This window comes from Idiomarina sp. OT37-5b, from assembly GCF_002968395.1.
Lineage (GTDB): Bacteria > Pseudomonadota > Gammaproteobacteria > Enterobacterales > Alteromonadaceae > Idiomarina > Idiomarina aquatica.
In genome coordinates, this window is the sequence record NZ_CP027188.1 from 229,086 (window position 1) to 286,756 (window position 57,671).

Below are 57,671 nucleotides of genomic sequence, written 5' to 3' on the forward strand. Positions count from 1 at the left end.
GCACGTTGGTTTTTGACCGTTGACCGGCAACGAGCGGCGCAGTTGGGTGTATCACAGTCACAAGTGACGCAAACCCTCAGTTTGCTGGTCAATGCGCAGCCGGCCGGTTATCTGCATAAGGATACCGCAAAGTACGCGGTACCCATCCTGGTGCAACTCAATGACGGTGCGAAAGCTCAGCAACAACAGATCTTGTCGTTACAAGTGCGGGCGCAGGATGGGTCGATGATCCCGTTGTCGACCATCGCCAGTATCGATACCGATCGCTGGCCACGCAGCCGTTATCATAAGGATTTAAAGCCCGTCACTTATGTACAGGCTAATATGGCGGGCGAGACCGATTCTCCGATTTACGGCATGTTCCAACTGGTATCACTGATTGATGAACTGGATAATCCACCGCAACAGTTTTTCATTAATCAGCCTGAGGCAACCGGGCCCGTGGCGATTAAATGGGATGGTGAGTGGCAGATTACCTACGAGACGTTCCGTGATATGGGACTCGCTTACAGCGTCGGGATTTTCATGATTTTCGTGTTGTTGGTCGCGCAATTCCGCTCCTATTTGATGCCATTGATCATCATGTCGCCAATACCGCTGACCTTGGTTGGGATTTTGCCCGGCCATTGGTTGCTGGGTAAAGAATTTACCGCAACATCGATGATCGGCATGATTGCATTGGCCGGCATTATCGTGCGGAACTCGATACTGTTGGTGGTCTTTATTCGGCAACTGATGGAAGAGGGCTATTCACTGGAAGATGCCGTGGTACTCGCCGGCGCTGTGCGCTTAAAACCGATCGTGCTGACGGCGGTATCGGCGATGATTGGTGCCTATTTTATCCTTGCGGATCCGATTTTCAACGGGCTGGCGATTTCGTTGATTTTCGGTCTGGCGGCGTCAACGGTGTTGACGGTGATTGTCGTTCCTCTATTGTATTACGGGTTGTATAACTTTTTAGCGGACAGTAAACGCTCGTGATCATATCGTTTCTTGCCAACAGTCTGGTGGTGTTGCTGGTCGTGGCGTTTCACTATGAAGCGCTACGGCAAATTGGTTTGGTCTTTCACAAGTGGCGGGTGTTGGCGCAGTTTCGCATCGGCATCGCCGTGTTGCTGGCACTTATCGTCCACAGCTGTGAGGCGGCCATTTTTGCACTGGCTTATTATTTTATGCATCACCACCCTGATTTTGGCACCTTGCACGGTGCTTTTGACGGCAGTTTCCTCGACAGTTTGTATTTTTCCTTCACGGTCTATACCACGGTTGGTTTCGGTGATATTTATCCGCAGGGCGAGTTACGCTTTCTAACCGGCATTGAAAGCCTGACCGGGCTGGTATTGATTACCTGGACGGCGTCCTTTTTATACGTAAAAATGACGCGTTACTGGACGGATTTATAAAAGCCAGTGGACACATTTGTTAACACTCAAAGGCTTCTTAATCCGTTTTTCTGAGTGTATGTTAATAACCAAAATACCAAGACCGAGAAAAATACCATGACACAAGAAACCCTAAAGGTTCTGGTAGTAGATGACGACGCCCGCCTGCGCAGTTTATTAGAACGCTATTTGAACGAACAGGGATTCCAGGTTCGTGTAGCACAAAACGCTGAACAAATGGATCGCCTGTTAACCCGGGAAAATTTCCATCTGATGGTGCTGGATCTGATGTTACCGGGTGAGGACGGCCTATCTATCTGTAAACGCTTGCGGCAAAACAATAATACCATTCCGGTTATTATGTTAACGGCCAAAGGCGACGAGGTTGATCGTATTATCGGGCTCGAACTCGGTGCCGACGATTACCTTGCCAAACCCTTTAATCCCCGTGAACTACTGGCCCGTATCCGTGCCGTGTTGCGCCGTCGTGGTAATGAGGCTCCGGGAGCACCCAGTCAGGACGACGAAGAGGTCACCTTTGGCACTTATCGCCTCAACCTCGGAACACGTGAAATGTTTGATGGTGATACGCCAATGCCACTCACCAGTGGCGAGTTTGCGGTGCTAAAAGCATTGGTCACTCATCCGCGTGAGCCCTTGTCACGGGACAAACTCATGAATCTGGCCCGCGGTCGTGATTACAGTGCACTCGAGCGGTCGATTGATGTCCAGGTTTCGCGTCTGCGTCGTATGCTGGAAGCGGACCCTGCCAAGCCCCGTTATATTCAGACGGTGTGGGGTCTGGGTTATGTGTTTGTGCCAGACGGCCGATTAAAAAGTTAAATGACACTTTTTCCTAAATCAGCGTTTGCCCGAACCGTCGGATTGTTGGCGTTGGTGCTCTTACTGAATCAGGTCGTGTCCTATCTGATGGTGAGCAACTACGTCGTCAAACCCTCGGTTGAGCAGATCACGCAGCTGGTTGCCAAGCAAATAAAAACCATGTTCATTCGTGAGACGACACTTCCTGAACGACAGACGGAACAGTCGCTTGCGGTGGCGTTCTACGAGGCAACGGGTATTCGGGTATTTGACGATGAAAAAGCGCAGGAAGAGGGACTTCGCTTAACCACTTACTACGGTTATTTGTCGGAAATCATGTCAGCGGAACTGGGCGGCGAAGCGGAAGTTCGGATTGCTCAGGGAGAGGAGTTTTTTGTCTGGGTAAAACCTCCGCAGGCACCTGACTACTGGATTCGGGTGCCGCTTAACAGCCTCACGTCGGGGCAGTTTTCTCCGTTGGTCATTTATTTGCTGGTGATCGGTATCCTCAGTGTGGTCGGCGGCATCCTCTTCGCGAACTGGTTGAACCGGCCGTTAAAAGCGCTGGAAGAGTCGGCCAAGCAGGTTGGTCGCGGTGAATTTCCGTCGCAGTTGCCGGAGCGGGGCGCCAGTGAAATCGTGGCGGTAACACGGGCGTTTAATCGTATGTCGCGCGGCATTCAGGAATTGGAAAATGACCGCAACTTATTAATGGCCGGGGTTTCCCATGATTTGCGTACACCACTGACGCGGATTCGCCTGGCGGCGGAAATGATGCCTGAGTCCGAGGATTACCTGGCGCAGGGGATCGCTGAAGATATCGATGACATGAATGACATTATTGACCAATTCATCGATTATGTTCGGTTGGATCAGCAGGAAAACTCCAGCAAAGAGTCATTGAACGAGTTGCTGGAACAAACCGTGGCTAACGTTCCGGATTCCTGGCAGAAACAATTTCACGTTAATTTAGGCCGTTGTCCGCGTATCCAGTTGCGGCCGTTGTCGATCAAGCGCGTGGTTATCAATCTGCTCGAGAACGCTGAGCGGTATGGTAATGCCAATGTTTGGATCGAATCGGGCTACAACAAGAAACGCCGTCAGGTTTGGTTTTCTGTTACCGATGATGGTCCCGGCATCCCGCCGGAACAGCAACAGCAGTTATTCCAACCGTTCACTCAGGGTGATAAAGCGCGCGGCGGCGTCGGCTCGGGGTTGGGGCTGGCGATCATCAAACGCATTGTTGACCGCCATGACGGCACTATCGACATGGAGAATGTGCCGGGTAAAGGTCTTAAAGTTACCGTTCAGTTACCTCAACGTAGTTAAAGTCGATTGATGCCGTTTAGCGCGGCAACACGATAGGCCTCGGCCATGGTCGGGTAGTTGAAGGTGGTATTAACAAAGTAGTCGATGCTGTTACCCCCGTTTTTCTGTTCCATGATCGCCTGTCCGATGTGAATAATTTCCGAGGCCCGTTCACCGAAGCAATGCAGACCCAGCAGTTCTCGGGTATCGCGGTGGAACAGTAGCTTTAAACAACCCACATTGTTACCCGAAATTTGTGCACGAGCCAGATGCTTGAATTGCGCCCGGCCAACTTCATAAGGCACTTTGGCCGCGGTCAGTTCCTCTTCCGTCTTACCGACGGAACTGATTTCCGGAATGGTGTAGATGCCGGTTGGAATATCACTGATAAGCTCTTCATCGCAACGGCCATTAAGAATAGCGGTGGCGCAGATGCGTCCTTGATCATAGGCGGCGCTGGCGAGACTTGGATAACCAATGATGTCGCCCACGGCATAAATATTGTCGACGCCCGTGCGATAATTTTGATCCACTTCGAGTTGTCCACGATGATTCGGTTTAAGACCGACGGCATCGCAATTCAGCGCTTCAATATTACCGGATCGGCCGTTGGCGAATAATAAGCAATCGGCTTTCATGATTTTGCCCGACTTGGTTTTCAGCGTAACGCCGTCGTCATGGCCGGTAATGCTTTCATATTCTTCGTTGTGACGGATCACCACACCATTGTTACGCAGGTGGTAACTGAGCGCATCGGAAATCTCAGCATCCAGAAACGACAGCAGCCGATCGCGTTGGTTAATCAGATCGACTTTAACACCCATACCACGAAAGATACTGGCGTATTCGCTACCAATAACACCGGCTCCGTAGATGAGAATGTTTTTGGGATCCTTATCCAGCGAGAGCACGGTATCTGAGTCGTAGATGCGTGGGTGCTTAAAATCAATGTCGCCGGGGTGGTATGGACGAGAGCCTGTGGCAATCACCACTTGCTCAACATTAAGGTAGTCAAAGGAGCCGTCATTTTTGGTGACTTTGATGCGGTTGGCGTCAACGAACGAGGCTGAGCCGTGAATCACGGTAACGTCGTTGCGCTGATAAAACGAACTGCGCAGTTTAACCTGTTTACGAATAACGCCTGAGGCATAATGCAAAATCTGCGAAAAGGTCATGCCACTTTGCCAGCCAGTACCGGTAAACAGCGGGTTATTGTTGTACTCAATCAGGCGACTGACCGCATGACGGAGCGCCTTCGACGGGATGGTTCCCCAGTGCGTGCAGCCACCGCCAATGGACTGGTGGCGTTCAACAACAGCAACTTTCTTACCGTTTTTTGCCAGTTGCATCGCAGCACCTTCGCCGCCCGGACCGGTACCGATAACAACAACATCAAAATTGGTTTCAGTGGCAACTTTTTTACCCACAGAACTTCTCCAGCCGATTTTACGAAAATTGCTGATAGATTAGCATTGCCTCAGGGTAACGTCATCAGCACATAGATCTAAGTCTTAATTGCTACTGTTTTCTGTCTGCAGAGGCGTTATAGTAGAAGCTGATATTCATCATGGTAGTAACGCATTATGGCATCTCGACAAGTTCCTAAGGTATTGGCACGGAAAGTCGTCGCGCAAAGCCGACTGTTAAAAATCGAAGCGGTGGACTTGCGTTTTAGTAACGGCGAACAACGACAGTTTGAACGTATGCAAGGTAGTGGCCGAGGTGCGGTGATGGTGGTGCCGTTTATCGATGATGAAACCATGATCTTAGTGCGGGAGTATGCTGCCGGGCTGCACGAGTATCAATTGGGCTTCCCTAAAGGCTTGATTGATCCGGGCGAGACCCCCGAGCAGGCGGCACAACGAGAACTCAAAGAGGAAATTGGCTACGGCTGTCGGTCCTTACAGCGCTTGACCGAGGTCACCATGGCGCCGCAATTTTTTCAGGCTAAGATGACCTTATTTGTGGCTGAAGACTTGTACTCCGAAGCGTTGCCGGGAGATGAACCCGAGCCGCTGGAAAAAGTGCCGTGGAACATTAACGAGGTCGAGAAGCTGCTGGCGCAACCGGATTTTAGCGAAGCGCGCAGCTTGACCGCACTGTTGCTGATGTTGCGAAATAAAGGACGGTAAACACATGCTGGATACCCTTGCTGGTATTGCCCGGGAAGCGGGCGAACGTATTATGCAGTTGTACGAACGGCGCGACTATTCCACCTATCAAAAGCCGGATGAATCGCCGGTTACCAGTGCCGATATGGCAGCAAGTGAACTCATCATTGACCGTCTGCAGCAGGTGTATCCTGATATTCCGGTATTGTCGGAAGAAAGCGAACATGAAAGTTATCAACAGCGACGTGGTTGGCAGCGTTATTTTTTGATCGACCCGATTGACGGCACTCAAGAATTTATTTCCCGATCGGGTGATTTTGCCGTGAACATCGCGCTGGTGGAAGATAATCAGCCCACGCTTGGGGTGATTTTTTGGCCGGCGGGTAACAGTCTGTATGCTGCCAAACGCGGTGAAGGCGCTTATAAAACCACGACGGCAGGCAGTCAGCAAATTCGGGTGCGGGCGCTCGATGATCCTCAGTCCGATCCCATCATCATCGCAATCAGTCGTCGCCAGCCACGCGCTCCGGTGCTCAGCCGCATTCAAACGGATCGCGAGTTGCAGCCATTACCCGCTGGCAGTTGTTCGTTAAAAGCCTGTTTTATCGCCGAAGGAAAAGCCGACTGTTTCCTGCGGCTTGGTCCGACCGGCGAGTGGGACACCGCCGCCGCACAAGTGATTGTTAGTGAGGCCGGCGGCACCATCGTCAACGAAAACTTTGAGCCTATCACGTACAATCAGACCGTTAGTCTGTTGAACCCCAACTTTCTGGTATTGGGCGACCCAAGGGTCGATTGGCAGAGCGTATTTATTGCTCGTCAGCCCCGTTTTCGTTAGCGCTCACTTGTTGTGGATCGACAATATCCACGCTTTCGTGCAGTTCGGAGTAAACAATAACGGCTTCGCCGGATTTAAGCTTATGGCGTAATTGTTCAACCTTGGCAGCGAAACTCAGTTCCTGCTCGCCGTAATCGGTGCCTTCGCGCAGTACCACCGACTCCAATAGGTTATTTAATGTCTTTGGGTCTAATTCCTGCCATGGAATTCGCATTAGCGTGCCTCCATTAGTTGATGCTGTAAGAAACCAATCAAGCGCTGTGGAAGCCAGCTTTGCCAGCGTCCGTATTTGCGTTCAACAAAGCCCATGTGACCACCATGATGGCTAACTTCGTAGGTCACGGCGGCAGACAACTCTTTTGCCGTCGGCACAACCGCAGCGCCCATAAAAGGGTCGTCATGGGCATGGATAATCAGAGTCGGAGTAGTGATATGGGCTAAGAACTGCCGTCCGCTGGCGCGGTGATAATAATCATCAACGTTTTTAAACCCATGCAGCGGCGCTGTGATGTCATTATCAAACTCAAAAAAGCTCTGCATCGGCGTGGTATCGACATTCGCCAGTGGGTGGTCGTCTGCAATAATGCCTTGTTCACGCTTTAGGCGAAATTTTTGTTTGAGCGGTGTCAGCAGGTAGCGCCGATAAATCCGCGATAATCCGCGATCAATGCGTTCTGAGCAACTGTGTAAATCCAATGGTGCACAGGCAATTGCGGCCGCTTGCAGATGTTGGCTAACGGAGTTGGCCAGTAACTGTGCCAGCATGTTGCCGCCAAGACTGAAGCCGGCGGTCAATAGACGCGCGTTGCCAAAACGTTGTTGTAACCAATCAATGACCGCGCTGGCGTCGCCGATATCGCCAGAGTGATAGGCGCGGGGGAGACGGTTCAGGCCCGACTTGCCGCAGCCACGAAAATGCATTACCAAGGTTTGCCAGCCCAGTGCGTCAGCGAGTTCCATGGTTTGCCAAATATAAGGCGAGTCAACGGAGCCCTCCAGACCATGAAACAACAACAAGATTGGTTTTGAGCTGCGGCGATCGGGTGGCCGTCGCCAGCACAGGTCGACGAAGTCACCGTCAGCGAGCTCAAACGGCTGCCAATGTCCTGACCATTGGCGCGGCTTAAACAGAATTCGCGGCGTCAGTGTTTGCAGGTGACGGTTGCTCAGCCCGAATGGGGCAACAAAGCTCGCGCTGTTCATATTGTATCGTGACTGTCGGCAAAGTGTTGCTGGTGTTCGGCCAACTCTTCCTCGGCGGCCATCCAGTCCGCCTCGGCTTGTTCCAGCTGTTGTTTGGTCGCTGTCTGCTGCTGCAGTAAATCCTGCAGTTGGGCTTTGTTCGCGTCATCATACAAACTGGCATCACTGAGTTGTTCATGCAACTGCTCAAGCTGTTGTTCCAACTGGCTGATTTCGGCCTCGCGCTGTTCAATCCGCTTTTTCAGCGGTGCAACCTGTTGTCGGAATTGCGCTTCCCGGCGTTTCTGCTCTTTACGGTCCGGCGCCTGCCGCTGACCGGCCGCCGGAGCCGACTTACTCTTACTGGCACTGGCCTGTTCCTGCAGCCAGCGATGGTAATCGTCGAGGTCGCCATCAAACGGCTGTACCTGACCGCCGGCAACCAGACAGAATTCATCAACGGTGGTGCGTAACAAATGGCGATCGTGAGCCACAACGATCAGTGCGCCCTGATAGTCCTGTAATGCATCAACCAGCGTATCGCGCAAACTCAAATCAAGGTGGTTGGTTGGCTCATCAAGCAACAGCAGGTTGGGTTTTTGATAAATAATAATGGCCAGTGCCAGGCGCGCTTTTTCGCCGCCTGACATAGGTTCAACCGCGCGTGTCGCATCGTCCCCGGAAAAACCAAACTTTCCGAGGAAGTCGCGTAACTGCTGCTCTGTGGCATGGCGATCTAAACGCTGCAGGTGTAACAGTGCAGAGGCCTGCATGTCTAACGTTTCTAATTGATGCTGGGCAAAGTAACCGATTCTCAGCCCCTGACTGACAACGCGCTCACCACCTAAAGGCGGAAGCTCGCCGGCCAGCAGCTTAATTAAGGTTGATTTACCGGCGCCATTGCGGCCGAGCAGGCCAAGCCGTGTGCCGGGGACTAAATTGAGCTTGATAGAGTGAAGTACAACCGTTTCATCGTAACCTGCCTGGGCGTCGCGTAGGGTCATTAAGGGGTTAGGCAGTTGCGGTGGCTCTAAAAAGCGGAACTGGATGTCTGACTGCGCTCGCAGCGGTGCCTGCGTCGGCAGTTTTTCGATAGCTTTTAAGCGGCTCTGGGCCTGCTTGGCTTTGCTGGCTTTATAGCGGAAACGGTCGACATAACTTTGCAGATGTTGACGCATCACCTGAGCTTTTTCGTATTGGCTCTGTTGTTGCGCCAGTTGTTCCGCGCGCTGAGCTTCAAACTGACTGTAATTCCCGCGATAAGCGTTAACCCGCTGATGCTCGATATGCAGTATGTCAGTACACACCTGATCAAGGAAGTCGCGGTCGTGAGAAATCAAAATCAGTGTGCCGGAAAACTGTTTCAGATAGTCTTCAAGCCAGAAAATGGCGTCGACGTCCAGGTGGTTGGTTGGCTCATCCAGCAACAACAGGTCAGCCCGCGCCATCAATGCTTGCGCCAGATTAAGACGCATTCGCCAGCCGCCGGAGAACGCCTTGACCGGATTCTGCAACTGCTCCTGTCCAAAACCAAGTCCGGCCAACATCGCGCTGGCGCGAGCCTCGATATCAAAGGACCCAATGGCCGCCAACTGATCGTGCAACTCAGCCATGCGGTGGCCGTCTTCGGCGGTCTCGGCCTGTGCCAACTCGGCCTGTAATTGACGAAACGGGCGATCACCATCGATCACGTAGCTTAATGCGCTTTGCTCAAGCGCCGGTGTGTCCTGGGCAACGCTGGCAAAACGCCATTTTGCCGGTACATGCAGTTGCCCTTCATCGGCTTGTAGTTCGCCTCTTAACAGGGCAAATAACGATGATTTGCCACAGCCGTTTTTGCCGACCAGGCCAACGCGATGCTGTGGAAATATTTGAAAGCTGCTGTCTTCAAACAGAGTACTACCGCCTCTCAACAAGGCGAGGTTTTCGGCTGTGATCATGGTCTGTTTATCGTTTGCCTACGTTAAGGTAGAATAGGCACAGTCTACCATTTTCGCGGATAGCTGACACAGGAGTCATTGTGGCACGACAGAAAAAACGCTTTATCGCAGGGGCAACCTGCCCCAAATGCAAGGCGATGGATACGCTCATGCTATTCCTCGAGAACGACGTCGAACAGGTTGAGTGTGTCGAATGTAAGCATCGCTTCAGCGAACCGAAGGAGCAAGGCGGCGGCAGTCAACGTCAATTTGATCAGGTCATCGGGGTATTTAAACCAGAATAAGCTGCGCCATCAGGCGTCGCGGGGTAACCCTTTTTCGACCGCTCTTACCAGCCGTTTTAACTGTTGTGTGGTTTTTGCCACACCACTACGTTGGCGCTCCAGTGCCCAGTCGATGTGCTCCTGAACCATGTCGCTGACTTCACCACTACGTTGTTCCAATGCTTCAATAATGGTGACATCGGCGTTGGCGTTTCCAAGTGCCACAGCAAGGTTGCGCAACCAGCAGTCAAAACCAATCCGGCGAATCGGTGAGCCTTCCAGCCGCTCCAGAAAGGTTTGTTCGTCCCATTGCCACAGGGTAAGTAATTCAGGGCTATGTAAATACTGGCGGGGGTTGAAGTCGGCCTCGTCGGTAAGCTGGGCATAGCGGTTCCACGGACAAATCAGCTGGCAGTCGTCGCAACCATAAATGCGGTTACCGATCAGTGGTCGCAGGTGTTCCGGAATCGCGCCGCGTAACTCGATGGTTAAATAGGAAATACAACGGCGCGCATCCAGCTCATAAGGCCCGACGATGGCCTGGGTCGGGCAAATGGTTATACAGGCGGTGCAACTGCCGCAGCCTTCCTCCACCGGTTGGTCGACCGGTAGCGGTAAGTTAATCAGTAACTCACCAAGAAAAAACCATGAGCCACTGTCTCGATCGAGGATCAGTGTGTGCTTACCGGTCCAGCCAAGCCCGGCTTTTTCGGCCAAAGGACGCTCCATGATCGGTGCCGAATCGACAAATGGACGAAAATCGGTGCCATCGAATGCGGCCTTAATTTTATCACCCAGCTGTTTCAGCCGTTTGCGCATCAGCTTATGGTAGTCGCGGCCTAGTGCATAGCGAGAGATAAAGGCTTTGTTGGAGTCGTTAAGCGTTTTCGCAAAGCCCGCTTCTACGGGCAGGTAATTCATCCGTACCGAAATGGCCCGCACGGAACCCGGGTGCAACTCAGCTGGGCGTGCTCTGAGCATACCGTGCCGTTCCATAAACTCCATTTCGCCATGATAGCCTTTATCCAGCCAGTCTTGTAAGCTAGCTTCATGACGACTCAGGTCTAAGTCCGCAATACCGACTTTTTGAAAACCGAGTTCAGCGCCCCAACGTTTTATGTCGGTCGCCAGTTGGGCCAGTTGTTGTTCGGTGAGCGGCTGCTTGGGCATGACTTACTCGCTTTTGGGGGCAATAATGTCAGAAACGGCAACAGTAAGTTTATCACAAAGTCTTTACCGTGCAGAACAGGTACGTGAAGGGGAACAGCAGGCGGCTGAGCGCAGCGGTTTGAGCATGCGTGCATTGATGGCCGCAGCCGGGAAAGCCGTGTTCCAGCAGTTACAGCAACAGTGCCACCAAGGAGCCCGAGTTGCGGTATTTTGCGGGGAAGGCAATAATGGCGGCGACGGCTATGTGGTAGCGCGCCTGGCACAGCAGCAGGGCTACCGGGTAAGCGTGTTCGCGCTTAAGCCGGATGCAGAGCTGCAACAGGTTACCAGCAATGATGCACAACACGCGCGTCAGGCCTGGCGCGACCTAGGTCAGCAAGAACACCGGTTTGACGAATTTGAGGCAACGCAGTTTGATATTGTGGTTGACGCGGTGTTTGGCATTGGCTTGAGTCGGCCGCTGGAAGGTCGGTTATTACGCTGGACGCGTGATGTTAATCAATCCGGGCTGCCGGTACTGGCGGTGGATATTCCGTCTGGTATTGATGCTGATACCGGTGCCGTATTGGGGGCAGCCATTAAGGCAACGCTGACCGTTACCATGGTCGCAATCAAGCGCGGACTCTACACGGGTGAAGCACCGGCTTTTGTGGGGCAACTGCAGCTCGCTGATTTGGGTGTCGGCGAGGCGTTCTTCAACGCGAATAAAGCCGATTGGAAGCTGGCAGGTTGTGACAACTATTATGACTGGCTCGGTAAACGACGGGTGAATGCCCATAAAGGTGACTTTGGTCATGTGCTGGTCGTTGGCGGGGGCGAAGGTATGCCCGGTGCTGTGATATTGGCAATGAAAACCGCGTTGCGCACCGGCGCAGGCAAAGTATCGGTTGCCTGTCACCCGGATAATGTCGGAGTGATTGCCGCGGCGCAGCCCGAGGCGATGGTTCATGGTATCCATGCAAGTGATGCATTGAAGCCGCTGCTGGCTCAGGCAACGGTGGTGGTGATTGGACCGGGCCTTGGTCAGAGCGAATGGGCCAAAGCCTGTTTTAACGAAGTCATTAATGGCAATAATAATGTCAAAGTGGTTGACGCGGACGGGCTGAATTTGCTGGCGCAATCGCCACAACGCTCGGATCGTTTTGTGTTAACCCCCCATCCCGGTGAAGCAGGACGTTTATTGCAAAGCTCGGCAAAGGACGTGGAACAAGATCGGTTTAGCGCGGTCGAATCACTTCGCCAACGGTTTGGGGGCCAGGTGCTGCTGAAAGGGGCGGGTAGCCTGATCAGCTCTGAACGTGGTAATTTCGTCATCGGCCGTGGTAGTCCAGCGCTGGCAAGCGGCGGCATGGGAGATTGTCTGGCCGGTTTGATTGGCTCACTGCTGGCGCAGAAATTGGCACCGGCGCAGGCACTCGTTGCAGGTGCCTATTGGCATGCAGTGGCGGGTGAAGAGGCCGGAAAGGATGGTGAACGCGGCACGCTGGCGACCGATTTGTTGTTACCGTTACGGCGCCTGGTGAACGGCCTGCCGCTCGAATAATTATTGATAGGATACGCAGTGACACGGCTTCAACGAGATTTAGCAAACGAACAGGACACACTGGCTTTCGCCGCGCGTTTTGCCGAAGCGATAAAACAGCCTGTGGTGATTTATTTACACGGCGATTTGGGTGCTGGCAAAACAACGTTTTGCCGCGGCATCATTAACCGCTTGGGGCATCAAGGGGCGGTAAAAAGTCCGACCTACACCTTAGTTGAGCCCTACCAGCTCAATAACTGGCGAGTGCACCACTTTGATTTGTACCGGTTGGCGGATCCGGAGGAACTCGAATACATGGGGATTCGGGATTACTTCGCCAATGACACGCTGAATCTGATCGAATGGCCTGAGCGTGGTGAAGGATGGCTTCCGCAAGCCGATATTGAAATCACGCTAAGCTATTATGAGCAGGGTCGTCGCATTATTTTGGACGCTAAAAATAAAGACGCAGAAGCGTTATTACAACAATTATGAATTACCGTCGTATTTTCGGGAATGTGTGGCAATCTGCGCTGGTGCTGATACTTACTTTGGCACCGGCGTTAGCCGCTGCCCAGAACAGCATTGAAAGTATCAGGGTATGGCCGTCGCCTGATAAAACTCGGATTGTCTTTGACTTAAAGAAGGCGCCGGACTACAGCTACTTTACACTGTACGGTAGCGACCCTTTACGATTGGTTATCGATTTTAGTAACACCAGCCTTAAGACGTCGCTGGACGAGCTGGGGGAAGATTCTTTGCTGGTCGATCTCATTCGTACCAGTACCCCAAAAAATAACAATGACACGCGCATAGTGATTGAGTTAGCGGCCAAGAGCGAACCGCAAATTTTCCCGTTGCCGGCGAACGAATCCTATCCGGACCGCTTAGTCGTTGATTTGCCGGGCAAGTCAGCGGAGCGCAGTGGCCCGGCCAAGTCCATCGCTGAATTAAAGGATCGTAAAGTAACCATCGCTATCGATGCCGGACACGGCGGTGATGACCCTGGTTCAATTGGTCCAAGCGGTACCTACGAAAAAACTGTGGTACTAAAAATCGCACGCGCACTGGCCAGCATGATTAATGACGATCCTGGTATGCAGGCCTATTTAATTCGTTCCGGCGACTACTATGTTGATTTGAACCTGCGCCCTCAAAAGGCGTGGCAGGCAAAAGCCGATTTTTTCGTGTCAATTCATGCGGATGCGTTCCGTACGCCACAGCCGCGCGGTGCCTCGGTGTGGGTGCTGTCGAAGCGGCGGGCGGATTCTGAAGTGGGTCGCTGGTTGGAAGGCACCGAGCGCAAATCGGAACTGCTCGGTGGTGCGGAAACCATTATTCGTGATACCGGGCATGAACCGTTTTTGGCGCAAACGCTGTTGGATATGTCGATGGACAGTTCGATTGCCGGCGCGTATTCGGCCTCTCGTTACATTATTGACGAGATGAGTCGCATCACAAAAATGCACAAAAGCAAGCCTCAGGCAGCCAGCTTTGCGGTGTTGAAATCGCCGGATAAACCGTCGTTACTGGTGGAAACCGGATTTATCTCTAACCCTCATGAGGAACGTCTGCTGAACAGTAACGGCCATCAGCAGAAACTGGCGCGTGCAATTTATAACGGCATTCGACAATATTTTGTCAATAACCCATTAGATAACACCTACCTGGCCAATCACGGCACCATCGAATATACGGTGAAGTCGGGGGACGCCTTGTCACTGATTGCTGAGCGTTACGGCACCACTGTGGCGGCGATCAAACGCGAGAACAACCTGAAAAGTTCGGTGCTGCAAGTCGGCCAAAAACTGACCATCCCGAGCCGCTGATGCCGATTCGCCAACTTCCTATCGAGCTTGCTAACCAGATCGCCGCCGGTGAAGTGGTCGAGCGCCCGGCATCGGTGGTCAAAGAGCTGGTCGAGAATTCGTTAGATGCCGGCGCCGACCAGCTGGTGATTGATGTCGAAAATGGCGGCATCAAACGCATACGGATTCGGGATAATGGCTGTGGCATCAGTAAAGACGAGCTGGCGTTGGCGCTGAGCCGCCATGCAACCAGTAAGATTGCCTCTTTAGATGATTTAGAGGCGATTCAAAGCCTCGGCTTTCGAGGGGAAGCCTTAGCCAGTATTAGCTCGGTTTCGCGGCTCAGGTTAACCTCTAAACCGGCACAGCAAAGCGAAGCCTGGCAAGCCTGGACCGCCGGTCGCGATATGGCGGTACAAATCGAGCCAGCGGCCCACCCTGACGGTACCAGCATCGATATTCAGGATATTTTCTTCAATACGCCGGCGCGGCGTAAGTTCCTGCGCACGGAAAAAACCGAATTTGCGCACATCGACGAAACGCTCAAGCGCATCGCTCTGAGCCGCTTTGATGTCGACATCACACTGAACCACCAGGGTAAGCGGGTACGCCATTACCCGCGCGTCAAAGCGACCGACGAAAACAGCCAACGGCGACGGGTGGCGAAGGTTTGTGGTGCAGGCTTTGCGGATAGTGCACTGGCAATATCAGCCAACGCCGAACCCTATCAACTGAGTGGCTGGATTGCACCGGCGGAGGCCTGCCGGCATCAGGCTGATATTCAGTATTGTTTTGTTAACGGCCGCATGATGAAAGACAAATTACTGAGTCATGCTATTCGTCAGGCTTACGAACGCTATTTATTGCCGGAACGTGTTCCGACGTACGTGCTCTATTTTTGCTTGCCGCCACAGCAAGTGGACGTTAATGTTCATCCGGCCAAGCACGAAGTCAGGTTCCATCAACAGCGGCAGGTACATGACTTTATCATGCAGGCGGTTGCCAACGCACTCAGTCAACAACCTCAGCAATCAGCGGATCAGACACCACCACAGGCACAAGCCGCAAGGCCGCAGCCATCGGGGGATGCTAAGCCAGCACATGGCTACCAGACCAAGACGTCCGCATTAAATGAGCGTTTGTCGGGGTATCGTGCAGGACCGAGTGTTTTGCCAAATGCCGCCGCCGTTGTCCGTCCGCGGGACGAATCGGAGCCGGCTGCTGTTGTTGAGAAAACGCCAAGTTGGCGCGCGTTAACGGTGGTTAGGCAACGTTGGTTACTAATGAAGGATGACGAGCAGGTGGCCTGGCTGGATTTACAAACGACGCAACGAAAGGTGTTGACCAGGCAGTTACAGCAGCAATTGCAGCAGGGCTTGAGTGGTCAACCGTTATTGGTCGAGGTGAGCGTTGATCTGAAACAGTTTGGCATTAGTCCTCAACAGGTGCTGGAGCAGGCCGATACCCTCAATCGCTGTGGCCTGAATTATCGATTAAAGGGGTCTCGTTTAGTGGTCGATACCGTGCCCTCGATGTTACGGCAGGGCAATGTTGCGCATCATTGTGTTGGTCTCATCCGCACCGTTCTGGAAACCCAGCAACTGGAGCAACTGGCTGCTTGGCTTGCCATGCGCGGACTCAACGAGAGCTATTCGTTAACTCAGGCTGAGTACTGGCTCAATCAATGGCAACAGCAGTTGGGCGCTGATCGCGGATTGGTGTATGATCTGGAGCCGCCCGCGGCAGCAACTGAGTAAGCAATGAAACCAAACCCTTTTGTGATCTGTTTATACGGCCCGACCGCCGCCGGTAAAACCGCGCTGGCGTTGACGTTGAGTGAGCAACTACCGTGCGAGATCGTCTCGGTTGATTCGGCGCTGATATACCGTGGTATGGATATAGGTACGGCCAAGCCTACGGCGCAAGAACTGAATCAGGTCCCTCATCATTTGATCGACATTTGTGACCCCGCAGAAAGCTATTCCGCCGCGGAGTTTCAGCGTGATGCAACGCAGTGTATTGAGGACATTCTCAGCCGCGGCAAGGTGCCATTATTGGTCGGTGGTACCATGCTGTATTTTAAAGCGCTGTTGGAAGGAATGTCGAAATTGCCTGAGTCGGATGCGGCGGTACGACAGCAACTGACCGACGAGTTGGCGCAGTATGGACTGGCGCACCTGCATCAGCAGTTAAGCCACATCGACCCGCCAAGTGGCGCTCGTATTCATCCTAATGACCCGCAACGAACGCTGCGTGCGCTGGAAGTTTACCGAGTGTCAGGAAAAACCTTAACGGAACTGACGCAAGCTCGGGAAGGCCGGTTGCCGTATCCGCTGTATCAATTTGCCATCGCCCCGCGCGAGCGTCAGCAGTTGCATCAGCGCATCGAGCAGCGTTTTGATGAAATGCTGGCGCAACCATTCGAAGCTGAAGTGCGTGCGCTGTATGAGCGTGGCGATCTGCATCCGGATCTACCGTCCGTTCGCTGCGTCGGTTATCGACAAATGTGGTCGTATCTTGCCGGTGACTATGATTATCAAACCATGCGTGAGCGCGGTATTATTGCCACCCGACAACTCGCTAAGCGTCAATTAACCTGGCTCCGGGGCTGGCCTGATGTGCAATGGTTGGAAACGGGCGCCACCGATCTGTCAACCCGGGTTGCCGCAGCATTACAGCAGCCGGCAAAAAGATTTCCTGACCAGCATTGAAGTTTTACGATCCGCCCATAGATAAGATTTATGTTGCAAAAATTAATGACTGGTCTAGGGTAGATGTGAGTCGTACTTGCTTGTAATACGACGCCTTTTTAAAAGACCTTGGATATAAATAACGAGAATAAGGAATCCAGCATGGCTAAGGGACAAACACTACAAGACCCCTTTTTAAACGCATTACGTAGAGAACGTATACCCGTTTCAATTTATTTGGTAAACGGCATCAAGTTGCAGGGGCAAATTGAATCCTTTGACCAGTTCGTCGTGTTACTGAAAAACACAGTCAGTCAGATGGTCTACAAGCATGCAATCTCAACGGTTGTGCCCGCGCGCATTCCACAAAATTATTTGCCTCAGCAGAACTCGCAGGATTTAGCTGACGCACCGGAATAATCACTTAAGCAGGAGGTCTCTCAAACTTGTTCGACAGATATGAAGGTGGCGATTACGCTATATTGGTCCATATGGACTTACCCGCCGAAGTCGACCGCGAAGACCTCTCGGAATTACAATTACTCGCCGACTCAGCAGGTGTAAAAACACTCGGCGTGGTGACTGCTGCGCGCAGTTCCCCGAGTCCAAAATACTTTGTTGGCAGTGGTAAGGCCGAGGAAATCGCAGAGCTGGTGAAGGAAACGCAAGCCAGCATTGTCATTTTTAATCACGCATTGTCTCCGACGCAGGAACGTAACCTCGAAAAAATTTGTCAGTGCCGTGTGCTTGATCGTACCGGCTTGATTCTCGATATATTTGCCCAGCGCGCACGAACTCACGAAGGTAAGTTACAGGTTGAGCTGGCGCAGTTGCGACACATCTCGACCCGGTTGGTACGCGGCTGGACGCACCTTGAGCGTCAAAAAGGCGGTATCGGCCTGCGCGGCCCCGGTGAGACCCAGTTGGAAACCGACCGTCGGTTGATTCGTGGGCGCATCAAAAACATTCTTAAGCGGCTGGAAAAGGTGCAGAAGCAACGCGAGCAGGGACGACGAGCCCGGCAGCGTGCAGAAATTCCGACCGTGAGCCTGGTAGGTTATACCAACGCCGGTAAATCAACGCTGTTTAACAAGCTCTGTAGCTCCGACGTTTATGCGGCAGATCAGCTGTTCGCCACCCTTGACCCGACCCTTCGAAAAATCGAGGTGGATGAGGTTGGCACTGTTATCCTGGCGGATACCGTTGGGTTTATTCGTCATCTGCCACACGATCTGGTGGCAGCATTTAAGGCGACCTTACAAGAAACACAAGATGCAACCTTGTTGCTGCATGTCGTCGATATTGCCGATGAACACCACGAAGATAACGTTGATCAGGTTACCGAAGTATTGACCGAGATTGACGCCGGTGATGTGCCGCAGTTAATGATTTGCAACAAAATCGATAAACTCGACGCCGTTACCCCGAAAATTGATCGCGATGATGAAGGCAAGCCGGTCAGAGTATGGGTTTCAGCCCAACAAGGGGAAGGGCTGGAGCTTATTCTGCAAGCGTTGCAGGAGCGGCTGGGTAAGCAAATGGTCGATTTGCGCTTAAAATTACCGCCGTCGATGGGTAAACTACGTGGTACATTGTACAGCCTAAACAGTGTCACGGCTGAGCACGTTGACGAGACGGGGCAACTGAATGTTGCGATAAAAATGTCGGTCGTTGACTGGCGCAAATTACAAAAGCAGTACGATTATCAGCTCGATCAGTTTGTAGATGGGCAAAGATAATTTAGACTGTTACTAAGATACAATTGGCGTATTTAAACTAAAGTGGAGTAGTCCATGGCTTGGAACCAACCGGGTAATGGCGGTGATAAAGACCGCGACCCATGGAAAAACCAAGGGGGAAATGATCAAGGCCCCCCTGATCTAGATGAAGCATTGCGCAAGCTGTTTGCGAAATTCGGCTTTGGCGGCAAAAAAGGCGGTGGCTCGGGCGGCAGCTCCGGGATTCCGGCAAAGGGCGTTGGCTTAATCGCTATTATCGCTCTGATTGTCTGGTTTATTGCTGGCTTTTACACCGTTAAGGAAGCGGATCGTGGCGTCGTATTGCGGTTTGGTAATTTCCACACGCTGGTTGAGTCAGGATTGCACTGGCGTCCGGTCTTTATCGACACCGTGGAACACGTGGACGTTAACAACATCCGCTCGGACAGCACCGAAGGCTTCATGTTAACGCAAGACGAAAACGTGGTCGTTGTGCAATTGGACGTTCAGTATCGCGTCGTCGACCCACGCAACTACTTATTTAACGTGGTTAACGCTGATGCTGTGCTGTCGAAAGCAACCGACAGTGCGCTGCGTTATGTTGTCGGTCATACCACCATGGATGAAGTGCTGACCCGCGGTCGTGAGGACGTTCGTGCGAGAACGCTGGAATTATTAGAGCGTACCGTCATGCCTTATGAAATGGGTTTGCAAATCGTCGACATTAACCTGTTGCCGGCACGTCCGCCGGAAGCGGTAAAAGATGCCTTTGATGATGCTATCTCCGCGCAGGAAGACGAAGAACGCTTTATCCGTGAAGCGGAAGCTTATGCACGTGAAGTCGAGCCTTTGGCGCGTGGTCAGGTTCGCCGTATGTTGCAAGAAGCACAAGCGTATAAGGAGCAGATTATCCTGGAAGCACAAGGTGAAGTGGCTCGCTTTAACGAGTTACTGCCGGAGTACAAACAAGCACCACAGGTAACGCGTGAACGCATTTATCTGGATACCTTACAAGATCTGTACAGCAAAACGCCTAAGGTGTTGGTGGATGTTGAAGGTAGCAACAACATGATGTATCTGCCACTCGACAAGATCCTGGAAAAGCAGGGACGTAACGTGACATCGTTCTCACCGTCGCGGGTACCGCTAGAGAGCTCGAGCAATAGTAATAACTCGATGAACTCAAATGAGGTAGGTACTGGCCGTTCGAGCAATCGTGGTGGAGGTCGAGACTAATGAAAAACCTAATTGCAATTATTGTTGTTGTGCTTGTTGCACTCGGCCTGTCATCGGTTTACGTCGTTAAAGAAGGCGAACGCGCGATACTTATCCAGTTTGGTAAAGTTGAGCGTGATGCCGAGACCGGCGAAGCCCGGGTATTTGAACCGGGTTTGCACTTTAAAATTCCGTTTATCGAAACGGTCAAACGCTTGGACGCTCGTCTACAGACACTGGATGGCGATCCGGATCGGTTTGTGACCAGTGAGAAGAAAGACTTGATCGTTGATACCTACGTCATGTGGCGTATTAACGACTTTTCGACCTTTTATCTGAGCACCAACGGCGGTAACAAGTTGCAGGCGGAAGCCTTGCTGACTCGTCGTATCAACAGTGGTCTGCGCAGCGAATTCGGTAGCCGTACCATCTCTGACATCGTTTCCGGTGAACGTGATGAGCTGATGCGTGAAGCCTTGATTAAAGGCGCTGAAAGCGCGAGTGACTTGGGTGTTGAAGTGGTTGACGTGCGGGTGATGCAAATTAACCTGCCAAACGAAGTCAGCCAGTCGATCTATCAGCGTATGCGTGCTGAGCGTCAGGCAGTGGCAACAGAGCACCGCTCTGAAGGTCGCGAGCAGGCGGAATTTATTCGCGCCGATGTGGATGCACGAGTCACCGTAATGTTGGCGGATGCCAAACGTCAGTCGCGTGAACTGCGAGGTGAAGGTGATGCACAGGCTGCTAAGATTTACGCAGACGCGTATTCTCAGGACCCTGAGTTCTTCTCCTTTATCCGCAGTATGGAAGCCTACACCAAGTCGTTTGAGTCCGGTACCGATGTACTGGTTCTGGACGGCAAGAGCGACTTCTTCAAGTACTTGCAGGACATGCAGGGACAGCTAGAAGACTAGTTCCTGGTCGAGAAAAAGCCCCGGTAGTGATTAAAAAATCACCCGGGGCTTTTTTATGCGCGTGTACAAAAGCGCCGCAACAGGTTAGAATTGCCGCGCTTTTTTTTTACGCGGGGCAAACATGAGTCAGAACGTCGTCATTCTCGGCACCCAATGGGGTGATGAAGGTAAGGGTAAAATCGTTGACTTGTTAACGGACAAGGCCACTTTGGTGGTGCGTTATCAAGGTGGACACAACGCCGGCCATACATTGGTCATCGACGGTGAAAAGACCGTCCTGCACCTGATTCCTTCAGGCATCTTACGTTCCAATGTGCAATGCATTATTGGTAATGGGGTGGTGTTGTCGCCGGAAGCACTGATGGAAGAAATGGCGATGCTGGAAGCGCGCGATGTACCGGTGAAAGAGCGTTTGCGCATCAGCGAAGCCTGCCCGTTAATTCTGCCGTTCCACATTGCGTTAGATCAGGCACGCGAAAAAGCGCGTGGCAAAGAAGCCATTGGTACCACCGGACGTGGTATTGGTCCTGCCTACGAAGATAAAGTAGCACGCCGCGGGCTGCGCGTTGGCGATTTGTTTAACGCGGAACGGTTTGCCGAAAAGCTCAAAGAGCTGGTCGACTTCCATAACTTCGCGTTGACCGAGTACTACAAGACCGATGCCATCAGCTTTGATGATGTGTTGCAGCAGTGCAAGCAGTTTGCTGAAGTCCTGAAACCGATGGTCGCAGACGTACCGGCGATTCTCGATCAAGCGCGCAAGCGCGGCGATAAGATCATGTTTGAAGGCGCACAGGGTACCTTGCTGGATATCGACCACGGTACTTATCCGTACGTAACGTCGTCCAACACCACCGCCGGCGGTGTTGCTACTGGCGCAGGTTTTGGTCCGCGTTACATCGACTACGTTCTGGGCATTGTCAAAGCCTATACCACCCGTGTCGGCAGTGGTCCGTTCCCAACCGAGCTGGACTGTGATGTCGGTGAACACCTTGGCGTAAAAGGGCATGAATTTGGTGCCACGACCGGGCGTAAACGCCGTACGGGTTGGTTAGACGTGGTGGCGATGCGCCGCGCCGTACAAATTAACTCAATCAGTGGTTTTTGCTTAACCAAACTTGACGTTCTCGACGGCTTGGATGAGTTGAAAATCTGTACGGGTTACAAGTTGGCAGACGGTTCCATCAGCGAATACCCACCGCTTGCCGCAGAAGATTATGATGTGGTTGAGCCGGTGTACGAAACGTTAAAAGGTTGGCAGCAAAGTACCGTTGGCCTGACTCAGCACAATGAACTGCCGCCGGAAGCGTTGGCCTACATTGCTCGCATCGAAGCCTTGACCGGCGTACCTGTGGATATTATTTCCACCGGTCCGGATCGCGCGGAAACGATCGTCCTGCGTCACCCGTTTAATTAACGCCTGCGGCGTCGGCCGTTTGCCCGTTCCGGGCGGCATTTTATCGCCTGCGGCGATGGCCGTTTGTAACCTGCCTTCGGCGGTTACGGCTATTTGCCGCCTGGGGCGGCGGCAAAACCCAAAGCGAGGGTGTTTATGTTTTCCCGCGCCGCAGGCGCAAAAGGCCGTACGCAAGCAAAGCGAGCGAACAAACAGCCATCGCCGAAGGCGATAAACAGCCATTGCGTAGCAATAAACAGCCGTGCCGGAGGCACAAACGGCCATCGCGGCAGCGATAAAATTGCTGGGATTTTGTGCGAAAAAGTCAAAAACTGAGCAACTGACCATAAAATATAAATTTTTTTGCGCAAAGCTATTGCACTATCAAAATTAGTACCATAGAATGCGCTCCACCTAACCGGGGTGCCGGCATAGCTCAGCTGGTAGAGCAACTGACTTGTAATCAGTAGGTCGGGAGTTCGACTCTCTCTGCCGGCACCAATTCAAATTGCATTTGGGAGGGGTTCCCGAGTGGCCAAAGGGATCAGACTGTAAATCTGACGGCTCAGCCTTCGCAGGTTCGAATCCTGCCCCCTCCACCACGCAATTTCCTTGGTTTTGAGGTGGCCCAAATAGTTCAGCGGGTGTCGTATAGTGGCTATTACCTCAGCCTTCCAAGCTGATGACGCGGGTTCGATTCCCGCCACCCGCTCCAAGCTACAATCCGTGCTGATATAGCTCAGTTGGTAGAGCGCACCCTTGGTAAGGGTGAGGTCGGCGGTTCAAATCCGCCTATCAGCACCATTTCTTATTTGGCCCATCTGACAAACCACCGGTCGTAAGGTAAACACCGAAAGAATTTTGTTAGAGAGGCTGCAATGTCTAAAGAAAAATTTGAACGTTCGAAGCCGCACGTAAACGTCGGCACCATTGGTCACGTTGACCACGGTAAAACTACCCTGACCGCTGCTATTACAACTGTTTTGGCAAAAGTATACGGTGGTGCGGCGAAAGACTTCGCAGCCATCGATAACGCGCCAGAAGAGAAAGAGCGTGGTATCACCATCTCAACATCACACGTTGAGTATGACACTCCAGCACGCCACTACGCTCACGTAGACTGCCCAGGACACGCTGACTATGTTAAAAACATGATCACCGGTGCGGCGCAGATGGACGGTGCAATCCTGGTAGTAGCAGCAACAGACGGCCCAATGCCACAGACTCGTGAGCACATCCTGCTGTCACGTCAGGTAGGCGTACCTTACATCGTAGTATTCATGAACAAATGTGACATGGTTGACGATGAAGAGCTGTTAGAGCTGGTAGAAATGGAAGTTCGTGAACTGTTATCAGAATACGAATTCCCGGGCGACGACCTGCCGGTAATCCAGGGTTCAGCCCTGAAAGCACTGGAAGGTGACGAAGAGTGGTCGAAGAAGATCATCGAACTAGCAGACGCCCTGGACAGCTATATCCCAGAGCCAGAGCGTGACATCGATAAGCCATTCATCATGCCAATCGAAGACGTATTCTCGATCTCAGGTCGTGGTACGGTAGTCACCGGTCGTGTCGAGCGCGGGATCATCCGCACTGGCGACGAGTGTGAAATCGTAGGTATGAAAGAAACCACCAAGACAACCGTAACGGGTGTTGAGATGTTCCGTAAGCTGCTTGACGAAGGTCGTGCAGGTGAGAACATCGGTGCGTTGCTGCGTGGTACGAAGCGTGACGAAGTAGAGCGTGGTCAGGTATTGGCGAAGCCAGGTACTATCACTCCGCACACTAAGTTCGAAGCAGAAGTCTACGTACTGAGCAAAGACGAAGGTGGCCGTCACACGCCATTCTTCAAAGGCTATCGTCCACAGTTCTACTTCCGTACAACGGACGTAACCGGTGCGGTAGAGTTGCCAGAAGGCGTAGAAATGGTAATGCCAGGCGACAACCTGAAATTCGTGGTAGAGCTGATTGCTCCAATCGCGATGGACGAAGGTCTGCGTTTCGCCATCCGTGAAGGTGGTCGTACTGTAGGTGCAGGTGTTGTATCTAAGATCATCGACTAAGCAGTATCTTGCGCCAGAGGCGCAAGCTACCGCTTGCTAAAAAAACCCGGCTTCGGCCGGGTTTTTTTTATGTCTGGCGTTCGCGTTGCTCACTTGCCAGGCACCGCTGACGCGGCTTGTCCGCGCGTGCGCTGCGCGCACTTGCTTTTTTTAACAGCAAGCGAGTGCGAAGCACGAGGCGCCAAGCAAGCGGCGGTTGGCCGCGCCAAGCAAACCGGCGCAGCCGGTGCCTAGCAACCGAGCGCAGCGAGGGCCAGGCGCGAACGAAGTGAGTGTTGCGCTTCGCGCAGTCTTAGGTATAATACCGCGTCCAATCCTGAGCCCTTACTTCGGCGCAGGACAGTATAGGGGCGTAGTTCCAATGGCAGAACAGCGGTCTCCAAAACCGACGGTTGGGGGTTCGAATCCCTCCGCCCCTGCCAGATTTTATGAAAGTTCGTTGAGCGAAACGGCTAGTCGCAATTAGGATTTTAGAATGAGCGCAAATAACGAGACGCAAAGCAGTTCCTTAAATAGCGTTAAATGGATCATTACCATCGCCTTGTTAGTCGTTGCTATTGGCGGCAACCATTATTACACGGAAGAAATCTCCGTGCTTTATCGTGCGATTGGTGTAGTGATTCTGGTTGGCTTAGCGGGCTTTACCGCAGCAATGACAACGAAAGGGCAGCAATTTCTGTCGTTTGCCAAAGAAAGCCGCACAGAAGTGCGTAAAGTGGTTTGGCCTTCGCGTCAGGAAGCCACTCAGACAACGTTGATTGTCGTTGTGGCGACGGTTATCGTTGCGCTTATCCTTTGGGGCTTAGACGGCATTCTGGTGCGCGTGGTTGGTTTCTTAACCGGATTGGAGATTTAATATGAGCGATACGAAGCGTTGGTACGTTGTACAAGCTTTTTCCGGTTTTGAGGCGCGTGTTGCTGAGTCGCTGAAAGAACACATTAAAATGCACGGCCTGGAAGACAAATTTGGCGAAGTACTCGTGCCAAAAGAAGAAGTGGTCGAAATGAAGGCTGGCGTGCGTCGTAAGAGCGAACGTAAGTTCTTCCCGGGGTATGTGCTGGTTGAGATGGTCATGGATGATGAAACGTGGCACTTAGTGAAAAGCGTACCACGGGTATTAGGATTCATCGGCGGTAGCAGTGAACGTCCTACACCGATTTCAAAGCGTGAAGCTGACGCGATTTTGGATCGCTTACAAGACTCACAAGACAAACCGAAACCGAAAACCTTGTTCGAACCGGGCGAAGTCGTGCGTGTTAACGACGGTCCGTTTGCTGACTTTAATGGTACCGTTGAGGAAGTCGACTACGAAAAAAGTCGCGTTACGGTATCGGTCTCTATCTTCGGTCGTGCAACGCCTGTAGAGCTAGAGTTCAGCCAGATCGAAAAAGCGTGAGTAAAAAATAGCCGACAAGGCATTGATCGTGGATGCGAATTCGCCTATAATTCGCGTCCTTTTTTAACGGGGAGCCGATTGAGTAATTTGACTCTGACAAGTTACGAGGCGTTACACCCACAACAGAGGTGATAATCATGGCGAAAAAAGTATCAGCCATCATCAAGTTACAGGTAGCTGCTGGTTCAGCTAACCCTTCACCACCGGTTGGTCCTGCATTGGGTCAGCATGGTGTTAACATCATGGAATTCTGTAAAGCGTTTAACGCACAGACCGACAGCCTGGAAAAAGGTGCACCGGTTCCTGTAGAAATTACAGTTTTCGAAGATCGTTCATTCACGTTCATCACTAAGACACCTCCTGCAGCCTTCTTGCTGAAGAAAGCAGCCGGTATCAAGAGCGGTTCTGGTCGTCCTAACACTGAAAAAGTGGGTACCGTTACTCGTGCGCAATTAGAAGAAATTGCGAAAGTGAAAGAACCTGATCTGACTGCCGCTGACCTTGACGCAGCAGTTCGTACTATCGCCGGCTCTGCCCGTGCGATGGGCCTAAATGTGGAGGGCTAATCAATGGCTAAATTATCAAAACGCGCTCGTTTGATCCGCGAAAAAGTTGAAGCCCGTGACTACGACGTTAACGAAGCAATCACACTGTTGAAGGAACTGGCTACTGCCAAGTTCACTGAAAGTGTTGACGTTGCTGTTAACCTAGGTATCGATGCACGTAAATCAGACCAAAACGTTCGTGGTGCTACTGTACTACCTAACGGTACTGGCCGTGATGTTCGTGTTGCTGTGTTCACTTCAGGTGACAACGTAGCAAAAGCACAAGAAGCTGGTGCAGACATCGTAGGTATGGAAGATCTTGCTGAGCAAGTTAAGAAAGGCGAGATGAACTTCGACGTTGTTGTTGCATCACCAGACGCGATGCGCGTTGTCGGCCAGTTAGGTCAAATCTTAGGTCCACGCGGCCTGATGCCTAACCCGAAAACCGGTACCGTAACACCAGACGTGGCAACAGCGGTTAAAAACGCTAAAGCCGGTCAGGTACGCTATCGCAACGACAAAAACGGTATCGTTCACGCGACCATCGGCCGTGTTGACTTCGATAACGACAAATTGAAAGAAAACTTAGACGCCTTGTTGGCAGCATTGAAGAAAGCGAAGCCTTCTTCTGCTAAAGGTGTTTACTTTAAACGCATCAGCCTGTCTACCACGATGGGTGCTGGTGTGAGCATTGACCAAGGCACGGTAAGCGCCGGTTAATTGCTGTAAAGGTTTGTGGGTTGGAGCTGCCGTGCCGTTGTCCAAAAGACAATGACACAAGGCTCTCATCCAAGACCGTAGGTGTACCGCGAGTATTTCAGTAGTATCGAATAGCGGCACTTAATTTCCTACGCAGATGGTGATATCCGACTCAGGCTCTCTGGGTAAGAGATTCACCGGGACAACGCGGTGGGGGTAACCTCACTTAACTTGTAACGAGGGACTTAGGTCCCGAATTTAAACGAGGTGATATCAGTGGCAATAGGTTTAGCCGGAAAGAAGGCCATCGTTAAGGAAGTTAACGAAGTAGCTTCAAACGCGCTAGCTGTCACCGTTGCTGAATATCGAGGCATCGAAGTTGCCGACATGACTGAGCTGCGTAAGAAAGCTCGTGAGCAAGGCGTATTCGTGAAAGTTGTACGTAATACTCTTGCAAAGCGTGCCTTCGAAGGTACTCAGTTTGACGACATGGCGGATGCACTTAAAGGACCTCTTATTTACGGCTTCTCTTTGGACGCACCGGGCGCTTCAGCTCGCTTGTTCAAAGATTTCGCTAAAGAAAATAAGAAACTGCAAGTGACGGCTCTGTCGATCGGTAATGGCATCATGGGTCCAGAAAAACTGGACGCAGTTGCTTCACTTCCGACTCGTGATGAAGCATTGGCTAAATTGCTCGCCACCTTCAAAGCACCTGTTAGCAAATTCGTTAGAACAGTTAACGAAGTACCTGCTAAGTTTGTGCGTACGTTGGCGGCAATTAAAGACGCTAAATAATACGTTGGTTTTTAAACCATTTTTTGTAATTATCAACCCAGGAGTTTAGAGTAATGGCTCTGACTAAAGACGATATCTTAAACGCGATCGCTGAAATGCCAGTTATGGAACTGGTTGAACTGATCGAAGCAGCTGAAGAAAAATTCGGCGTTGACGCATCTGCAGCAGTAGCAGTAGCAGCTGGCCCAGCGGCTGGCGGCGAAGCAGCAGCTGAAGAGAAAACTGAATTTGACGTAGTACTGAAAGGCGCAGGCAGCAACAAAGTTGCAGCGATCAAAGCAGTACGCGGCGCAACTGGCCTTGGCTTGAAAGAAGCTAAAGCTATGGTTGAGTCTGCTCCAGTAGCAGTCAAAGAAGGCGTAAGCAAAGACGAAGCTGAAGAGCTGAAAAAGCAGCTTGAAGAAGCTGGTGCGGAAGTTGAAGTTAAGTAATTTAACTTTAGCTCTACATCTGGCCTAGCGGCCTTAGGCTGGTGGTTAATTGACCACCAGCCTTTTCGCGCTTTAACGCTTGTATCATTTTTGCCCGTCGTTGGGATACAAGTTAGCGGTACAGAACAACGGGAACAACAGACTAACACTCTGTATTTAACCATCGAACCACTCGTTGGTTAGGGTCATCAATCAGCTAGCTGAGGAACCCCATGGCGTACTCCTACTCAGAGAAAAAACGTATTCGTAAGGACTTTGGAAAACGGCCACAAGTGCTGGAAGTCCCTTACTTGCTGTCAATGCAGCTTGATTCATTTAAGAAATTTATTGAAGTTGATCCAGAAGCTAACAATGGTCTGGAAGCAGCTTTTCGTTCGGTTTTTCCGATTGCCAGCTACTCAGGTAATGCGGAACTGCAGTACGTCAGTTACCACATGGGTGAGCCTGCGTTCGACGTTGAAGAATGTCAGATCCGCGGAATCACGTATTCTGCGCCACTGCGTGTGAAACTGCGTCTGGTTCTGTTTGATAAAGAAGCAGCCGCTGGAACAGTTAAAGACATCAAAGAACAAGAAGTGTACATGGGCGAAATCCCACTGATGACAGAGAACGGTACGTTCGTCATCAACGGTACCGAACGCGTCATCGTGTCACAACTGCATCGTTCGCCGGGTGTGTTCTTTGATCATGATAAAGGGAAGTCACACTCCTCAGGTAAAGTGTTGTATAACGCGCGCGTTATTCCTTACCGTGGCTCCTGGCTTGATTTCGAATTTGATCCTAAAGACAACGTATTTGTGCGTATTGACCGTCGTCGTAAGTTGCCGGCCTCGATCATTTTACGTGCACTAGAATACACAACCGAAGAAATCCTCGAGATGTTCTTCGAAACCACGTATTTCGAAATTCTCAAGACCAAAGTAAAAATGCAATTGGTGCCTGAGCGTTTACGTGGTGAAACCGCCAAATTCGACATCAAATCTCCTGATGGTGAGGTTATTGTTGAAAAAGGCCGTCGTGTTACTGCACGTCATATTCGCCAACTTGAAAAGCTTGAACTTTCCGAACTGGAAGTACCGGTTGAGTACATGGTCGGTAAAGTATTGGCTAAAGATTACGCGGACAAGAAAACCGGCGAAATCGTTGCCAATGCCAATGACGAGCTGACCTTAGAGCTGATCGCTAAATTAAGCGAAGCGGGCATCAAGAAAATTGAAACCCTGTTCGTCAACGACCTCGACCACGGTCCATACATGAGCGAAACGTTGCGTGTTGATAGCACAACGAACCGTATGGAAGCGCTGGTTGAAATCTACCGCATGATGCGCCCGGGCGAGCCGCCCACGCGTGACGCGGCTGAAGCCTTGTTCGACAACCTGTTCTTCAGCGAAGATCGTTACGATCTGTCAACCGTAGGTCGGATGAAGTTTAACCGTCGTTTGGGTCGTGAAGACCTGACCGGTCCAAACACCCTGACCAATGAAGACATTATCGAAGTGATGAAGAAGCTGATCGAGATCCGTAACGGTCTTGATGAAGTGGATGATATCGATCACTTGGGTAACCGTCGTATCCGTTCGGTTGGCGAAATGGCGGAAAACCAATTCCGCGTTGGTTTGGTACGTGTAGAACGTGCTGTGAAAGAGCGTTTGTCACTGGGTGACTTGGATAACACCATGCCTCAGGACCTGATCAACGCCAAACCAATCAGCGCTGCGGTCAAAGAATTCTTTGGCTCAAGCCAGCTGTCGCAATTTATGGACCAAAACAACCCGTTGTCAGAAGTTACCCACAAACGTCGTATCTCGGCGCTTGGTCCGGGTGGTTTGACGCGTGAACGTGCCGGCTTCGAAGTTCGTGACGTACACCCGACTCACTATGGTCGCCTGTGTCCTATCGAAACTCCGGAAGGTCCAAACATCGGTCTGATTAACTCGCTATCGACCTTTGCGCGCACCAATGAATATGGGTTCTTAGAAACCCCTTACCGTCGCATCGAAAACAGTCAGGTAACCGATGATGTGGTTTACTTGTCCGCTATCGAAGAAGGTAATTACGTTATCGCACAGGCGAACGTAGCGCTTGACGACGAAGGTAAGCTGGTTGAAGACTTGGTTCCTTGCCGTCACAAGAACGAATTCACCCTGGTCAGTAAAGAACAGGTTGAGTATATGGACGTTGCACCGCAGCAGATCGTATCGATCGCAGCGAGCATGATCCCGTTCCTTGAACACGATGACGCTAACCGTGCATTGATGGGTTCAAACATGCAACGTCAGGCGGTTCCGACGCTGCGTGCGGACAAGCCGTTAGTCGGTACAGGCATCGAGCGCACCATCGCCGTTGACTCGGGTGTTTGTGTGGTGGCTAAACGTGGTGGTGTGGTTGACTACGTTGACGCGGCACGCATCGTTGTTAAGGTTAACGAAGAAGAAATGGTACCTGGAGAAGCGGGTATCGATATTTACAACCTGACCAAGTACACCCGTTCTAACCAGAACACCTGTATTAACCAGAAGCCTACGGTTAACCCTGGTGAGCCGGTAACTCGTGGTGATGTACTGGCCGATGGTCCGTCGACGGATCTGGGTGAATTAGCCCTAGGTCAGAACATGCGCGTAGCCTTCATGCCTTGGAATGGTTACAACTTTGAGGATTCGATCCTTATTTCTGAGCGTGTCGCTCAGGAAGACCGCATGACCACCATCCACATTCAGGAATTGAACTGTGTGGCTCGTGACACCAAACTGGGTGCCGAAGAGATCACCTCTGATATTCCAAACGTTGGTGAATCAGCACTGAGCAAGCTTGACGAAGCCGGTGTGGTTTATGTCGGTGCCGAAGTTAAAGGCGGCGATATTCTGGTTGGTAAAGTAACACCGAAAGGTGAAACTCAGCTGACCCCGGAAGAGAAGCTATTGCGTGCCATCTTCGGTGAAAAAGCGTCTGACGTAAAAGACAGCTCGCTGCGTGTACCAAACGGCGTTAATGGTACCGTCATTGATGTACAGGTATTTACTCGTGACGGCGTTGAAAAAGACAAACGCGCTATCGCCATCGAAGAGATGCAACTGGCTAAGGTTAAGAAGGACTTAACGGAAGAGTTCAAGATCCTTGAAGAAGGTATCTATAACCGCGCCCGTAACCTGCTACTGGCCAATGGTTTTGATGAAGCTAAGCTGGCCAGCATGGATCGCAGCAACTGGCTGACGCAAGGTCTGAGCGACGAGAGCGCGCAAGAGCAGTTAGAGCAGATCGCCGAGCAGTACCAGCAGATCCGTGAAGACTTCGATCAGAAGTTCGAAACCAAACGTCGCAAGATCACTCAAGGTGATGACCTGGCGCCGGGTGTACTGAAGATCGTTAAGGTTTACCTTGCGGTTAAACGTCGCATCCAGCCTGGTGACAAACTTGCCGGACGTCACGGTAACAAGGGTGTTATCTCGACCATTATTCCGGTCGAAGATATGCCACACGATGACGAGGGTAATCCGGTCGACATCGTACTTAACCCATTGGGTGTACCGTCGCGGATGAACATCGGTCAGATCCTTGAAACTCACTTGGGTATGGCGGCACGTGGTATCGGTATCAAGATTGATAAGATGCTGAAACAACAGCGTGCGATGCAGGATCTTCGTGACTTCCTGCAGCAGGTCTACTCATTGGGTGATTGCCGTCAGAAGGTCGACATTGCGGAATTCAGTGATGACGAAGTGTTACGTTTGGCGAATAACCTGCGTGCCGGTCTGCCGACAGCAACACCAGCATTTGATGGTGCTGTAGAAGCTGAAATTAAGGAACTGTTGAAGTTAGCAGATATCCCTGAATCAGGCCAAATCACCTTGTTCGACGGCCGTACCGGTGAGCGTTTTGAGCGTGATGTAACGGTTGGTTACATGTACATGCTGAAGCTGAACCACTTGGTTGACGACAAGATGCACGCGCGTTCTACCGGTTCTTACAGCTTGGTTACTCAGCAGCCGCTGGGTGGTAAAGCACAGTTCGGTGGTCAGCGTTTCGGTGAGATGGAAGTCTGGGCACTGGAAGCTTATGGTGCTGCGTATACCCTGCAGGAAATGCTGACGGTTAAATCGGACGATGTGAACGGTCGTACTAAGATGTACAAGAACATCGTTGATAATAACCTGCAGATGGAAGCAGGTATGCCTGAATCCTTCAACGTATTGTTGAAAGAGATTCGCTCACTGGGCATCAATATCGAGCTGGAACAGGGCTAATACGCTGTTGCGGAATGAATTCGGGGAGTGCTCGCACTCCCCTGAGGTTTGAACTCCGACAGGAGATAAATCGTGAAAGACTTGCTTAAGTTTTTAAAACCGGCTAACCAGACAGAAGAGTTCGATGGTATTCGAATCCAACTGTCATCACCTGATATGATCCGCAGTTGGTCATACGGTGAGGTGAAAAAGCCGGAAACAATCAATTACCGTACTTTCAAGCCAGAACGTGACGGCTTGTTCTGTGCGCGTATTTTTGGTCCGGTAAAAGACTACGAATGTTTGTGTGGTAAATACAAGCGTTTGAAGCACCGTGGCGTTATCTGTGAGAAGTGTGGCGTTGAAGTTACACTGACCAAGGTACGTCGTGAGCGTATGGGTCACATCGAACTGGCCAGCCCGGTTGCACATATTTGGTTCCTTAAGTCACTGCCGTCTCGTATCGGTTTGATGCTGGACATGACGCTGCGTGACATCGAACGCGTGCTGTACTTCGAATCTTATGTGGTAACCGAAGGTGGCTTGACGTCACTGGAACAAGGCCAGATTCTGACCGAAGAAGAATACCTTGATGCGTTGGAAGAGCACGGCGACGAGTTCGACGCGAAGATGGGTGCGGAAGCCGTACTTGATCTGTTACGCGCCATCGACATCGATGCTGAGATCCAACAGCTGCGTGAAGAGTTGCCGGAAACCAATTCCGAAACCAAGCGTAAGAAAATCAGCAAGCGTCTGAAATTACTTGAGTCGTTCCAAATGTCAGGTAACAAGCCTGAGTGGATGATTCTGAAAGTATTACCGGTGTTACCACCGGATTTGCGCCCATTAGTACCGTTGGACGGCGGTCGTTTCGCGACTTCGGATCTGAACGATCTGTACCGTCGCGTGATCAACCGTAACAACCGTCTGAAGCGTCTGCTTGACTTAGCAGCACCTGACATCATCGTACGTAACGAAAAACGTATGTTGCAGGAAGCCGTTGATGCGTTGTTAGATAATGGTCGTCGTGGCCGTGCTATCACTGGCTCGAACAAGCGCCCACTGAAATCACTTGCCGATATGATCAAAGGTAAGCAGGGTCGTTTCCGTCAGAACCTGTTGGGTAAACGTGTTGACTACTCAGGTCGTTCGGTTATTACCGTTGGTCCTAAGTTGCGCCTGCATCAGTGTGGTCTGCCTAAGAAGATGGCATTGGAACTGTTCAAGCCATTTATTTACGGCAAACTTGAGCGCCGTGGCTTGGCAACAACCATCAAAGCCGCGAAGAAGATGGTTGAGCGTGAAACCGCAGAGGTTTGGGACGTTCTTGATGAAGTCATCAAAGAGCATCCGGTGCTGTTGAACCGTGCCCCAACACTTCACCGTTTGGGTATTCAGGCATTCGAACCGGTACTGATCGAAGGTAAGGCAATTCAGTTGCACCCATTGGTGTGTGCGGCCTATAACGCCGACTTCGACGGTGACCAAATGGCCGTTCACTTACCGTTGACGCTAGAAGCGCAGCTAGAAGCGCGTGCGTTGATGATGTCGACCAACAACGTACTGTCGCCAGCCAGTGGTGATCCGATCATCGTTCCTTCACAGGACGTTGTCTTAGGTCTGTACTACATGACCAAAGAAAAGATCAATGCCAAAGGCGAAGGCATGGCGTTTAAGAGCCCGTCGGAAGCTGAAAAAGCCTACCGTAACGGCTTGGTTGAACTGCACTCTCGCGTGAAGGTACGTATCACGGATACCACCATTCACGAAGACGGCACCAAAGAAACCAAAACGCAATTGCGTGATACGACCGTCGGTCGTGCATTGTTGTCACTGATCATGCCGAAAGGCTTACCGTTTGAGCTGATCGATCAGCCAATGGGTAAAAAGCCAATTGCTCGTATGCTAAACCAGGCATACCGTGATTTAGGTCTGAAAGACACCGTTATTTTTGCTGACCAGGTTATGTACACAGGTTTCCATTACGCAATGGTCTCCGGTGCATCGGTTGGTATCAACGATATGGTTATCCCGGATGCCAAAAAAGAAATCGTTGAAGCTGCGGAAGAAGAAGTGGCAGAGATTCAGGAGCAGTTTGAATCAGGTCTGGTAACCGCGGGCGAGAAATACAACAAAGTTATCGACATTTGGTCAACCGCTAACGAGAAAGTCTCGAAAGCGATGATGGACAACCTGTCGAAAGAAATTGTTATCAACAAAGACGGTAAAGAAGAAGAGCAGGCATCATTTAACTCTATCTTTATGATGGCGGACTCGGGCGCTCGTGGTAGCCCCGCACAGATTCGTCAGTTGGCCGGTATGCGTGGTCTGATGGCGAAGCCGGATGGCTCAATCATCGAAACGCCAATCGTTGCTAACTTCCGTGAAGGTTTGAACGTACTTCAGTACTTCATCTCAACCCACGGTGCGCGTAAAGGTTTGGCCGATACTGCATTGAAGACCGCGAACTCAGGTTATCTGACCCGTCGTCTGGTTGACGTTTCACAAGACGTTGTGATCATGGAAGAAGATTGTGGCACGTTCGAAGGCCTGATCATGAAGCCATTGATCGAAGGTGGTGACGTTGTTGAACCATTGCGCGAACGTGTACTGGGTCGTGTGGTCTGTGAAGACGTCCTCAAGCCTGGTTCTGATGAAGTGCTGCTGCCACGCAACACCTTGTTGGACGAGAAGAACTGCGACATCCTCGAAGAGAACTCCATCGATGAAGTTAAAGTTCGCTCGGTCATCACCTGTGACACGGACTTTGGTGTTTGTGCTCACTGTTACGGCCGTGACTTGGCTCGTGGCCACATGGTTAACCAAGGTGAGGCAGTTGGTGTTATCGCGGCTCAGTCCATCGGTGAACCGGGTACACAGCTTACCATGCGTACCTTCCACATTGGTGGTGCGGCATCACGGGCGACAGCAGAAAACAGTGTCCAGGTTAAAAACCCGGGTACCATCAAGCTACACAACGCGAAATGGGTTGTTAACAGCGATAAAGCGCACGTGATTACCTCACGCTCGACCGAGTTGACGCTGATTGATGAGTATGGTCGTGAACGTGAGCGCTATAAAGTGCCTTACGGTGCGGTACTGAAGAAAGGTGAAGGCGACGCAGTTGAAGGCGGTGAAACCGTTGCAAACTGGGATCCGCACACGCACCCAATCATTACCGAGGTAGAAGGTCGCATCAAGTTTGTTGACTTGATTGATGGTGTCACCATGACTCGTCAGACCGACGAACTGACCGGTCTTTCAAGCGTTGTTGTACTGGAAACAGGTCAACGTACCAGCGCCGGTAAAGACATGCGTCCGATGGTGAAACTGGTGGATGAGAAAGGTAACGACGTAAACATCGTTGGTACCGATATCCCAGCGCAGTACTTCCTGCCGGGTAACGCGATCATCAACCTGGAAGACAACGCCGAAGTGAAAGTGGGTGATACCCTTGCACGTATTCCGCAAGAAGGTTCGAAAACTCGCGACATCACCGGTGGTCTGCCACGGGTTGCTGACTTGTTCGAAGCGCGCCGTCCGAAAGAGCCTGCGATTCTTGCTGAAATCACCGGTACGGTGTCATTCGGTAAAGAAACTAAAGGTAAACGTCGTCTATTGATCACACCAACCGATGGCGGTGATCAGTACGAAGAGATGATTCCGAAGTGGCGTCAGCTGAACGTGTTTGAAGGTGAACACGTTGAGAAAGGTGAAGTTATCGCGGACGGCCCGGAAGCGCCGCACGATATCCTTCGCTTGCGTGGTGTTAGCGCGGTAGCAAACTACATCGTTAACGAAGTGCAGGAAGTTTACCGCTTACAAGGTGTTAAGATTAACGATAAGCACATCGAAACTATCGTTCGTCAGATGCTGCGTAAAGCACTTATCCTGCGCGCTAACGACACTAACTTGCTGGAAGGCGAAATGGTTGAAATGTCTGAGGTACTGGCAGCAAACGCAAAAGCCGAAGCAGAAGGCAAACAGCCTGCGACCTTCGAGCGTCAGCTGTTGGGTATTACCAAAGCATCACTGTCAACTGAGTCGTTTATTTCTGCGGCCTCGTTCCAGGAGACGACTCGTGTCCTGACCGAAGCGGCCGTTGGCGGCAAGAAAGACAGTCTGCGCGGACTGAAAGAAAACGTTATCGTAGGTCGACTGATTCCTGCCGGTACCGGCTATTCGTATCACAAGGAACGCATGCAGCGTCGCCTTGACGAAATGCAGGTGGTAGAAGAAGCGCCTAAGATGACGGCTGAAGAAGCAGAACAGCAACTGGCTGACGCCCTAAATGCGGGTGGCCAGAGCGATGATAGTGCAGAATAAAGCACGTTCTGTTTAGACAGCGTACAGAAGCCGGTACTGATATCAGTACCGGCTTCTTTTATATAGCCTTGACAGGTGAAAATATGACCATTAAAATTCCCGCTCCCGATTTTCGGGATCTGATCGTTAATGGTCAGGATTTAGCGATTTTTCACGCACCCTCGTGCGCGCTAAAAAGCGACATCAACTAAACTAGGAGTAATGAATGGCAACAGTTAATCAGCTGGTGCGTAAAGGCCGTCAGAAGCCGGTTGTGAAAAGCAACGTTCCGGCTCTTGAAGCGTGCCCTCAAAAACGCGGAGTTTGTACCCGTGTTTACACCACAACCCCAAAGAAACCAAACTCTGCAATGCGCAAAGTTTGTCGTGTACGTCTGACCAACGGTTATGAAGTTTCTTCATACATCGGTGGTGAAGGCCACAACTTACAAGAACACTCAGTCGTACTGATCCGTGGCGGTCGTGTAAAAGACTTGCCAGGTGTTCGCTACCACACCGTTCGTGGTGCACTTGACTGTTCAGGTGTTAACGATCGTAAACAAGGCCGTTCTAAGTACGGCGCGAAGCGGCCTAAGTCTTAACGGTTCTCCGTTAGTAAGGCCAAACTTTGTACGTTTTGGGTAATACCCTGAATTAATCGGAGAATATTGAGATGCCAAGAAGACGCGTCATAGGTCAACGTAAAATCCTTCCAGATCCTAAGTTCGGATCCGAGTTGTTGGCTAAGTTTATCAATGTCGTCATGGTTGACGGCAAAAAAGCAGTCGCTGAAAAGATTATCTACGGTGCACTGGACATTCTGGCTGAGAAGTCAGGTAAAGATCATCTGGAAATTTTCGATGCCGCACTAGAAAACGTGCGTCCTACCGTCGAGGTTAAATCTCGTCGTGTTGGTGGTTCAACCTACCAAGTTCCAGTTGAAGTTCGTCCGGTACGTCGTAACGCACTGGCTATGCGCTGGTTAGTTGATGCAGCGCGCACCCGTGGTGAAAAATCAATGTCGCAGCGTCTGGCAGCTGAAATGCTAGATGCATCAGAAAACAAAGGGTCAGCTGTGAAGAAACGTGAAGACGTTCACCGCATGGCTGAAGCAAACAAAGCGTTTGCTCACTATCGCTGGTAAATTCACAGTTAACCGAGTAAGGAGTTTATTGTGGCTCGTAAAACTTCCATTGAGCGCTATCGTAATATCGGTATCTGTGCTCACGTAGACGCCGGTAAGACAACCACTACTGAGCGTGTGTTGTTCTACACAGGTCTGTCTCACAAGATTGGTGAGGTGCACGATGGTGCAGCTACCATGGACTGGATGGAGCAAGAACAAGAACGTGGTATCACTATTACCTCGGCAGCAACAACCTGTTTCTGGCAAGGTATGGACAAGCAGTTCCCTGAGCACCGTATCAACATCATTGATACTCCTGGGCACGTTGACTTCACCATCGAAGTAGAACGTTCTCTGCGTGTTCTTGACGGCGCTGTCGTCGTTCTGTGTGCATCTTCAGGTGTTCAGCCTCAAACAGAAACTGTTTGGCGCCAGGCGAACAAATATGAAGTTCCACGTATGGTTTTCGTTAACAAGATGGACCGCGCTGGTGCGGACTTCTTGTCTGTTGTAAACCAAATGAAAACGCGTTTGGCAGCCCAAGCGGTACCAATGCAGCTTCCAGTAGGCGCTGAAGATAACTTCCGCGGCGTTGTTGACTTGATCAAGATGAAGTTCATCAACTGGAACGAAGAAGACATGGGTACGTCATTCACTTATGAAGACATCCCAGAAGATATGGTTGATCTGTGTGAAGAATATCACGCAGAGTTGGTTGAAGCTGCTGCCGAAGCCAACGAAGAACTGATGAACAAATACCTTGAAGACGGCGAGTTAACTGAAGCTGAAATCAAGCAAGGTCTGCGTGCGCGTACTTTGGCGAACGAAATCTGCTTGGTAGCTGCTGGTTCTGCGTTCAAAAACAAGGGTGTTCAAGCAGTACTTGACGCTGTTATCGAATACTTGCCGTCGCCTACAGAAGTTAAAGCGATCCGCGGTATTTTGCCTGACGAAAGCGAAGGCATTCGTAAGTCGAGCGACGAAGAGCCGTTCTCGGCGTTGGCGTTCAAAATTGCGACTGACCCATTCGTAGGTACCTTGACGTTCGTTCGTGTTTACTCTGGTGTGCTTAATCAGGGTGACGGCGTTATCAACGCGGTTAAGAGCAAGAAAGAACGTGTTGGCCGTATGGTGCAAATGCACTCAAACAGCCGTGAAGAAATCAAAGAAGTGCGCGCTGGTGACATCGCTGCACTGATCGGTCTTAAAGACGTAACAACGGGTGACACGCTTTGTGATCCAAACAATCCAATTATCCTGGAGCGTATGGAATTCCCAGAGCCGGTTATCTCTGTTGCGGTAGAACCGAAAACCAAAGCCGACCAAGAGAAAATGGGTATTGCCCTGGGTAAATTGGCTGCTGAAGATCCGTCATTCCGTGTTAAGACTGACGAAGAATCAGGCCAAACCATCATCTCTGGTATGGGCGAGTTACACTTGGACATCATCGTTGACCGTATGAAGCGTGAGTTCAAAGTTGAATGTAACGTTGGTCAGCCTCAGGTTGCATACCGTGAAGCAATTCGTAAAGCGGTTGAAGTTGAAGGCAAGTTCGTTCGTCAATCAGGTGGTCGTGGTCAGTTCGGTCACGTTTGGCTGAAACTTGAACCGATGAAGATCGAAGAAGACGAAAACGGTGATGATGTCACTTACGAATTCGTTAACGAAATCGTTGGTGGTGTGGTACCAAAAGAGTACATCCCAGCTGTTGATAAAGGTGTTCAAGAGCAGATGGAACAGGGTGTATTGGCTGGCTACCCAGTATTGGGTGTTAAAGCGACTCTGTATGATGGCTCTTACCACGACGTCGACTCATCAGAAATGGCGTTTAAGATCGCTGGTAGCATGGCCTTCAAAAAAGGTGCATTACAAGCTGACCCAGTATTGCTTGAACCACTGATGAAAGTTGAAGTTATCACTCCTGAAGAATCTATGGGTGATGTTGTTGGTGACTTAAACCGTCGCCGCGGTCTGATCGAAGGCATGGAAGAAGCGCCAGGCGGCTTGAAAGCTGTTAACGCGGTTGTGCCTCTTTCTGAGATGTTTGGTTACGCAACTGACTTGCGTTCACAAACTCAAGGTCGCGCATCTTACTCAATGGAATTCTTGAAGTACGGTGAAGCACCAAACAACATCGCTGAAAAAGTGATGGCTGAGCGTAACGCTAAATAAGTAAGGTCTGGTCCGGTTTTTTACGAGACCGGACTTTTAACTTAAGTTTGAGGAACTATCATGTCTAAAGAAAAATTTGAACGTTCGAAGCCGCACGTAAACGTCGGCACCATTGGTCACGTTGACCACGGTAAAACTACCCTGACCGCTGCTATTACAACTGTTTTGGCAAAAGTATACGGTGGTGCGGCGAAAGACTTCGCAGCCATCGATAACGCGCCAGAAGAGAAAGAGCGTGGTATCACCATCTCAACATCACACGTTGAGTATGACACTCCAGCACGTCACTACGCTCACGTAGACTGCCCAGGACACGCTGACTATGTTAAAAACATGATCACCGGTGCGGCGCAGATGGACGGCGCAATCCTGGTAGTAGCAGCAACAGACGGCCCAATGCCACAAACTCGTGAGCACATCCTGCTGTCACGTCAGGTAGGCGTACCTTACATCGTAGTATTCATGAACAAATGTGACATGGTTGACGATGAAGAGCTGTTAGAGCTGGTAGAAATGGAAGTTCGTGAACTGTTATCAGAATACGAATTCCCGGGCGACGACCTGCCGGTAATCCAGGGTTCAGCCCTGAAAGCACTGGAAGGTGACGAAGAGTGGTCGAAGAAGATCATCGAACTAGCAGACGCCCTGGACAGCTATATCCCAGAGCCAGAGCGTGACATCGATAAGCCATTCATCATGCCAATCGAAGACGTATTCTCGATCTCAGGTCGTGGTACGGTAGTCACCGGTCGTGTCGAGCGCGGGATCATCCGCACTGGCGACGAGTGTGAAATCGTAGGTATGAAAGAAACCACCAAGACAACCGTAACGGGTGTTGAGATGTTCCGTAAGCTGCTTGACGAAGGTCGTGCAGGTGAGAACATCGGTGCGTTGCTGCGTGGTACGAAGCGTGACGAAGTAGAGCGTGGTCAGGTATTGGCGAAGCCAGGTACTATCACTCCGCACACTAAGTTCGAAGCAGAAGTCTACGTACTGAGCAAAGACGAAGGTGGCCGTCACACGCCATTCTTCAAAGGCTATCGTCCACAGTTCTACTTCCGTACAACGGACGTAACCGGTGCGGTAGAGTTGCCAGAAGGCGTAGAAATGGTAATGCCAGGCGACAACCTGAAATTCGTGGTAGAGCTGATTGCTCCAATCGCGATGGACGAAGGTCTGCGTTTCGCCATCCGTGAAGGTGGTCGTACTGTAGGTGCAGGCGTTGTATCTAAGATCATCGACTAAGCAGTATCTTGCGCCAGAGGCGCAAGCTACCGCTTGCTAAAAAACCCGGCTTCGGCCGGGTTTTTTATGTCTGGCGTTCGCGTTGCTCACTTGCCAGGCGCCTTCGGCTTGCCAGGCACCGCTGACGCGGCTTGTCCGCGCGTGCGCTGCGCGCACTTGCTTTTTTTAACAGCAAGCGAGTGCGAAGCACGAGGCGCCAAGCAAGCGGCCGTCGGCCGCGCCAAGCAAACCGGCGAAGCCGGTGCCCGGCAACCGAGCGGAGCGAGGGCCAAGCGCGAACGAAGTGAGTACCAAGGCGCTTGCGCTTCGCGTTGTGTTAGGTATTATGGTTGCGTCCTTGTTAATCAACGTTACGCCGTGAATCGATATATCCTGTCGTTATTAATCGTTTGTTCACTGTTTACCGGAAACGCCTTGTCTCGCGAACCGGTGTATGTGGCGGCCTATGATTTTCCCCCGTTTTTTTCTGGTACGCTCGAAACCGATGTCACCACGGAACTGGTTAATCTGCTTAACGATAATCAAAATGAGTACGAGTTCATCATTCAGGCGATTCCTCCCAATGGCCGTTACCAGGCGCTTTCCGCCGAGGGCTGTTGCGATGTTATTTTTTTCGAGTCATTACTTTGGGGCTGGCAGAACGCTCAAGTGGACGTTGCCACAACATTTCCGTTATTAAGGGGTTCTGAGCGTTTAGTGGCCAAGAAGGTTGCTGGCAGGGATCAGTCGTTCTTTGAAAATCTCGAAGGGCTCAAGCTTGGCGGTGTGCGCGGCTATCATTATCTCTTTGGCGGTACCGTGATGAACTCCGAAGAGGTTGCCAAACGTTATTCCATTTATCTGTCCGACTCCCGCATCACCAACTTACGAATGCTGATTGGCGGCCGTATTGATGCTGCCGTACTTAATGACGAACTGTTGAGTGCTCTGAAAAATTCTTCGGTTAACTATCTCGAGCAATTACTGATTTCAGATCGTGTCGAGAGTGAGTACGAACTCGGGGTGGTTGTAGCGACGGGCAAAGGCATATCCGTTGAAGAAGTACAGCGATTGGTTCGGTTGTTGTCACGTGATGAGAAGTTTAATCACCTGTTTGCGCGCTTTAACCTGCAGCGGTTTCAACTGTACCGCCGTTAATACACACTCAGGCCCAGGCGGTTGGCCAGTTCACGAACCATAAACATACCGCGGGCACTGTTGCCGTATTCGTTCAGTCGCGGACTCCAGGCGGCAATGACACCAAAATCAGGTACCACAGCGACAATGCCTCCACCGACGCCGCTTTTCGCCGGAACTCCCACGGTAAATGCGAACTCACCGCTTTGGTCATACATGCCGCTGGTTGAGAGCAGCGCGTTAATGCGCTGGGAATCGCGCTTTGACATAATGCTGTTCTTAGAAAAGGGGCATACGCCGTCATTAGCCAAGAACGTAAAGGAGCGAGCCAGGTTTTCACAAGTCATCGTTAAGGCACACTGCCAGAAATAATGATCCAGCAATTCATCAACATCGGATTCGATATTGCCGAAGCTCTTCATCAAGTGAGCTAATGCTGCGTTGCGGTGCCCATGGGCTTTTTCCGATAGGTGTACTTCATGGTCTGCATGCACCGATTCATTGCCGCAGAGCGTGCGTACCAGGCTTAAAACCGCATTTTTACTGGCCGAATAACGACTCACCAGAACGTCACTGACAAGAATGGCGCCTGCGTTAATCATTGGATTACGCGGGATGCCTTTCTCCCACTCTAACTGAACGATGGAATTAAAGGCCTGGCCGGAAGGTTCCATTTTTACCCGCTGCCACAGTTCATCGCCGAGTCGTTCCATGGCTAGCATTAAACCAAAGATTTTTGACACCGACTGGATCGAAAAAGGCTGCTGAGTATCGCCAACATTAAAGACTTCGCCATCCAACGTCGCGAGGGTTAGCGCACAATAGTCAGGGTTCACCTCGGCCAAAGCAGGGATATAATCCGCTACTTTGCCAGAGGTGATGGTCATGGCCTCATCGTATATCTCCTGCAACAACCGGTTAAGGTCGTCAGGTGCATGGATGTGTTGGCCACCACTAACTAAATCACGCGTCAAGAGGATGCTCCGGATGAGTGAGTGTTGCTAATCGTGAGCGTAAACCGTCGGTTAAAGCAATCGAGGTCTGCTCGCTGAAATCAAAATAAACTAACACGGTCTTGCCTTTGGCACAGAGTTCGTCTTTTTGCCAAATCTCTGTGCTGATATCAAAGGACGAACCGCCCAAACGGCTGACATAGGTCTTTACCGTTACGTTACTGCCAAAGAAGATCGGCCTAAGGTAGTCGACTTCCAGCCGAGCCACGATCAGGCTTTGAGTTTCCGGTGACATTTCACCGAAAAACTCAAATATCGGCAACCGGCCGGTTTCGATCCACATCGGTACCACCGTATTGTTGACGTGTCCCAGCGCGTCGGTTTCATAAAAACGAACTTTAAACTGTTCTTCTAACATCTTATGGCATCCTTGCTAGTTGCTTAATATGGGTTTCAAAAAACGCGCAGTGTGCGAACGCTCCACTTCACAAATCTCTTCGGGTGTACCCTGCGCAATGATTTCGCCGCCGCCGGATCCGCCCTCTGGTCCCAGATCAATGATCCAGTCGGCCGTTTTGATCACGTCCAGATTGTGTTCAATAACAACCACTGTATTACCATGGTCACGTAAGCGATGAATCACGGCAAGCAACTGTTTAATGTCGTGGAAGTGCAGGCCGGTGGTTGGCTCATCGAGAATATACAGCGTTTTGCCGGTATCCCGCTTCGATAATTCGCGCGACAGTTTCACCCGTTGTGCCTCACCACCCGACAGTGTAGTGGCAGACTGACCAAGTCGTACATAGGATAGCCCAACATCCATCAGCGTTTGCAGTTTGCGCGCAATGGCCGGGATGGGATCGAAAAACTCGCGGGCTTCTTCGATGGTCATATCCAGCACTTCGTTGATATTCTTACCTTTGTATTGAATATCGAGCGTTTCGCGGTTGTAACGCTTTCCTTTACAGATGTCACACGGGACATAAACGTCCGGCAGAAAGTGCATTTCAACCTTTATAACACCGTCACCCTGGCAGGCCTCACAGCGGCCTCCGCGGACGTTAAAGCTGAAGCGCCCGGGTTTATAGCCACGAGCACGGGACTCAGGTACCCCCGCGAACAATTCACGGATAGGGGTAAAAATACCGGTATAGGTGGCCGGGTTCGACCGCGGTGTGCGACCAATCGGGCTTTGATCGATGTCGACGACTTTGTCCAGATACTGCAGGCCGTCCACCTCGTCGTATGCAGCCGGTTCACCCGTTGTTGCACCGTTTAACTCACGATGCGCAAGGTGGAACAGCGTATCGTTAACCAGCGTTGACTTACCCGAGCCGGAAACCCCGGTCACACAGGTCAGCACGCCCAACGGCAATTCAAAGTCGACACCCTTCAAGTTGTTACCGCGTGCGCCTTTGATCACCAGTCGACGATCATCCGGTACGTGCCGTTGTGCCGGCACATCGATCACTTTTTTGCCGGAGAGGTAGTCACCGGTGAGTGAATCGCTGCTACCAATTATGTCATCGACCTTGCCTTGAGCGATGATTTCCCCGCCGTGAACCCCGGCACCCGGACCAATATCAATGATGTGGTCGGCCTGACGAATGGCGTCTTCGTCGTGCTCAACCACGATCACTGTGTTACCTAAATCCCGTAAGTGCGTGAGTGTGTTGAGCAAGCGTTCGTTGTCGCGCTGATGCAGGCCAATGCTGGGTTCGTCAAGCACGTACATCACGCCGACCAGACCCGCGCCAATTTGGCTGGCCAGGCGGATGCGCTGTGCTTCACCACCCGACAGCGTTTCGGCACTGCGTGACAGACTCAGGTAATTCAAACCAACGTTCACCAAAAAACGCAGTCGGTCATTAATTTCTTTCAGAATTTTTTCCGCGATTTGTGCGCGCTGGCCTTCTAGTTCGAGTGTCTGGAAAAAGCTCAGGGCATCGCCAATCGAGCGCTCTGCGACCTGTGGCAGCGTGGTGTCATTAATAAACACATGACGAGCCTCGGTGCGTAACCGCGAGCCATTACAGCTTTTACAGGGTTGTACCGCAATGTACTTGGAAAGCTCTTCCCGCACCGCCTGTGACTCGGTTTCGCGGTAGCGGCGTTGCATGTTCGGGATGATCCCTTCAAACGGGTGTTCACGCACGACTTTATCGCCGCGATCGTTCACATAAGTAAACTTAATCTGCTGCTGACCGCTACCGAACAAAATTTTGTGTCGTACGTCTTCATCCAGCTCGTTGAACGGCGTCGACAACTTAAATTCGTAATGCTTAGCCAGAGACTGCAGCATTTGATAGTAGTAGAAATTACGTTTATCCCAGCCCCGAATGGCGCCGCCGGTTAATGACAGCTCCGCGTTAGTGACCACTTTGGCTGGATCAAAAAATTGTTCAACGCCAAGGCCGTCACAGGTACCGCAGGCACCGGCCGGGTTATTAAAGGAGAACAGTCGAGGCTCTAGCTCTTGCATGCTGAAGCCGCAATGCGGGCAAGCGAAGTTGGCCGAGAACACCATTTCATCGTCATTGCCTTCCATCGGTGCAACCAGGGCCGTGCCGCCGCTCAGCTCGAGTGCGGTCTCGAACGACTCGGCAAGACGCTGTTCTAGCCCCTCACGAACTTTAAACCGGTCGACCACGACTTCGATGGTGTGTTTTTTCTGCAACTCCAGTGTTGGTGGATCGCTCAAGTCACATATTTCGCCATCAATACGGGCACGAATGAAACCTTGCAGGGCAAGATTCTCTAATACTTTTAGATGCTCACCCTTGCGGTTCTGAATAATGGGAGCCAGCATCATCAGCTTCGATCCCTCTGGCGCTGCCAGTACGTTGTCCACCATTTGCGAAACGGTCTGCGCCGCTAACGGCACGTCATGGGTTGGACAGCGAGGTTCGCCGACACGGGCGTACAATAACCGCAAATAGTCGTATATTTCGGTGATGGTACCAACCGTCGAACGGGGGTTGTGCGAGGTCGACTTTTGTTCAATCGATATCGCCGGCGACAAGCCCTCGATAGAGTCCACATCGGGTTTCTCCATCAATGACAAAAACTGCCGCGCGTAAGCCGACAGCGATTCGACGTAGCGTCGCTGGCCTTCCGCATAGAGGGTATCAAAAGCCAACGAAGACTTGCCCGACCCCGATAAACCGGTGATAACCACCAGCTTATTGCGCGGTATCGAGAGATTAAAGTTCTTAAGATTGTGTGTTCTTGCTCCGCGTACTTCTATGGTATCCATTCATTACTTCCTATTGGCTGCTGAACACATTATCGCACACCCAGCCGCATCTGGTACAATGCTGTCATTGAAGAATTCTAAAGCTGTGGTCGATGTCACAACAAACACTAAATCAAACGGAAAAACGAGCCGCTGTTGCGCTGGCATCCGTCTTCGGAATACGGATGCTGGGGCTGTTTTTGATCATGCCCGTGCTGGCAATTTATGCCCGTGACTACCCAGATTATAGTGCCTTCCTTATGGGTGCAACGTTGGGTGCTTACGGCCTCACTCAGGCTCTGCTGCAGATCCCCATGGGCATGTTGTCGGATCGTTGGGGCCGGCGTCCGGTCATTATCCTGGGGCTGTTGGTGTTTATCCTCGGAAGTGTGGTTGCGGCGCAGGCGGACAGTTTGCTTGGGGTCGCAATCGGGCGGGCTATCCAGGGCTTGGGTGCCGTGGCAGCCGCCATTTTAGCGCTGGCTGCTGACGTGTCGCGAGAACAGCAACGTACCAAAGTCATGGCGATCATCGGTATGTGTATCGGGCTCGCCTTTGCCGTTGCCATGGTGGCGGGTCCTTTGCTTGGCAGTTGGCTGGGTTTGGCGGGTATCTTTTGGTTTACCGCTGCAACCGGCGTGTTAGGCATCGTGGTATTAGTCGCCAGCGTGCCACAGGTGCAAACACAAACCGCACGACGAGATGCGCTACCCGTTGCATCCGAGTTGCGTAGCCTGTTAAAACATGGTCAGTTATGGCAGCTGAATGTCGGCGTTTTTGTGTTACATGCGGTGCTGACGGCTTGGTTTATCACGTTGCCGACGCAACTGCAGCAGGCCGGCTTTGAGCCAGCAACCCACGCCTGGTTTTATCTGCCAACATTGGTGGCATCAATTGCCGTCATGGTGCCCATGATCATTCGCAGCTCGCGAACTGATAATCAAGTGTTCTGGTTCCGATTGGCATTGCTGATGCTGTGCATTGGGGTGGCGCTGGCCGATATGTTGGGAGCTTCGGCGGTGGTGCTGGTGGCGGCGCTGGTGATTTTTTTCGCCGGCTTCAACTATCTGGAAGCTTCGCTACCGTCATTATTAACCCGTATTGCGCCGGCCGGTAGTAAAGGCAGTGCCAGCGGCCTTTATGCGACCAGTCAGTTTTTAGGTGCTTTTATCGGTGGCAGTACCGGCGGTTGGGTCTTACAAACATATCAGTCAACGGGATTAGGCATTTTATCGCTGACTCTATTAGGCTGTTGGTTAGTGTTAACCTTGTGGATGAAAAATCCGAAAGCGGTGACTAATGTGGCGCTGAACCTTGGTCATTTGGCGGAAACTCAGCGGAGTGAATTAAATCAACGGCTGTTACAAGTAACCGGCGTTGAGGAAGTTCGTTACGCATCAGATGACCAAATTAGTTATTTAAAAGTCGATAAAAAGCAGTATGATGAAGAGACCGTGCAAGGTCTCTTGCAAGCCCATGAACCGGCAAAATAACGACAATTTTAATTAATACGATAAGATTTAAAACAGGAGAAAAGCATGGCCAGTCGCGGTGTCAACAAAGTGATTTTAATCGGTAACCTGGGTGCCGATCCAGAAGTGCGTTATACGCAAAACAGCACGGCTATTGCGAATTTATCAATCGCGACCAGCGAAACCTGGAAAGATAAACAAACGGGCGAGCCGCGCGAGCAAACCGAATGGCACCGTTGTGTGGCGTATCGTCGCTTGGCGGAGATTGCCGGTGAATACCTGAAAAAAGGTTCAAAAGTATACGTCGAAGGGCGACTGCAAACCCGTAAATGGCAAGGTCAGGATGGCCAGGATCGTTACACCACAGAAATCGTCATTAACGACATGCAAATGCTGGATTCGCGCGGTGGTGCTGGCATGGGTCAGAACCAAGGTATGAATCAAGGCATGAACCAGGGCATGAATCAGTCTGCTCCGGCACAGCAAGGTGGCTATCAGCAGGGTTATCAACAGCCGCCGCAGCAACCAGCGCAGCAGCCACAGGGTGGTGGTCAGGCCCCGACGCCGGGTAATGCACCACAACAGCGCCCTCAACAACCATCACAACCTCAGCCGTTCTCGCCAGACTCGGCGGATTTTGACGACGATATTCCGTTCTAATTCGTCACAGATGATGACGGCATGAAAGCTCGCCCGGCAGCCGTGACTGCCTGGCGAGCCTCGTTAAACTGACGCTTATTCCTCGGTTAATCCAAACTTCGCGACCATCTTGTCAAAGTACGCCAGATTCTGCTTCGTGTATTCACGCTTTTCGGTGTAAGCACCGGGGTAGAAGTTCTTCTTGAAGCTGTAAGCAACCAAATCCTTCAGTCGGTGCAACGGAATATCAAAGTTATCAACCGCCAACTGATATTCGTTACTGACGGTGGTGCGCGAAACCAGCCGATTATCGGTACAGATGACGGTGGCCAAACGATGATCCAGCATATGGCGGAAGTTGTGATTCTTAATGTCGCCAATGGCAGGATTGGTCTGCAGGTTTGACGTTAAGCAGACTTCGATAGCGATGCGTTGGTCAGCAATGTAGGACGCCAGCTTTTCACCATAAGCTTTAGGATCGTTAATGCTCGGATCAGAGGTCATTTCCGGTGAAAATAACGAATAGCCATGACCCAGGCGATCGGCATGACACTGAGTCAGTGCCTCAAAGATACTTTCAGCGCCATAGGCTTCACCAGCGTGCACGGTTTTCAGTAAAAAGTTTTCATGGGCGTATTCGTAAACGTCTTTGAATTTACCCGCGGGATAACCAATTTCTTGTCCAGCGATGTCCAGCCCGACAATCGGTAGCCCTTCTTCGTCGCGCATACGGACACTGGCGCGCACCAGCTCCATCGCAGCGGTGCGAATAACTTGCATGGGTTCAAAGTCACGCAGGTGCTGGAACAGTTGGGTGTAGTAAGGGGAGAACCCTTTTTTGCCAAACATCCGCATGGCACAGTTAATGATGCCGTAATTAAAGGCCGGCTTGTCACCGCTTTTTACGTCCGGCTGTTGGTTATATTCGTCTTTGGCACGCTTTAAACCGTCATTGACGACATGCATGATGGTATCAAAGGTGACGCCTTTAGAGGGATCCATCAATAACTGGGGGGCAAACCTTACCTCAATATAAGTGACGCCCTCGTTTTGGTTGTCAATGGCCAGCTCGTACGAGGCTTGCTCCAGGTTTTCCAGATCCCGCAGTACCGCACAGGTGTACTGAAACCCGTTTAAATACTCACCGAGGTTATTGTAATGCGACTTAAATACCTGTTCGAACAGGCCTTCTTCCGTGTAACTGGGCAGTTCGACGCCGGAGCGTTTCGCCATATCCACCAAGCTGCTGGCACGTAAACTACCATCCAGGTGTAAGTGCAGATCGGCTTTGGGAATGGCACGGATAAATTCGGCTGGGTATTGCATATCACAGGCTCCTCGGTAAGATTTGCTTTTTATCATGATGACATAAAAACAATAATATGGCTTCCTTGTATTTTACCTACTCGGCGATGAATGCCGGTAAAAGCACCTCGTTATTACAGGTTGCGCACAATTACGAAGAGCGCAATCAGCAGGTGTTGTTAATGACCCCGGCGATCGATGATCGCGCCGGTAGCGGCAAAATTGCGTCGCGACTTGGGATAAAACGTCAGGCAATGAGTTTTGGCAGTGATTGTAACCTGGTCGATAAAGTGCTGGCTGAGCATCGGCGCACACCCATTGACTGTTTGTTGATTGACGAAGCACAGTTTTTAACCGAGCAGCAGGTTTGGCAGTTGAGCACACTGGTCGATCGTCATGACATTCCGGTCATGTGTTATGGCATCCGCACCGATGCGTTTGGTAATGCCTTCCCCGGCAGTGCCGTTTTGCTGGCCATCGCCGACAAACTGGTGGAGATGAAAACCATTTGTCATTGTGGCCGCAAAGCCACGATGTCGCTGCGCGTCGATGAAAATGGGCAAGCCGTTACCATGGGTCAGCAAATTGCTATCGGGGGAAATGATCGCTATGTGTCCTGCTGTCGCAAGCACTGGAAGGAAGCGATGGGACTGCGTTAATCGGCGTCGGGTTAGACAGGGCGCTATGCAACAGCATATAATTTCAGCCTAAGCTTTTACATTGACAACGAGATAGGCTCCCCCGATGCAGCAGTTAAACATAGCTCGACCTGACGATTGGCACCTCCATTTGCGCGATGGCGCATTACTACAAACAACGGTTCCGGCTTCCGCGCGGGTTTTCCACCGTGCGGTTGTAATGCCTAATTTGGTGCCGCCAGTGACCACGGTCGAAATGGCATTGGCTTACCGCGAGCGAATTATGGCGGCGTTGCCAGCGGAGATGACGTTTGAACCCCTAATGGCACTGTATCTGACTGCTGATACCTCGGTTGCTGAAGTGAAAAAAGCCGCGGCTGACCGCCGCATCATCGGCTTTAAACTGTATCCGTCCGGAGCAACCACTAATTCAGCGGCCGGTGTCAAATCGGTGGAAGCGCTGGCTCCGGTACTTGAAGCGATGCAGCAGCACGGGGTTCCGTTGCTGGTTCACGGGGAAGTCACCGATAAAGAGATCGACATCTTTGATCGCGAGCGCGTCTTCATCGAACGTCATCTGATACCGATCACTCAGCAGTTTCCCGGCTTAAAGCTGATACTGGAACACATCACGACCGGCGACGCCGTCGACTTTGTCAGTGAGGCCAATGAGAACGTCGCAGCAACTATGACCCCGCAGCATTTGTTGATGAATCGCAACGACTTGCTGGTTGGCGGTGTACGTCCGCATAATTATTGTCTGCCGATTTTAAAACGTCGTGAGCACCAGTTGCGACTGCAACAGGCGGCACTGTCGGGCAATCCTAAGTTTTTCCTCGGTACTGATTCCGCGCCGCATGTACAGGCGAATAAAGAAACCTCTTGTGGCTGCGCAGGCTGTTACTCGGCGCCGGCGGCGATTGAGTTATATGCCGAGTTTTTTGCTCAGCATCAGGCGCTCGACAAACTGGAAAATTTTGCTTCCGTATTTGGTGCGGCGTTTTATGGTTTTGAGAAGAATCAAGAAACCATCACCTTGTCGCAGTCGCCATGGCAAGTGGCGGCAACGCTGGATACTGCTGATGGCCCAATGGTGCCGTATTACGCCGGTAATACGCTGCAGTGGCAAGTTTCTGAATGAACGTTAAAGTTTATTGAAGAACCGCCGAGACTGGCCGATAGATAAAGTGTAACCTTTACTCAAGAACCATAACTCGGAAGATGCCGGATGAAGCTCATTCACAAACTCATCATCGCCTTTGGTGTGATCATTGTTGTTTTGGCAGGACTGATCGGCACGGTCGTCTATAGCGTTTCCAACATGGAACAAACCACGCAACGCGCTGAACATACTTTCACCGTCATCAGCGAGGCGGAGGATCTGGTTAAACACTTTCTCAATATTGAAAGTGGCCAACGGGGGTATGTCATCAGTGGTGAAGAAGCTTTTCAGCAACCCTATATTGACGGTAAAGAAGGTGTTGAACGCAACCTCAAATCATTACGTGAGTTGACCGCTGACAATCCGGAACAACAGCAATTGCTGCAACAGCTCAGCGAGGTCTACCAGCAGTGGTTGACCGAGGCGATCGACCCTCCAATTGATATTCGTACTCAATACGGACCGGGTGCTATGGGTCTGGATCAGGCCGCTTACCTTGTGAAGCAGGGGCGTGGCAAAGAAGGCATGGATCAACTCCGCGAGCTGATGGATCAGTTTATCGCGACGGAACAGCAATTGTTGGTACAGCGCTCTGCCGCGGCAGACAGTGCCGCGAAACTGGTTTATTCGGTCGTGGTGCTGGGTGGCTTGCTGGTCGCTGGGGTCGCGGTCGTGGCCGCACTCTTATTCCGACGTCAATTGGCGGGGCGCATTGAGGATGCCATGCGGGTGGCAACCACCATTGCCGATGGTAACTTACGGGCGACGATTGATGATAGCGGCCGTGATGAAGTGGCAGAGCTGTTGTCAGCGATGGCCACCATGCAGACACAACTGCGCAATATGATGGGTGAAATTAAAACCGCATCGTCGGAGCTGGATTCAGCCAGTAACTCGGTGGCCAGTACCGCCGAACAGTTATCAGCCTCGTCGAATGAACAAACGCGGGCATCAACCACGATTGCGACTTCGATTGAAGAATTGAGTACCAGCATCAACCATGTGTCAGAGAACGCCTCAGAAGCACGTGAAATATCTGAACAGTCCAGTAAAAACGCTGAACAAAGTGCCTCCGTTATGGAGCAGATGGTTGCCTCAATGAACCGCATCAGCGACGCTGTTCAGCAAGCGTCGGCACAGTTGGTTGAACTGGATAAACAGTCCGAGCAAATCAGCTCCATCGTTAACGTGATCAAATCGATTGCCGATCAAACCAATTTACTGGCACTGAATGCGGCCATTGAGGCGGCTCGTGCCGGAGAGCAAGGCCGCGGATTCTCCGTAGTCGCCGATGAGGTTCGTCATTTGGCGCAACGTACCAGCGAATCCACCGATGAAATCGAAGCCACGGTGGCAAAAATTCAGAGCGGCACTCAGGCCAGTGTTAAGCAAATGGAGCATGGTGTGCACGAGGTTGAGGAAGGCGTTGAGCTGGCTTCAATGACCGGTCAGGCGATTAATGAGATTCGCGAGAGCTTTGACCGAGTGTTGCAGGTGGTGCAGGACATCAGCGACGCATTGGGCGAGCAGAACGCCGCCAGCGATGAAGTAGCGCGTAACGTTGAGAGTTTCTCGGCAATGGCCGATCAAAACCAGGAAGCAACGGAACATACCAGCGCTACCGCACATCAATTACAGGAACTTGCCGGTAAATTGAGTCGGGCTGTAGGTCAGTTCCGTTTCTAGTCGGTTACTGAGTCTGCTAAGCGTCTGTAACGTATGGGCTATGCCGCTGTCATAGCCCTTCATTTTTTGTTGTTTTTTGTCGTTTTTTGTTCACTTGCTGAGCACATCTCTGGTATCATTTCCCGATAATAATTAGAAAAGGGTTAACGTGTGCTGATCGGAGCGTCCCGTGCGCGTTCTGGTAATTACCGGATAATATTACAACTTGGTGTAAAGCAGCTGCGACTCATGGTGTTGCGGCATACCGAAGCTGACCTGCCCGAAGTGGTTGTGAATGATTCAACCGACCTGTCCTCCTCCTCATTTGCTGACGCGCTACAACAATTTAGCGAAACCTACAGCAAGCTGGATCTAAAAAAAGCCGAAGTGACGTTAGTGCTGGGGTTAACTCGTTATCAGTCTGTGACCGTTGACCGGCCTGACGTACCGGCACAGGATATTGCTGCCAGCCTTGCTTTCCAACTGGGGGAGTTGGTCGATTTGGCACCCGAAGAGATGGTGACCGATTACTACGAACTGGCGTATCAGGCGTCCGGACAGGATAAAGTGGTGGCGGTGGTAGCAAACAAGGCGGAACTTAAGCAATGGACACACGACATTGTCGCGTGCGGCTGGGTGCCGGTTAAAATCAGCGTCAGCGAGATCGAATTAGCAACGTTGCACAGCCAGGCGGAGCGCGCGGAGTTGTGCTTATACCCATTACCCCGTGGCTATCTGGCGCAAATTTATCATCGCGGCAAACTGTGTTTTACCCGTGCGCTGAGTGGTTTACAGTCGATCCAGCACTACAGCAAAGAAGAGATTAAGCTCGGTGCGCTGGAACCTCTGGCAACCGAACTCCAACGCTCGATGGATTACTACGAAAGTCAGCTACGTCAGGCACCGGTAAAGACCATCAAGCTGGCATTGCAGCATTCGTTACTAGACGAAGTGACGCAGTCCCTGACGGAGTTGTTGGCGGTTGATGTGCAGCGCTACCATTACGAAGACTGGATGAGTGAACTGTGTGAGGGCGACTTTAGCGACCTCGATGCCTTTGCAGCCGCAAAAGTGGCCCATGAAGACTCGACGCAGGCGAAGGAGTCCTCATGAAGCAATCGATTAATTTACTGCGTGATGAACTCAAACCGATCGTACAACGGTTGTCGTTAAATCGGTTGGCATTGGTGACCCTGGTTTTGGCGGTCTGCGTGCTGACAGCGGTGCTGTACACCAGTCAGCTTCAACAGCAAAGCCGTCAGGCGCTGGCACAGTTGGAGGAACAGCTGGCACAACAAAAACAGCGCCGCGAGCAATTACAGCAACAGTTGGAACAACGTTCACCAAGCCCTGCCCTGACAGAACAGGAACAAGCCTTAGAAGCGGCAATAGCGGCACAACAACAGTTAAACCAACAGTTGGCAGCACAGCAATCAGAGCGGCAGATAGCGCCGGATCAGTTGATGCAGGAATTGTCACAAGTCAATATTGACGGCCTTTGGCTGACGGAGTTCAGCATTACGCCTGATGGGGTCTCGTTATCCGGCAAAATGATTCGGGCTAATTTACTCCCGCGCTGGATGCAACGGTTCCAGTCAATGCCGCTGCTGTCACAAAGCCATTTTGCGGTCGTCGATCTGGATCGCAACGAGCAGCAACAACAAACCTTTTCTTTAAATAATCAGCAAAGCCCGTCGAACGGTGATACGGTGAGTTATGGTGCGCCGGCTACGGGGACAAAGTAATGGATAAGCTATTGCAACGCTGGCATCAATGGGCGGAACAATTCGGCGAGCTACCTCGCGAGCGACGTGTGCTCATCGGGGTGGCCGTCTGGTTACTGGTTACCTTGCCGTTGTTAAGCTACCAGCTGTTGCCATTGCAAGCACAACATCAACGCAACCAGCAACAGTTGAGCAATGTTGAGCAACAGCTGGCGCAGCAACAGCAGTCAATCGATGTGTTGCAGCAGCAATTACAAGAAGACATTAATCAGCCACTGCGGCAACAAATTTCGCGCAAAGAGTCGCGTTTGATGTCATTGAAGGACGTGTCTGATGCGTACACCTTGCTGAATAAATCTGAGCGTCAACGGTTTTTGGAGAGCAGCTTACAGTACCCGGATGCGCTTCAGTTGGTGACGTTGGCATCGCAATCGCCACAGCCGATTGAAGCAGAAGATGGCACGGTGAGTCTGTATCGGCACCAGATTAATGCCACGTATCGGGGAAATTACACCGAACTGCGGTTGTTTTTTCAGCAGTTGCGTGAGTTGCATCCGGAAGTACAATGGCACCGTTTCCATTATCAGGTACTCGATTATCCGCAGGCAGAAGTCGATATCGTTTGGCAACTGTTAAGCGTTGATAAGGAGATCATTGGTGGCTAGAGGCAACAAACTGTACATCCCTTTGACACTAACGTTGATGCTGTCGACACTCAGCACCACCGCTGTTGCGACTGAAGATCCCACCCGTCCTTATGGTTGGCAACCGCAGGTTACGGCAACGGCCGGCGGTAAACCGCAGAAAGGGCTCGAACTGGACCAAATTATTGTGTTCGGCGAGCGCCGTTATGCCATCATCAATGGTCAACGCTATCAGCATCATGATGAAATCCGCGGGTTCAGAATTGTTGCGATTGAGAATCAGCGGGTGCGCTTGCAAAATGGTCAACAAGAAGTTGAGCTGACGATGTACAGCCGCGGTATTAAGCGTCGTAGTGGTCAGCAAGGAGAAATTGAATGAGAGTTGGATGTTTTATCATCAGTATCACCTTGTTGAGCTCAATGGCAGGCTGCGCTTATCAGCCGAACCAAGCGCCTCAGCAAGCCTACGAGGCGTTGGAACAGACGTCAACGGCTAAGCCGAACCCGCAGCCGAGCAATGACGATATTCCTGAGGCGGTTGCCGCCTACTTAGCACAACCGATCCAGGTCAGTCCGTCCGACACCAATAATCTGGTGGAAGAACAACGCTTTGTGTTGCAAGCGAAAGCCATGGATGCACGCGAGTTCTTTTACAGCCTGACGGTGGATACCCCGTATAACATCATCGTTCACCCCGATGTGGAGGGGGAAATCTCACTGGACTTAAAAGACGTCACTATTGATGAAACGCTTGCTGTGATCGAAGACACTTACGGTTATGAGATTAAGCAAACCGGCCGAATGGTCCAGGTGTTTCCAAGTGGGGTGCGCACCAAAACCTTTTCGCTGGATTACTTGTCCTTAAAACGGTTCGGTATGTCGCAAACGCAGATTACCAGTGGCGGCGTTAGCCAGAACGCGAATAACGGCAACCAAAACAACAGCAGCGGCAGCTTTAATAATTCCAACAGTGATTTTAATAATCCAGGGCTGTTGGGCGGAGGCTCCGGCAACAGCAATAGCTCAAACCAGCGGATGCAGGGCGGCAACGGAGCCAGTGTCAGTTCGCAGTCCGAAACGGATATCTGGGGCGAGCTCGAAAACATGATCAGCAAAGTGGCCGGCAACGGCAGTTCTGTGGTGATGTCACCGCAGGCTGGCATTGTTAGTGTTACCGCACAGCCGTCTAAGCTACGTGCAGTGGGTGAGTTTCTGGCCACGCTGCAAACGCGCCTGCAGCGACAGGTCATTCTTGAAGCCCGGATTGTTGAAGTGACACTGGCCGATGGGTTTGAGCAAGGCATACAGTGGAGCAAGCTGGATGAATTTGCCGATGGTTTGGGGGCGGGGTTCGATGTGAACTTTAATGGCTCAACCCCAGCAGACCTTGCCAGCGCCACGTCCAACGGCTTATTCGGGTTGCGCTTTAGCGACAATAATTTTTCCAGCTTCTTACAGCTGCTACAAACCCAGGGCTCCGTGCAGGTGCTGTCGAACCCTCGCGTCAGTGCATCGAATAACCAAAAAGCGGTCATTAAAATTGGTGAAGACGAGTATTACGTTACTGACGTTCAGTCGCAGACCAACACCACGGGCCTTAATGATGCGTTAACCAGCTCGGACATTGAACTGACACCATTTTTCTCCGGTATTTCGTTGGATGTGACGCCGCAAATCAGTGATGACGATGTGGTCACCCTGCATGTTCACCCGTCCGTGGTAGAAACTGCGGAGCAGGAAAAAGTCATCGAAATTGGCGATGAAACACTGCGCTTGCCGCTGGCACGCAGTAATATTCGTGAGAGCGACACCATTGTCCGCGCTCGCAACGGCGAAATTGTG

51 protein-coding genes and 5 tRNA genes (2 of these 56 cut by a window edge) are annotated in these 57,671 nt (G+C 51.4%); 46 read left to right on the plus strand and 10 right to left on the minus strand.

Translation table 11 applies throughout. The annotated features are described in order from the left end of the window. From C5610_RS01100 to envZ, 4 genes are all read left to right on the plus strand, one after another. Positions 1–981, plus strand: the final stretch of a protein-coding gene (locus C5610_RS01100) for an efflux RND transporter permease subunit (RefSeq protein ID WP_105305491.1). Its footprint begins 2,232 nt before the window's first position; 981 of the gene's 3,213 nt are visible here — the last part of the coding sequence; its start codon lies beyond the left edge, outside the window; the stop codon is at positions 979–981. Beyond that, positions 978–1,403 carry a potassium channel family protein gene (locus tag C5610_RS01105; RefSeq protein WP_105305492.1) on the plus strand — a complete coding sequence of 142 codons (426 nt, stop codon included), beginning with the start codon at positions 978–980 and terminating at the stop codon, positions 1,401–1,403. The genes C5610_RS01100 and C5610_RS01105 overlap by 4 nt, the downstream gene beginning before the upstream one ends. Before the next feature lie 96 nt (positions 1,404–1,499). Continuing rightward, positions 1,500–2,225, plus strand: coding sequence for a two-component system response regulator OmpR (ompR, locus tag C5610_RS01110; RefSeq protein ID WP_105305493.1), 726 nt, complete (start codon positions 1,500–1,502; stop codon positions 2,223–2,225). Continuing rightward, a complete protein-coding gene (gene envZ / locus C5610_RS01115) occupies positions 2,226–3,533 on the plus strand; it encodes a two-component system sensor histidine kinase EnvZ (protein ID WP_105305494.1) in 1,308 nt (435 codons plus the stop codon). It abuts the gene before it with no gap. On the opposite strand, the gene sthA is transcribed toward envZ, so the two are convergent. Continuing rightward, entirely contained in the window at positions 3,530–4,939 is a 1,410-nt protein-coding gene (gene sthA / locus C5610_RS01120; RefSeq protein WP_105305495.1) for a Si-specific NAD(P)(+) transhydrogenase, read from the minus strand. The genes envZ and sthA overlap by 4 nt on opposite strands. 156 nt (positions 4,940–5,095) lie before the next feature. Between sthA and nudE the strand changes: the two genes are divergently transcribed. Continuing rightward, a complete protein-coding gene (gene nudE, locus C5610_RS01125) occupies positions 5,096–5,644 on the plus strand; it encodes an ADP compounds hydrolase NudE (protein ID WP_105305496.1) in 549 nt (182 codons plus the stop codon). Positions 5,645–5,648: 4 nt separating this feature from the next. Further along, positions 5,649–6,461 carry a 3'(2'),5'-bisphosphate nucleotidase CysQ gene (cysQ, locus tag C5610_RS01130; RefSeq protein ID WP_105305497.1) on the plus strand — a complete coding sequence of 271 codons (813 nt, stop codon included), beginning with the start codon at positions 5,649–5,651 and terminating at the stop codon, positions 6,459–6,461. Here cysQ and C5610_RS01135 read toward each other — a convergent pair. From C5610_RS01135 to C5610_RS01145, 3 genes are read right to left on the minus strand one after another with little or no spacing between them, the layout of a single operon-like run. Then, positions 6,433–6,675, minus strand: coding sequence for a YheU family protein (locus tag C5610_RS01135; RefSeq protein ID WP_105305498.1), 243 nt, complete (start codon positions 6,673–6,675; stop codon positions 6,433–6,435). The genes cysQ and C5610_RS01135 overlap by 29 nt on opposite strands. Continuing rightward, on the minus strand, positions 6,675–7,664 hold the full coding sequence (locus C5610_RS01140) for a hydrolase (protein WP_105305499.1): 990 nt from the start codon (positions 7,662–7,664) through the stop codon (positions 6,675–6,677). Before C5610_RS01140 ends, C5610_RS01135 begins: the two co-directional genes overlap by 1 nt. Further along, positions 7,661–9,583: an ATP-binding cassette domain-containing protein gene (locus C5610_RS01145; RefSeq protein ID WP_105305500.1), complete on the minus strand. Its 1,923-nt coding sequence runs from the start codon at positions 9,581–9,583 to the stop codon at positions 7,661–7,663. Before C5610_RS01145 ends, C5610_RS01140 begins: the two co-directional genes overlap by 4 nt. Before the next feature lie 80 nt (positions 9,584–9,663). Between C5610_RS01145 and C5610_RS01150 the strand changes: the two genes are divergently transcribed. Further along, entirely contained in the window at positions 9,664–9,867 is a 204-nt protein-coding gene (locus C5610_RS01150; RefSeq protein WP_105305501.1) for a YheV family putative zinc ribbon protein, read from the plus strand. 9 nt (positions 9,868–9,876) lie between these two features. Here C5610_RS01150 and queG read toward each other — a convergent pair whose 3' ends face one another. Further along, positions 9,877–11,016: a tRNA epoxyqueuosine(34) reductase QueG gene (gene queG, locus C5610_RS01155; RefSeq protein WP_105305502.1), complete on the minus strand. Its 1,140-nt coding sequence runs from the start codon at positions 11,014–11,016 to the stop codon at positions 9,877–9,879. 25 nt (positions 11,017–11,041) lie between these two features. Here queG and C5610_RS01160 point away from each other — a divergent pair, with 25 nt between their 5' ends. The 10 genes from C5610_RS01160 to C5610_RS01205 all read left to right on the plus strand — a co-directional run bounded on the left by C5610_RS01160 (position 11,042) and on the right by C5610_RS01205 (position 22,300). Then, positions 11,042–12,559 carry an NAD(P)H-hydrate dehydratase gene (locus C5610_RS01160; protein WP_105305503.1) on the plus strand — a complete coding sequence of 506 codons (1,518 nt, stop codon included), beginning with the start codon at positions 11,042–11,044 and terminating at the stop codon, positions 12,557–12,559. Positions 12,560–12,577: 18 nt separating this feature from the next. Further along, positions 12,578–13,033 carry a tRNA (adenosine(37)-N6)-threonylcarbamoyltransferase complex ATPase subunit type 1 TsaE gene (gene tsaE / locus C5610_RS01165; RefSeq protein ID WP_105305504.1) on the plus strand — a complete coding sequence of 152 codons (456 nt, stop codon included), beginning with the start codon at positions 12,578–12,580 and terminating at the stop codon, positions 13,031–13,033. Further along, complete coding sequence (locus C5610_RS01170; RefSeq protein ID WP_105305505.1) at positions 13,030–14,367, plus strand: N-acetylmuramoyl-L-alanine amidase; 1,338 nt, start codon at positions 13,030–13,032, stop codon at positions 14,365–14,367. The genes tsaE and C5610_RS01170 overlap by 4 nt, the downstream gene beginning before the upstream one ends. Then, positions 14,367–16,103, plus strand: coding sequence for a DNA mismatch repair endonuclease MutL (mutL, locus tag C5610_RS01175; RefSeq protein ID WP_105305506.1), 1,737 nt, complete (start codon positions 14,367–14,369; stop codon positions 16,101–16,103). The genes C5610_RS01170 and mutL overlap by 1 nt, the downstream gene beginning before the upstream one ends. Positions 16,104–16,106: 3 nt before the next feature. Next, positions 16,107–17,057 carry a tRNA (adenosine(37)-N6)-dimethylallyltransferase MiaA gene (miaA, locus tag C5610_RS01180; protein WP_105305507.1) on the plus strand — a complete coding sequence of 317 codons (951 nt, stop codon included), beginning with the start codon at positions 16,107–16,109 and terminating at the stop codon, positions 17,055–17,057. 141 nt (positions 17,058–17,198) lie between these two features. Further along, a complete protein-coding gene (gene hfq / locus C5610_RS01185; protein ID WP_105305508.1) occupies positions 17,199–17,456 on the plus strand; it encodes an RNA chaperone Hfq in 258 nt (85 codons plus the stop codon). A 26-nt stretch (positions 17,457–17,482) separates the two neighbouring features. Next, on the plus strand, positions 17,483–18,775 hold the full coding sequence (gene hflX, locus C5610_RS01190; RefSeq protein ID WP_105305509.1) for a ribosome rescue GTPase HflX: 1,293 nt from the start codon (positions 17,483–17,485) through the stop codon (positions 18,773–18,775). Between the two features lie 54 nt (positions 18,776–18,829). Then, positions 18,830–19,990 (plus strand): FtsH protease activity modulator HflK, encoded by a 1,161-nt coding sequence (gene hflK, locus C5610_RS01195; protein ID WP_105305510.1) that lies wholly within the window; start codon positions 18,830–18,832, stop codon positions 19,988–19,990. Further along, complete coding sequence (gene hflC, locus C5610_RS01200) at positions 19,990–20,883, plus strand: protease modulator HflC (protein ID WP_105305511.1); 894 nt, start codon at positions 19,990–19,992, stop codon at positions 20,881–20,883. Before hflK ends, hflC begins: the two co-directional genes overlap by 1 nt. Before the next feature lie 121 nt (positions 20,884–21,004). Beyond that, a complete protein-coding gene (locus C5610_RS01205; RefSeq protein WP_105305512.1) occupies positions 21,005–22,300 on the plus strand; it encodes an adenylosuccinate synthase in 1,296 nt (431 codons plus the stop codon). Between the two features lie 89 nt (positions 22,301–22,389). On the opposite strand, the gene C5610_RS01210 is transcribed toward C5610_RS01205, so the two are convergent. Next, positions 22,390–22,650 (minus strand): hypothetical protein, encoded by a 261-nt coding sequence (locus tag C5610_RS01210; protein ID WP_105305513.1) that lies wholly within the window; start codon positions 22,648–22,650, stop codon positions 22,390–22,392. A 54-nt stretch (positions 22,651–22,704) separates the two neighbouring features. Between C5610_RS01210 and C5610_RS01215 the strand changes: the two genes are divergently transcribed. The 19 genes from C5610_RS01215 (at position 22,705) to C5610_RS01310 (ending at position 42,413) form a co-directional block, all read left to right on the plus strand. Then, a tRNA-Thr gene (locus C5610_RS01215) sits at positions 22,705–22,780 on the plus strand. A gap of 16 nt (positions 22,781–22,796) precedes the next feature. Further along, positions 22,797–22,881 (plus strand) — tRNA-Tyr (locus C5610_RS01220). A 38-nt stretch (positions 22,882–22,919) separates the two neighbouring features. After that, positions 22,920–22,994, plus strand: a tRNA-Gly gene (locus C5610_RS01225). A 13-nt stretch (positions 22,995–23,007) separates the two neighbouring features. Further along, positions 23,008–23,083, plus strand: a tRNA-Thr gene (locus tag C5610_RS01230). A gap of 74 nt (positions 23,084–23,157) precedes the next feature. Continuing rightward, complete coding sequence (tuf, locus tag C5610_RS01235; RefSeq protein WP_075610518.1) at positions 23,158–24,342, plus strand: elongation factor Tu; 1,185 nt, start codon at positions 23,158–23,160, stop codon at positions 24,340–24,342. A 346-nt stretch (positions 24,343–24,688) separates the two neighbouring features. After that, positions 24,689–24,764, plus strand: a tRNA-Trp gene (locus tag C5610_RS01245). Between the two features lie 53 nt (positions 24,765–24,817). Further along, complete coding sequence (gene secE / locus C5610_RS01250) at positions 24,818–25,198, plus strand: preprotein translocase subunit SecE (protein ID WP_105305515.1); 381 nt, start codon at positions 24,818–24,820, stop codon at positions 25,196–25,198. 1 nt (position 25,199) lies between these two features. After that, entirely contained in the window at positions 25,200–25,739 is a 540-nt protein-coding gene (nusG, locus tag C5610_RS01255; RefSeq protein WP_105305516.1) for a transcription termination/antitermination protein NusG, read from the plus strand. A 137-nt stretch (positions 25,740–25,876) separates the two neighbouring features. Then, positions 25,877–26,305 carry a 50S ribosomal protein L11 gene (gene rplK / locus C5610_RS01260; RefSeq protein WP_105305517.1) on the plus strand — a complete coding sequence of 143 codons (429 nt, stop codon included), beginning with the start codon at positions 25,877–25,879 and terminating at the stop codon, positions 26,303–26,305. A 3-nt stretch (positions 26,306–26,308) separates the two neighbouring features. Next, positions 26,309–27,004 carry a 50S ribosomal protein L1 gene (gene rplA / locus C5610_RS01265; RefSeq protein ID WP_105305518.1) on the plus strand — a complete coding sequence of 232 codons (696 nt, stop codon included), beginning with the start codon at positions 26,309–26,311 and terminating at the stop codon, positions 27,002–27,004. A 255-nt stretch (positions 27,005–27,259) separates the two neighbouring features. After that, the gene (rplJ, locus tag C5610_RS01270; RefSeq protein WP_105305519.1) at positions 27,260–27,778 is read left to right on the plus strand and encodes a 50S ribosomal protein L10; all 519 of its coding nucleotides are present in this window, start codon (positions 27,260–27,262) and stop codon (positions 27,776–27,778) included. Positions 27,779–27,831: 53 nt separating this feature from the next. Continuing rightward, the gene (gene rplL / locus C5610_RS01275; RefSeq protein ID WP_105305520.1) at positions 27,832–28,209 is read left to right on the plus strand and encodes a 50S ribosomal protein L7/L12; all 378 of its coding nucleotides are present in this window, start codon (positions 27,832–27,834) and stop codon (positions 28,207–28,209) included. A 212-nt stretch (positions 28,210–28,421) separates the two neighbouring features. Beyond that, entirely contained in the window at positions 28,422–32,450 is a 4,029-nt protein-coding gene (gene rpoB / locus C5610_RS01280; RefSeq protein WP_105305521.1) for a DNA-directed RNA polymerase subunit beta, read from the plus strand. Between the two features lie 72 nt (positions 32,451–32,522). Continuing rightward, positions 32,523–36,755 carry a DNA-directed RNA polymerase subunit beta' gene (rpoC, locus tag C5610_RS01285; protein WP_105305522.1) on the plus strand — a complete coding sequence of 1,411 codons (4,233 nt, stop codon included), beginning with the start codon at positions 32,523–32,525 and terminating at the stop codon, positions 36,753–36,755. Positions 36,756–36,960: 205 nt separating this feature from the next. Beyond that, complete coding sequence (gene rpsL / locus C5610_RS01290) at positions 36,961–37,335, plus strand: 30S ribosomal protein S12 (protein WP_006956845.1); 375 nt, start codon at positions 36,961–36,963, stop codon at positions 37,333–37,335. Positions 37,336–37,406: 71 nt separating this feature from the next. Continuing rightward, a complete protein-coding gene (gene rpsG, locus C5610_RS01295; RefSeq protein ID WP_105305523.1) occupies positions 37,407–37,877 on the plus strand; it encodes a 30S ribosomal protein S7 in 471 nt (156 codons plus the stop codon). A gap of 30 nt (positions 37,878–37,907) precedes the next feature. Next, positions 37,908–40,031 carry an elongation factor G gene (fusA, locus tag C5610_RS01300; protein ID WP_105305524.1) on the plus strand — a complete coding sequence of 708 codons (2,124 nt, stop codon included), beginning with the start codon at positions 37,908–37,910 and terminating at the stop codon, positions 40,029–40,031. A 60-nt stretch (positions 40,032–40,091) separates the two neighbouring features. Further along, a complete protein-coding gene (gene tuf, locus C5610_RS01305) occupies positions 40,092–41,276 on the plus strand; it encodes an elongation factor Tu (RefSeq protein ID WP_075610518.1) in 1,185 nt (394 codons plus the stop codon). Between the two features lie 357 nt (positions 41,277–41,633). Next, positions 41,634–42,413, plus strand: coding sequence for an amino acid ABC transporter substrate-binding protein (locus C5610_RS01310; protein ID WP_262339947.1), 780 nt, complete (start codon positions 41,634–41,636; stop codon positions 42,411–42,413). Here the strand turns inward: C5610_RS01310 and glsA are convergent. From glsA to uvrA, 3 genes are read right to left on the minus strand one after another with little or no spacing between them, the layout of a single operon-like run. Continuing rightward, on the minus strand, positions 42,410–43,366 hold the full coding sequence (gene glsA / locus C5610_RS01315; protein WP_105305525.1) for a glutaminase A: 957 nt from the start codon (positions 43,364–43,366) through the stop codon (positions 42,410–42,412). The genes C5610_RS01310 and glsA overlap by 4 nt on opposite strands. After that, positions 43,356–43,763 (minus strand): acyl-CoA thioesterase, encoded by a 408-nt coding sequence (locus tag C5610_RS01320; protein ID WP_105305526.1) that lies wholly within the window; start codon positions 43,761–43,763, stop codon positions 43,356–43,358. Before C5610_RS01320 ends, glsA begins: the two co-directional genes overlap by 11 nt. 15 nt (positions 43,764–43,778) lie before the next feature. Next, positions 43,779–46,601 (minus strand): excinuclease ABC subunit UvrA, encoded by a 2,823-nt coding sequence (gene uvrA / locus C5610_RS01325; protein ID WP_105305527.1) that lies wholly within the window; start codon positions 46,599–46,601, stop codon positions 43,779–43,781. 92 nt (positions 46,602–46,693) lie between these two features. On the opposite strand from uvrA, the gene C5610_RS01330 reads away from it, so the two are divergent. Beyond that, complete coding sequence (locus C5610_RS01330; protein ID WP_105305528.1) at positions 46,694–48,073, plus strand: MFS transporter; 1,380 nt, start codon at positions 46,694–46,696, stop codon at positions 48,071–48,073. Between the two features lie 45 nt (positions 48,074–48,118). Next, positions 48,119–48,712, plus strand: coding sequence for a single-stranded DNA-binding protein (gene ssb / locus C5610_RS01335; RefSeq protein ID WP_105305529.1), 594 nt, complete (start codon positions 48,119–48,121; stop codon positions 48,710–48,712). A gap of 75 nt (positions 48,713–48,787) precedes the next feature. Here ssb and C5610_RS01340 read toward each other — a convergent pair whose 3' ends face one another. Next, the gene (locus tag C5610_RS01340) at positions 48,788–50,017 is read right to left on the minus strand and encodes an adenosine deaminase family protein (protein ID WP_105305530.1); all 1,230 of its coding nucleotides are present in this window, start codon (positions 50,015–50,017) and stop codon (positions 48,788–48,790) included. Between the two features lie 56 nt (positions 50,018–50,073). Between C5610_RS01340 and C5610_RS01345 the strand changes: the two genes are divergently transcribed. The 8 genes from C5610_RS01345 to mshL form a co-directional block, all read left to right on the plus strand. Next, on the plus strand, positions 50,074–50,655 hold the full coding sequence (locus tag C5610_RS01345) for a thymidine kinase (protein ID WP_105305531.1): 582 nt from the start codon (positions 50,074–50,076) through the stop codon (positions 50,653–50,655). Between the two features lie 85 nt (positions 50,656–50,740). Next, positions 50,741–51,775: a dihydroorotase gene (pyrC, locus tag C5610_RS01350; RefSeq protein ID WP_105305532.1), complete on the plus strand. Its 1,035-nt coding sequence runs from the start codon at positions 50,741–50,743 to the stop codon at positions 51,773–51,775. 87 nt (positions 51,776–51,862) lie between these two features. Further along, positions 51,863–53,482, plus strand: a complete 1,620-nt coding sequence (locus tag C5610_RS01355; RefSeq protein WP_105305533.1) for a methyl-accepting chemotaxis protein — start codon at positions 51,863–51,865, stop codon at positions 53,480–53,482. A gap of 228 nt (positions 53,483–53,710) precedes the next feature. Continuing rightward, positions 53,711–54,574, plus strand: a complete 864-nt coding sequence (locus C5610_RS01360; RefSeq protein WP_105305534.1) for a Type II secretory pathway component — start codon at positions 53,711–53,713, stop codon at positions 54,572–54,574. Then, positions 54,571–55,206, plus strand: coding sequence for a PilN domain-containing protein (locus C5610_RS01365; protein ID WP_105305535.1), 636 nt, complete (start codon positions 54,571–54,573; stop codon positions 55,204–55,206). Before C5610_RS01360 ends, C5610_RS01365 begins: the two co-directional genes overlap by 4 nt. Continuing rightward, positions 55,206–55,850, plus strand: coding sequence for a hypothetical protein (locus tag C5610_RS01370; protein ID WP_105305536.1), 645 nt, complete (start codon positions 55,206–55,208; stop codon positions 55,848–55,850). The genes C5610_RS01365 and C5610_RS01370 overlap by 1 nt, the downstream gene beginning before the upstream one ends. Continuing rightward, entirely contained in the window at positions 55,843–56,208 is a 366-nt protein-coding gene (locus tag C5610_RS01375; RefSeq protein ID WP_126819683.1) for a hypothetical protein, read from the plus strand. The genes C5610_RS01370 and C5610_RS01375 overlap by 8 nt, the downstream gene beginning before the upstream one ends. After that, positions 56,205–57,671 carry the 5' portion of a pilus (MSHA type) biogenesis protein MshL gene (mshL, locus tag C5610_RS01380; protein WP_105305538.1) on the plus strand. It continues 231 nt past the right edge of the window, so 1,467 of the gene's 1,698 nt are visible here — the first part of the coding sequence; it begins with the start codon at positions 56,205–56,207; the stop codon falls past the right edge of the window. Before C5610_RS01375 ends, mshL begins: the two co-directional genes overlap by 4 nt.

Coding starts and splice junctions, on each gene's coding strand:
- rpsG (WP_105305523.1), top strand. CDS start 37,407: ATGCCAAGAAGACGCGTCATAGGTCAACGTAAAATCCTTCCAGATCCT.
- rpoB (WP_105305521.1), top strand. CDS start 28,422: ATGGCGTACTCCTACTCAGAGAAAAAACGTATTCGTAAGGACTTTGGA.
- hflK (WP_105305510.1), top strand. CDS start 18,830: ATGGCTTGGAACCAACCGGGTAATGGCGGTGATAAAGACCGCGACCCA.
- C5610_RS01365 (WP_105305535.1), top strand. CDS start 54,571: ATGAAGCAATCGATTAATTTACTGCGTGATGAACTCAAACCGATCGTA.
- hfq (WP_105305508.1), top strand. CDS start 17,199: ATGGCTAAGGGACAAACACTACAAGACCCCTTTTTAAACGCATTACGT.
- queG (WP_105305502.1), bottom strand. CDS start 11,016: ATGCCCAAGCAGCCGCTCACCGAACAACAACTGGCCCAACTGGCGACC.
- C5610_RS01340 (WP_105305530.1), bottom strand. CDS start 50,017: ATGCAATACCCAGCCGAATTTATCCGTGCCATTCCCAAAGCCGATCTG.
- tuf (WP_075610518.1), top strand. CDS start 40,092: ATGTCTAAAGAAAAATTTGAACGTTCGAAGCCGCACGTAAACGTCGGC.
- C5610_RS01320 (WP_105305526.1), bottom strand. CDS start 43,763: ATGTTAGAAGAACAGTTTAAAGTTCGTTTTTATGAAACCGACGCGCTG.
- uvrA (WP_105305527.1), bottom strand. CDS start 46,601: ATGGATACCATAGAAGTACGCGGAGCAAGAACACACAATCTTAAGAAC.
- C5610_RS01370 (WP_105305536.1), top strand. CDS start 55,206: ATGGATAAGCTATTGCAACGCTGGCATCAATGGGCGGAACAATTCGGC.
- secE (WP_105305515.1), top strand. CDS start 24,818: ATGAGCGCAAATAACGAGACGCAAAGCAGTTCCTTAAATAGCGTTAAA.
- rplK (WP_105305517.1), top strand. CDS start 25,877: ATGGCGAAAAAAGTATCAGCCATCATCAAGTTACAGGTAGCTGCTGGT.
- mutL (WP_105305506.1), top strand. CDS start 14,367: ATGCCGATTCGCCAACTTCCTATCGAGCTTGCTAACCAGATCGCCGCC.
- envZ (WP_105305494.1), top strand. CDS start 2,226: ATGACACTTTTTCCTAAATCAGCGTTTGCCCGAACCGTCGGATTGTTG.
- C5610_RS01360 (WP_105305534.1), top strand. CDS start 53,711: ATGGTGTTGCGGCATACCGAAGCTGACCTGCCCGAAGTGGTTGTGAAT.
- miaA (WP_105305507.1), top strand. CDS start 16,107: ATGAAACCAAACCCTTTTGTGATCTGTTTATACGGCCCGACCGCCGCC.
- nudE (WP_105305496.1), top strand. CDS start 5,096: ATGGCATCTCGACAAGTTCCTAAGGTATTGGCACGGAAAGTCGTCGCG.
- C5610_RS01135 (WP_105305498.1), bottom strand. CDS start 6,675: ATGCGAATTCCATGGCAGGAATTAGACCCAAAGACATTAAATAACCTA.
- ompR (WP_105305493.1), top strand. CDS start 1,500: ATGACACAAGAAACCCTAAAGGTTCTGGTAGTAGATGACGACGCCCGC.
- C5610_RS01170 (WP_105305505.1), top strand. CDS start 13,030: ATGAATTACCGTCGTATTTTCGGGAATGTGTGGCAATCTGCGCTGGTG.
- rplL (WP_105305520.1), top strand. CDS start 27,832: ATGGCTCTGACTAAAGACGATATCTTAAACGCGATCGCTGAAATGCCA.
- C5610_RS01345 (WP_105305531.1), top strand. CDS start 50,074: ATGGCTTCCTTGTATTTTACCTACTCGGCGATGAATGCCGGTAAAAGC.
- ssb (WP_105305529.1), top strand. CDS start 48,119: ATGGCCAGTCGCGGTGTCAACAAAGTGATTTTAATCGGTAACCTGGGT.
- C5610_RS01140 (WP_105305499.1), bottom strand. CDS start 7,664: ATGAACAGCGCGAGCTTTGTTGCCCCATTCGGGCTGAGCAACCGTCAC.
- C5610_RS01205 (WP_105305512.1), top strand. CDS start 21,005: ATGAGTCAGAACGTCGTCATTCTCGGCACCCAATGGGGTGATGAAGGT.
- tuf (WP_075610518.1), top strand. CDS start 23,158: ATGTCTAAAGAAAAATTTGAACGTTCGAAGCCGCACGTAAACGTCGGC.
- nusG (WP_105305516.1), top strand. CDS start 25,200: ATGAGCGATACGAAGCGTTGGTACGTTGTACAAGCTTTTTCCGGTTTT.
- hflC (WP_105305511.1), top strand. CDS start 19,990: ATGAAAAACCTAATTGCAATTATTGTTGTTGTGCTTGTTGCACTCGGC.
- C5610_RS01160 (WP_105305503.1), top strand. CDS start 11,042: ATGTCAGAAACGGCAACAGTAAGTTTATCACAAAGTCTTTACCGTGCA.
- C5610_RS01355 (WP_105305533.1), top strand. CDS start 51,863: ATGAAGCTCATTCACAAACTCATCATCGCCTTTGGTGTGATCATTGTT.
- cysQ (WP_105305497.1), top strand. CDS start 5,649: ATGCTGGATACCCTTGCTGGTATTGCCCGGGAAGCGGGCGAACGTATT.
- rpsL (WP_006956845.1), top strand. CDS start 36,961: ATGGCAACAGTTAATCAGCTGGTGCGTAAAGGCCGTCAGAAGCCGGTT.
- C5610_RS01145 (WP_105305500.1), bottom strand. CDS start 9,583: ATGATCACAGCCGAAAACCTCGCCTTGTTGAGAGGCGGTAGTACTCTG.
- pyrC (WP_105305532.1), top strand. CDS start 50,741: ATGCAGCAGTTAAACATAGCTCGACCTGACGATTGGCACCTCCATTTG.
- rplA (WP_105305518.1), top strand. CDS start 26,309: ATGGCTAAATTATCAAAACGCGCTCGTTTGATCCGCGAAAAAGTTGAA.
- C5610_RS01330 (WP_105305528.1), top strand. CDS start 46,694: ATGTCACAACAAACACTAAATCAAACGGAAAAACGAGCCGCTGTTGCG.